Consider the following 50,393-nt stretch of genomic DNA (forward strand, 5'->3'; position numbering starts at 1 on the left):
GAGCGCATGCTGCTCGACGCGCTCGTGAAGCTGAAGGCCGTGGACGAGACGCTGTCGTTCCGCCGTTCGTGCCGCGAGGGCGTGTGCGGCTCGGACGCGATGAANATTAACGGCAAGAACGGTCTGGCGTGCCTGACGAACCTGAACGACCTGCCGCAGAAGATCGTGCTGCGTCCGNTGCCGGGGCTGCCGGTGGTGCGCGACCTGATCTGCGACTTCACGCAGTTCTTCAACCAGTATCACTCGATCAAGCCGTACCTGATCAACGACACGCCGCCGCCGGAGAAGGAGCGGTTGCAGTCGCCGGAGGAGCGCGACGAGCTCGACGGGCTGTACGAGTGCATTCTGTGCGCGAGCTGCTCGACGTCGTGCCCGAGCTTCTGGTGGAATCCGGACAAGTTCGTGGGTCCGGCGGGTTTGTTGCAGGCCTACCGGTTCATCGCGGACAGCCGCGATGAGGCGACCGGCGAGCGGCTCGATAACCTGGAAGACCCGTACCGCCTGTTCCGCTGCCACACGATCATGAACTGCGTCGACGTCTGTCCGAAGGGGCTGAACCCGACCAAGGCGATCGGCAAGATCAAGGAATTGATGGTGCGCCGCGCGGTTTAATAGCACGGTTTGATAGCGCTTTCCTGAGCGCTGTCCGATAGAAATCATCGGGACATCATCGCGTTTTGCCTGGGGTCTCGTTCTGAGAGACCAGCGCCGCCCACATCTCGCAACCGCAGTCTGATCGCCCGGAGACTCCCGGGCGGTCAGGCGCAGCACACGCTCAATCGCTCTTACAGATAGCTGCAAACGTAATCGAGCGTTTCGATCACGTCGATGTCGAAGCGGCTCTTGCCGGGCACCGAAAACGACTCGCCCGCGCGGTAGGTCTTCCACTCGTCGCTGCCTTCGAGGCGAATGCGGCATTGGCCGGCTTGCACTTCCATCAGTTCCGGCGCGTCCGTACCGAAGTTCAGTGTGCCAGGCAAGATCACGCCCAGCGTCTTGCGCGTGCCGTCGGCGAACAGAACGGTGTGCGACACGCACTTGCCGTCGAAGTACACGTTGGCGCGTTTGATAACGGAAACCTGATCGAATTGCGTTGCGGCCGTCATGGCGGTGTTCCTATGAATCGTCGTGAAGGGAAGCTTTGGCACCGCGCTGCGGCAGCGTGCCGTACGCGGTCTGCGCCGACCGTCTGCGCGAGCTTGCAGTCGGTCGCAAACCCGCCATCATACAGACGTCGTGCAACGATATCGGCACGGCGCCAAAGATCAATCGGCCCGGCGCCAGCGGCCGGAATCGGGGCACACGACTACCGGCTCGCCGTTCAACAATACTTGCTCCGCATCCGGATGCGAGACGGACAAAGGAGCAACGTCGAACTCGATATCAAGCGCACGTGCAACGTGCGCGTCTTCGATAGCGAGCTCCCACGTCAGGAATATCTGCACGCAATCCTGATCCAGCGTGAAGTCGTCCGCATTGAAACCGCTACGGCCGCGTCGAACCACGCCATGAGGCTGGCCGGTGTCGAATATCACCGCTGTTCCCCGCGTCAACGGAATGCGATGCCCGGTAGAGGCGAAATGCAGGTCGAGACCTTTGTCGTCGCTCAGGAACAGGTTGCAGAACGCCGCGCCTCCGTATTGCATCGCGTCATGGTGATACCTCGCGCCGCGGCAAGCCATTAAGGCTGTGTCGCTGGAGGCGAGCACGTCGGGCAATCCGAGTGAGCGCGTCCAGTCCGACATCGCCTGAACGCAGCGCGGGTAGTCTGGCCAACGCATACGCGTTCGCGCGAAAGGGATTACTTCGACGTCGCCGGACTCGAGAATCATGCGCGACGACGTCTCCTTCTGCCAATCTATAAGCACACGTTGAGGGAGTTCAGGTATATCGACGATGCTTGACAGCACGATGTCGCCCACGCTTCGACTGCGAATGGCATCGCCACTGGAGAAATAGGAGATCAGCATGTCTGGCGCTCGATGCCACTGGGAAGACGACTCATGCGCGCATTGTAACGACAGCATCCGCAGCATGTTCGCTTTCCTACCGCGCGTCGGCTATGCGCTTGTAATGGCACCGCCGTTGGCCTGTGCGTACCTGTCCTGCCCACAGTCGCTGAGTGCGACTTCGCTTGATCCGATGACTCACACGTGGCGATAACCGCGACGAGCCGCGCGAATGCAGCCGACAACGGCATCGCCGTTCGTACGACGCTCGCGCGCACGCTCGGCGCTTCTGGCGACGTGATCAATGCGCGGCCGCGATAGCGATGGCTGTCGCGGGCAAGGCGCCCGTCAACACGATCACGCGTCTGCCTCGGTCGGAAATCAAGGCCGGCTTTCGCGCCGCGCCGGCCGCAACCGCGCGACGCACGGTAGAGCGCTTGCTAGTCACTGCCTGCACCACCCGCCGCTGCATAGCGCCCGGGCGTGATTCCGGTCGCGCGCCTGAACATGTCGATAAAGGCGCTCACGTTCTCGTAGCCGAGTTCGAGCGCGATGGTCGTCACGCTGACCCCCTCGGCGACTAGCTCCAACGCGCGAAACAACCGCGCCTGCGCGCGCCACTGCGCAAAGCTGAGACCCGTCTCGGCGACGAACCGCCGGCTTAGCGTGCGCGGCGAAAGTCCTGCCCATTCGGCCCATTGCTCCAGACGGCGCGAGTCGGAAAGATTGCGCGTCAGCGCGTCGGTGATGCGCACAAGCCGCGCATCTTCAGGGCTTGGCAAACCCAGCAATTCCGCCTTCGACGCCGCCAGTTCGTCCACGATGACTTCGGCAATGCGAGTCTGTTGTGCACCGAGTAGTGCGCCGTTCCAACTCGCCGCACGGCGCACGGCCGCTCGCAGCAGCGGCGTCGTACGGATCGCGCGAGGCTCGGGCGGTAACGCGGCGCACCTGTGCTCCGCAATGAACACGCTCCACCCCGAAAACGGACCGTGCGACCGGATCGAATGCTCGCAATGCGGTGGAATCCAGATTGCATGAATCGCGGGCACGACCCATTGTTGCCGGTTCACGCCGACCGAAGCGAGCCCGCTCAACGCGCCCATCAATTGCCCGCGCGCGTGACTATGCGACGAAACCGAGCGGGACTCGCGTTGCGTGAGTTCTGCTGCGGCGAGAAAGGGCTCGTCGGGCGATGTCACGAGCTCTGGACGAATCAACGGAGTGGTCATGGCTGGAAATCGGTATCGATTGGCCTTTATACCTGAGACACACCGACGCTGCATCCCTAGACTGAACTCACTACTATTTCGAGGAGTTCAATGCGATGCGAGCCGAACAGTTTCTTCCAGACCATGTCGATTCCGTCGACGTTCATGGCGTGACGATACGTAAGGGCACTGTCGCGGCGTTTCTTGCCAATGCGCGTGTCTGGAGCGCCCCCCGCGCGAGCGAGACAGCGCGTACGCAAGCCGCCGCAGACATTGTCGAAGCGATGCCGTCGTTGCGCGCATCGGGGTTGTTCGATGTACTGATCATTCGCGATCCGCTATTGCGCGCCTGGATCGACGCACTGCCGCTCACCGCTTCTCCCGGCGAGGCCCAACGATGAAAGCAGCAGTCGTCACACAAGCCGGCCCCACGCCCGTCTATTCGGACTTCGATGAGCCGGCGCCGGCGGAGGGCCACGTACTGATCGACGTCGAGGCTTCCGCGCTCAGTCATGTCACGCGTGGCAGGGCATCCGGCACGCACTATTCGTCGTCGGCCAGTTTTCCGTTCGTTGCAGGTATCGACGGTGTCGGACGCCGGGAAGACGGCACGCGCGTCTATTTCTTCGGACCCAGGGAGCCGTCAGGCGGCCTCGCACAGCGAACTCTGGTCGCGCAGCAACAGTGCATCGCAATCCCCGAGGCACTCGATGCCGTCGCCGCCGCGGCTTTGGCGATTCCCGGCATGTCGTCATGGGCGGCACTCAACGAGCGCGCCAGGTTCGTTGCGGGTGAGACAGTGCTGGTCAACGGCGCGACCGGTGCATCGGGACGCCTTGCCGTGCAGATCGCGAAGCATCTTGGAGCCGCCAAAGTGATCGCGACCGGGCGGCATCCGCAGACGCTCAGCGGACTCGAAGCCGCGGGCGCGGACTGCGTGATTTCCCTCGACCAGGAAGAGCCGGCGCTGCATCGCGCACTGCAACCGCATTTTTCGTGACGGCGTCGACGTGGTGCTCGACTACTTGTGGGGCGCGAGCGCGCTAAGGTTGCTGACAGCCGCAGCGCAATCGCTCCCCGGCGCTTATCCGATGCGTTTCGTGCAAATCGGCTCGATTGGCGGCACGACACTTGCGCCACCAGGCGCGGCGCTGCGCGCCTCGGCGATCACGTTGCTTGGCAGCGGTATCGGCAGCGTTCCGTTCGAGCGGCTTTTCCAAGCTGCCCGCGAAGTGCTGTATGCGGCCGTTCCGGCGCGCCTCGAGATCGCGACGCAGGCGGTCCCTTTAGCCGAACTGGCGACGCATTGGCAAGACAACGGGAGTCGCTTGCGCACCGTGTTCACGATGCAAGACTAACCCGCAGGCGCGGAGCGCACAGAATCAGGAACGATTCGCGATCGCAATTTTCAATTTAATGGCGACGCGCGCACGCGGTACGCGGTTTGCTCCGTGCCCAATTAATTGGCGCCGAGCAGCGGCGTGCCGTGGTTTTGCGCAACGCCATACATCCATCGCGCGCTTCAGTTCTGGAGGAAAACATGAAACCGCCTTACGTGTCACCGTTTGAACAGTTCCTTAACCAGGTGAAAGAGCGCAATCCGAAAGTCGACGAAGCGCAGCAAAAGGGGCGAGCATTACTCTGGGACAAAATGCCAACGGGAGAACTTGATGGCGCACCGGATGGAAAAGGACTGAACGTGCGCCAGCCACCGTACGTTTATTACAACCACATCGATTAAACGCCAGGCGCTGCGCGGCCGTTGCAGGAATTATGGACGTCGATGTACTTGCTTCAACGTCGCCACGACGCAACGCCGGCATCAATCTCTTGAGGGAGGAAGCAATGACTGCTCATGCGGGAGAAAAGGCGGAAAAAACCGGCGACTTCCGGTGCGCCAAATGTCATCACTCGGTACATGTGCAAAAGGGCCATTCGATTCCGAAGTGCCCCAATTGCGGAAGCGAAAGCTATTCGACGCGCGTCCGCGAGCCGGGCAACAAGTCCAGCAGTTAGCGTCGCGTGCCAGCGTTGCCGCTTTACTGCTGCGCATGCCTGGCTGCGTCCTCGATCACCGCGGCCACTTCTTTCGGACGCGATTCGTAGACCGAGTGGCTTGCGCCCGCCAGCACCGTGGTATGGCTATGCGCGCGCTGGTAGTAGAAGCGCTCCAGGTCGGGATTGATGATCTTGTCGTCGGCGGCCACGATGCCCCAGCTCGGCTTCGTTGTCCATGCGGCGACTGTGATTGGCGCGGAGAAGACCTTGGCCGCCGTGAGAATCTGCGAGCGTGACTCGAATTCGGCTTGCTTGAGCGGCAGGTCGGCCGCGAAATCCTTCGCGAAATCCGCGGGATTCAGATACGTGTAACCGTCGTCCGTTTTCCTGATGGCGCCCGCCTGTTTCGACGTGTAGCTCGGCATCATCTTGCCCAGATCACTTTCGTCTTCGCCGACTGCCGGCGCATGAGCCGCGACGTAGACCAGCCCCGCTACCTTGGGATCGACTCCGGCTTCGGTTATCACCGAGCCGCCATAGCTGTGCGCGACCAGAATGGCGGGGCCATCCTGCATGTCGATCACCCGCCTGGCTGCGGCTACATCGTCGTCGAGCGAGGTCAGCGGCTCCTGCACCATCGTGACGTGATAGCCGTCTTTGGTCAGGATGTCATAGACCGGCCTCCATCCAGAGCCGTCGACCCATGCGCCGTGGACAAGCACAATGTTATGGATCGGCGCTTTGGCCGCTTGTGCATCCTGCGCCATTGCATTGGCGGACGCAAACATGCATGAGGATAACGAAAGAACCGTTGCGGCTAAAGGCAATATCTTCACGGCGAAACTCCATTGATAACGATTAGATAATGGGGCGCAGCGCATGAAGGCAAAGCTCGCGGCGTCCGGCTCGCATCACTCAACTACCCGCGTACAGGTTGCAGAAGCTAACGGGGCCAACGCAAACCGATTGCATCGCCATATGCGATGCAGCACCCGACGCGGAGCTGCCGCTCTGTGCGACGCCCCCGACGGCCTGCGTGGTCAGTTCGCGATCGCCTTGTGCAGCGACTTTTTCTTCCGCAGCCTGGATATCAGCCGGGTAGTTATCATCGTCACCGCTGGTGGGCCGGTACCCGGCGTGCTCGACACGCACGAGATCGGCACGAACTTGGGCACGTGTGAGCGGAGCGCTCGATTGAGCAAAGCTAAGAATCGGGGCGCCAAGGGTGCAAACGGCGAGAGCGATACTCACGAACATCTTTGACATGATTGATACTCCTTTAATAAGTAAATTGGCTGCGCGACAGAAGCCGCAGACAAGGTCGAACAAACCCGGCAGAGCGAATCCCCGCCGGATAGCATTCAATATCGGATTCCTAACTATATGGCGACCCGGTATTACGGACTGGGTTGGATCCTCGGAACTTCTCTCTAATTCGGTCCTGGGTCAACGCTGTTTAATCTTGCTACATAGGGGCAAACACGAGGCGGCGGCGTTTATTCCAGAGTTTTTCGCAACTCGACAGATTGCGGTGTCTCGCGCCCGGCAAAGTCTTACCGGGCGGGCCGCATGGAAGATAGCCAGGCGAGCGCCGTGCAACAACGCGCTTCAGCGCTTCAGCGCTTCAGCGCTGCACGCTAATCACATGCGCCTGAATTTTCCCGTCGACCGGTCCTGTGCCGAATCGTCTTGCAATCGCCGTCTCAGCCGCTAACGTGGCGTCGCTGGAACTCGCGCCGGAACGGGCATCGATTTCGTTGCGCAAGGGCGTTCCCTGGCAATAAGCGACGGCCGGCACGCGAGCCGATACAGCCCGGCTTCGTGCCGCAATCGTCTCAAGGCGCGGTGCCTCAGTGAAGCCCGCGCCCGCCACGTCGTGTGAAATCGCTTGCGGGTCGCAATAACCGTGCGGTGTACGCACGAGGAAAACTGGCGGATCTGTCGGGAAGAGATCAGCAAGCGCCGCGGTGACCGTGTCGGCGAATTCGTTTTCGTCGATACGATCCCAGACGTTGAACAACAGCACGCCTTCGCGTCGAAGTACACGCCGAGCCTCGGAAAACGCGCGCGTTTTGTCCGGAAAGAACATGGCCCCGAACTGGCAGACGACCACGTCGAAACTTGCATCGTCGAACGGCAGCCGGGTCGCGTCGGCCTGTTGCCACTTCACCGGCCTCGCCGTACCGATTGCAGCGGCTCGATCGAGCATCGGCTGATTTAGATCGGTCGCGACCAGGTCAACGTGCGCGGGCAATGCATGCGCCATCGCGCGAGTCAGTACGCCAGTGCCGGCCGCAGTCTCAAGTACGCGTGACGGATGGTGCATAGCCACCCTTTTCGCAAGATCGGCAGCGTAGGGCTCAAAGATGAGCGGAACGAGGTGACTGTCGTAAAGCTCAGGAATCGAACCGGAGAAACGGGTGTCGATACGGAAGTTGTCCACGGCGCCTCCTCATTCGCGGGCGCGCAGTCGCCAACGTCCGGCGATGCGGCCCGCTCTATCACGACTTCATCAACCGCCGTCCGCCGACACGCGCGCCGAATCGCTTATCAATACGCCGCTGTAAGCGCTCTCGGCCTGCGGGCTCGCGTGACGCGCCGCATGCGCGCGGCGCATTGGCTTGAGCACGAACAGCGCAAGCAGCGCCGCTGCGCCCGCCATGCCGGACGCGAGCATGAACACCGCATGCCAGTTGCCGGTAGCTGCCGTGATCACGCTGGTGAACGGCACCAGCAGCGCAGCGGTGCCTTTTGCAGTGTAGAGCAGGCCCGCGTTGGTTGCCGCAAATTTCGGCCCGTAGGTATCGCCGCAGGTGGCAGGAAACAAGCTGTAGATTTCGCCCCATGCGAAGAACACGATGCCGGTTAGGACGACGAACGCCACAGGGCTTTGCCCGTACTTCGACAGCGCGAGAATGCCGACCGCTTCAATCGCAAAGGCGATGAACATTGTGTTTTCCCGGCCAATACGATCCGATACCCAGCCGAAGAACGGCCGCGTCAAACCGTTCAATACACGGTCGATCGTCAATGCGAAAGTCAGCGCCGGCAATGTAAGGCCGAGCAACGAAACGGGCGACTCGTGCAGGCCGAAGTCCTTGGCGATCGGACCGAGTTGCGCGGTGGCCATCAGACCGCCCGCGGCCATCATGACGAACATGAGGTACATCACCCAGAACACTGGCGAGCTCACCACTTCGCGCGGCGTCGCGTTGTAGACCACTCGCTTGAGCGTGCTCTTTGCGGCGGCGAGCACGCTGGCCGGCGGCGCAAGCAGGGCGAGCCCGAGCACCACCACGATGATGCCCTGACCGAGCCCGAACGACAGGAAAGTCGCTTCGTACCCGCTGCTCCTGATCATGTTCGAGATCGGAATGACGGTAGCCGCGGATCCCGCGCCGAAGCCCGCCGCCGTGATCCCCGCTGCGAGACCGCGACGGTTGGGGAACCACTTGAGCGCATTACCCACGCAGGTGCCGTAGACCGCGCCCGCACCCACGCCGCCAATCGCCGCCGCAATGTAGAGCAAGGGCAGCGACGACGCCATCGAGTTCAGCACCCACGCAATCGCGCATAGCAAGCCACCACCGACTACAACCGGTCGCGGCCCGTATTTGTCGACCAGATAACCCTCAACCGGCACGAGCCATGTTTCGGTCACGACGAAGATGGTGAACGCCACCTGGATCGCCGCACGGCCCCACTGGTATTTTTCGTTGATTGGATTGACGAACAAGGTCCAGCCGTACTGCATGTTCGCAATCATCGCCATACAGATCACACCGAACACGAGTTGCACCCACGGTGACGCTACCCACGACGACGCTCCTTCCTGATGATCCGTTTTCATCACTGTCTCCTTTGGCATGCATTGCCTTGTGATCGCGGGGCAAAAAGGCTCCCGCCGCCGACCGTTCAGTGTCTTGAATACGGTGGTCGAGCTCATACAGTATGTGATATATCAAGTAAGTCAAGCGAAAGAAAATACGGACTCGGACGGATGCTTTCCTGATATGAAAGGAAAACGTAGGAATCCCGGCAACTCATTCATGCAAGTCAAAAAAAGCCCGCCGGCAAGGCCGGCGGGCCGAGGTCATGCAGCGAGACAAGGCTGTTCGCCGCATGTCCTGCCGTTATAGATGCAAGTTATATGTAATGTTAGTTTTTTGTTTGTAGGGATTCCGATAGTGCCCAAGAGCGGTAAAATCCCCGCTTTGTCGCCTCGCATCCGCCCGGCGAACCTTCTGTTCGAGATGGCCTAATCCCTGCGCCGCTTTCACTAGTTCCGCGATGCGTCGAAGCTCGTAGAGTTGCGCAGTGGCGAAATGGCGATGAGCAACGCGATGTGTCCTGGCAACTGCGGGCCCCGCAGGGAGCATTATTTCGGATGCCGTAACGACCAAAATATCATGCGTTCTTCACTCCCCCGGCGGCGCGCGGACGGATTGCCCTACTGCAAGCGGTGCTGCGCCTGCTCCGATTTCAACGGATATTCGTGCGTCCTCGCTCAAGCCCCGCGCTTCGAGAATACGTCCTTGAACACTGGCATCGCCGAGAACACGTTTGGCCAACCCGCGTAGAAAGCCAGTTGCGTTAGCACCTCTGACGCCTGATCCTTGGTGAGCCCGTTGTCCATAGCCCGGTTCAGGTGATAGGGAATCTGCGCGACCTGGCCATTCGCGACGAGGGCGCTCACCGTGACGAGGCTCCGGTCGCGCGGCGCAAGACCAGGACGCAGCCAAAGGTCACGAAATATCATATCGGTCGTGTATTGAACGACGCCCGGCGCGACCATGCCAAAGTTCTCATCGACTGTTTTGGCGCGCTGCTTTTCCGCCGCTTCGTCGAGCGGCAGCGGAGTCACATCAGCCGGAGGAATCTGGTCCGCACCGATGCCGCGCTCATCGAAGATGCGCTTCGCGACACCAAACGCAGATGTCGCATTCGCCCATCCGGAATAGAAGGCCAGGTGCGACACGATCTCCGAAACCTCGGCGGGTTTGACGCCGTTATCGAGTGCCAGCCTGAAGTGGAACGGCATCTCCACGGTCTGGCCGCGAGCGATCAACACCGCAATGGTCACGATGCTGCGGTCTCGCGGCGAAAGTTGCGGCCGCTTCCAGAGACCGTCGAGCACGGTGTCTGCCGTATAGCGCTCGAAGGCCGGGGATACCGATCTCAGGTCGGCGGGAAATAGCGATTCCTGCATGGTTTCAGTCCTTTTGATGTGCGCGCAGCCGGAGAAGAACATCGCTGCGCCCGCCGCTGCAGCCACCACGGGCATGCGGCGCATTCTCGAGTCACGCGCCGCGATATTGTTCATCGGTGACGTGTTCGAGCCAATTAACGTTGACACCGTCGAGCGCCTCCTGAATCGCGACGTGGGTCATCGCGGTGGTGGATGTAGCGCCGTGCCAATGCTTATGTCCGGGCGGGCACCAGATGACATCGCCCGCGCGGATCTCGACGCGCGGCTCTGTTTCGCATTGCGTCCAGCCGCAGCCGGCGGTTACGAGCAACGTCTGTCCGAGCGGATGGGTATGCCACGCGGTGCGCGCCCCAGGTTCGAAGGTCACGCTCGCACACGAGACGCGCGCGGGCGGCGGCGGAGCGTTCAGCGGATCGATCCGCACAATGCCGGTGAACCAGTCTTCCGGGCCTTTCATCGAGGGCTGCGAACCCGCGCGCTTCAGTTCCATCGTGTTTCTTCCTCAACAGGATTTTCAACGGCGTTACGCCACAAGACGTTAATCTAACGCCTCGTCATTCATGCGACTAGATCGCAGAATCGGCATGGTCCTATGCTGTGGAGCATTAATCGATGGAAGATCTCAACGATCTGGTGGCCTTCATGGCCGTCGCGCGCGAGCGGAATTTCACGCGGGCAGCTGCACAGCTGGGCGTTTCGCAATCGGCGTTGAGCCGCACCGTGCGAGCGCTCGAAGAGCGAATGGGCATGCCGTTGCTGATGCGCACCACGCGCAGTGTTGCGCCGACTGATGCCGGGGAAAGGCTGCTGTCGTCCATCGGACCGCGATTCGAGGAAATCGAGGCGGAACTGGAAACGCTGCGCGCAATGACGAACCGGCCTGCTGGAACCGTGCGGATCACCACTACGGATTACGCGGCGAATACCTACGTCTGGCCGCGGGTGCAGGCACTCCTGCGTCAGTATCCGGAACTGAAGATTGAACTGATCAACGATTATGGACTGTCGGACATCGTCGCTGATCGCTATGACATCGGCGTGCGGCTCGGCGACCAGGTGGCGAGGGACATGATCGCAGTGCGCATCGCACCGGACATGACGATGGCGGTCGTCGGCTCGCCCGGCTATCTTCGGTCACGGCCCATGGCCAAAAAACCGCAGGACCTGACACTGCACAACTGCATCAACCTGCGGCTGCCGACGAGGAACTCGCTGCTTGCATGGGAATTGAGCAGGGGACGGCGCGAATTGCAGGTTCATGTCGAGGGGCAACTGACTTTCAACAACGTCTACCAGATGGTCGCTGCGGCGCTGGGCGGCTTCGGTCTCGCGTACGTACCCAAAGACCTCGTCGAACAGCATGTCAAAGCCGGCCGCCTCAGTTTCGTCCTGGAAGACTGGTTTCCCACCTTCGTCGGGCATCACGTCTATTACCCGAATCGCCGTAAATCGTCGCGGGCGGTCGAGCTTGTCGTGGACGCCCTGAAGTCGGGCTATCGTCGTCGGACTCAGTGACGGGCCCGGAGAAACGACTCTCGCACCTGGCGAGAGAGTGCGCATCGAGGCGCAAAAGCCGCGGCGGCGTCACGGCAGTTGCAATGTCAGCTTCAACTGAGGGCCGTCACACGCGGCCTCTTCAGCATCGTGCGACCTGCGGGATCATCGCAGCCTGGCCGCGCAGCACGCCTGAGTCATCGAACAATTGCCACACCGTCGCGTGCTCGATCCAGAAGCGCTGTCCAGACTTCGTAATGCGTACGCCGCGATATCCGGTGACGAAACCGTTGCGTGTGACCTGATCGAGAAATGTCTGGCGTTCTCCGCGTTCCGGAGCTTCGGCCGACAGGCGCGAGCGCAAAGCGGTGATCTCGTCCCAGTCGTACCCGAAGATCGCCTGGGCTCGCGAGTTGCCGTAGATGAACACGGGGTCTTCCTGCGTATCGTGCGCGAGGACGCCAAACGGCGCTGCTGTGTAGAGCCATGCAGCGCCCTCGGCGTCGCTCATACCGGCAGGCATCAGCGATTCGCCGAGCAAACGGCGATAGCTATTCGCGAGGAGGTAGAAAAATTCGACATCCGTTTTTAACGACATCGTAGTGTGTGTAGCTCCAGCTGGGGTGTCCCAAGCCCTATAGGGTAGCGACATCGTCGCGGCGTATCAATCGCCGGAGTTCCGCAATGCGATTCCTGGCAACCGCTTCTATGACGGCTTTCGCATGCCTGACTACTTCAATCGATAAACGGCGTCGTAAAAGAGCGAACGTTTGACGCAAAGAAAAAGCCACCCATGAAGGGTGGCTTTTCAAATGTTTGGTGGGCCTCCCGTGAGTCGAACACGGCACCAACGGATTATGCTAACCAGCTACGGCTTTCACCGCCCCTTTCGGGTTTGTGGTCTGGACTGTCTCTTGTCTTTACGACCTGCCCGTTCAGTCTCTACACGTTCTCTCAAAGAGAGCTTCGCTCGGGATTGCCACGCTGCGAGGGCAGCAGAGGTTTCCCCGAATTTGAGCAGTTCTACCAGGGGGCAGAGCTAACTTACCCCAAGGCAACCCATTCACGACTCACCATGCCGTGCTGCGTGGTTTAGGTGAGTCTTTGCTAAGTCCGCTGCTCTAACCAAGCATGAGCTAGAGGCCCTGAGAACTCGAGATTTTACCGTATCTGAAGACTATCAACGTACAGGATGTTGCGCGGCCCGGTTCGTTGAATGGCCGCCATACTACACGAAAAAGGGGTCTCCGCAACCGCTTCGCTTTCGCGAAGCAACTGGGAGACCCCTTTGAATTGCTACTTCGTTTGCCAGCTACAACGCGTCAACTGCCCGCGTGGATCAGTTCCCCTCAAGGAAAGACTTGAGCTTGTCCGAACGGCTCGGATGACGCAGCTTGCGCAGCGCCTTCGCCTCGATCTGACGAATCCGTTCACGCGTCACGTCGAACTGCTTGCCGACTTCTTCAAGCGTGTGATCGGTGCTCATCTCTATACCGAAACGCATGCGCAGCACCTTCGCTTCGCGCGGCGTCAACGAGTCGAGCACGTCTTTCACCACGTCGCGCATGCTGGCGTGCAACGCGGCGTCTGCGGGCGCCACGGTGTTCGTGTCTTCGATAAAGTCGCCCAGATGCGAATCGTCGTCGTCGCCGATCGGCGTTTCCATCGAGATCGGCTCTTTCGCGATCTTCATGATCTTGCGGATCTTGTCTTCCGGCATTTCCATCTTCTCGGCCAGCGTTGCCGGATCCGGCTCCAAGCCGGTTTCCTGCAGAATCTGACGCGAGATGCGGTTCATCTTGTTGATCGTCTCGATCATGTGAACCGGAATCCGGATGGTACGCGCCTGGTCCGCAATCGAACGCGTGATGGCCTGACGGATCCACCAGGTTGCATATGTGGAGAACTTGTAGCCACGACGATATTCGAACTTGTCCACCGCCTTCATCAGGCCGATGTTGCCTTCCTGAATCAGGTCGAGGAATTGCAGACCGCGGTTGGTGTACTTCTTCGCAATCGAGATCACGAGACGCAGATTCGCCTCGGTCATTTCGCGCTTCGCCTGGCGCGCCTTCAACTCGCCGGCCGCCATCTGACGGTTGGTTTCCTTCAGGTCCTTCAGCGGCAGCACCACACGCGCCTGCAAGTCCAGCAGACGTTGTTGTTGCTCGCGAATGGCCGGAATGTTCCGCGTGAGGATCGCGCTATACGAATGACCTTCGCTGACGATCTTGTCGGCCCACTCCAGGTCCGTTTCGCTGCCCGGAAAACGCGCGATGAACTCGGCACGCGGCATGCCGCACTTGTCGACCACCGTATGCAGAATCTGACGCTCGACCTGACGCACTTCGTCGACCTGCGCACGCAACGTGTCGCACAGGCGCTCGACGGTACGCGCGGTGAAGCGAATCGTCATCAACTCGTTCTGGATCGTTTCCTGCGCCTTGAGGTACGACTTCGACTTGTAGCCTTCCTTCTCGAACGCGCGACGCATCTTGTCGAACCATTCGCTGATCAAGGCGAACTTTTCGAGCGACGCCCGCTTGAGGGCTTCCATTTGCGCTGCGTTGGCCGTGGCCTGCGCGGTGCCGTCGTCTTCTTCCTCGTCCGCTTCTTCCTCTTCCTCTGCTTCCTCTTCCTCGCTCTCGATCGCTTCGGCCTCTTGCACCGAGAAGCCGTCCGCGTCTTCTGCGTCGGCGTCGATCAGCCCGTCGACCAGTTCGTCGATACGGATTTCCTCGTTCGCGACGCGCTCGGCCATAGCCAGAATGTCGGCGATCGTGGTCGGGCATGCGGAAATGGCCATCACCATATGCTTCAGGCCGTCTTCGATCCGCTTGGCGATCTCGATTTCGCCTTCGCGCGTGAGCAGTTCGACCGTGCCCATTTCACGCATATACATGCGCACAGGGTCGGTCGTGCGGCCGAATTCCGAGTCGACAGTGGAAAGCGCGACTTCAGCTTCCTCTTCCACTTCGTCGTCGGACGATGCGGCGGGCGCGTTGTCGTTCAGCAGCAGGGTTTCAGCGTCCGGCGCCTGCTCGTACACAGCCACGCCCATGTCGTTGAACGTGCTGATGATGCCTTCGATCGCCTCGGTCTCGGTGAAGTTATCCGGCAGGTGATCGTTGATTTCAGCGTACGTGAGGAAGCCCCGCTCCTTGCCGAGCTTGATGAGCGCGCGCAGCTTCGAGCGGCGCTCTTCGAGTTCCTCGACCGTGCCGGGCGCCGACGACGAAAACGCGTCTTTCAGCAGCGCCTTTTCTTTGGCACGACGGTCGCGAGCCTTGGCCTTTTCCACTTTGCCGGAAGCGGCCACAGGGGTTTCTTCGCTCTGGGTTGCGTCGTCATCGACGGGTACTTCATTCAGCTTTTTCGTCATGGAGTTCGCCGTACCGGCTGTAGTCTCGACTCGCGGCTGGTGGACAACAGCCGGTTGAACCGTGGATACTGGAGTCTCGCGCACTGCCGCATCGTCCTGCGCGACAGCCGCTTCCCTTGCGCTTCTGACACCCGGCCGTCTCTCAGCCGGAGGTGGTACGGCTTTCGCCGCCTTCCCCACCGCCTTTGCCACCCCCGCCGGCTCCGCTCGCGCGGCCGAAGTGGTCGAGGATTTCTTCCCGGCAGCCGGTGTAACGCTGACGGCAGACGCTCTTCTGGCGGAAGAATTTAACGTGGCCGAAGTGACCTTGGGGGTCTGCTCCCTGGAGCGTGGGCCGGGTGTGTTCTTTCCGCCTGTAGTCTTTGCCATCGCATCGCCTTTTCGCCTTTGCTAGGAAAACCCTTTGAAAAACAAACCGCTGGAAACCTTTTATTATACCACTCGGGTTTCTGCGCTTCCGCCTACAAGCCGAGCTGGCGCTTCATGTCAGCCCGCTTCCGATTGAGCTCCGCGAGCTCCGCGAACTCCTCCGGCGTGTGCCGGGACTGCCGCGAAAGCTGCTCGAGACGATCACAATAAGCGTCGTATCGCATCTTCAGAATCGCTGCTTTCAGTTCCTCGCCCACGATTCTTTCCTGCTCGCGCCGCTCCTCGATGACGGTCGCATCTTCCGGGTCCTTGAGCAACAAATCCCGGACATTTTCATCATAGTCCAGAATTTTGCGAAAGATTTCCTCGAAAGTTGGGGCGTTTGCGCCATTTCGCAATAGGTCGGAGAGCAATTGAAACTCCGCCGAATCGCCGAGTGCGCGCGCATGCGTCGTCACTTCTTCGAACAGTTCGCCGTGCCGCGTGACGGTCAGAAGCGCCTGTTCGGCTTCTTCGTCGAGCACCGCGACCGTGCGCGGATACATCACAAGGTTGCGCAGCGTCTTCTCCTCGATGCCGGTCACGCTGCGCCGGTCCTTCCGAGCCGGCGCGGAGCGGGCCGCCGCCGCAATGCGCGAGTCGACTTCGCAGAGGCCGGCCACTTCGTCAAACGGCACATCCAGCCGGTCGGCGAACATATGCATGATCTGCGCGCGCAGCGCATTGGCCGGCAGCGCCTGCAAGAGCGGCTTCGCGTCGAATAGCGCGCGCGCCTTGCCCTCCGGCTGGTCAAGTTCCTTGCCGGCGAGCACCTCGTTCAGCATGAACTGCGAGAGCGGCATCGCGCGCTCGACCTGTTCGGCGAACGCGTCGGTGCCGAATTCGCGTACGTAGCTGTCCGGATCGTGCTCTGCGGGCAGAAACAGGAAGCGGATGGTCCGGTTGTCCGCCGCATGCGGCAAGCAGGCGTCCAGTGCACGGCGTGCGGCGCGCCGGCCTGCCGAATCGCCGTCGAAACTGAAGATGACCGTATCGGTCTGGCGCATCAGTTTCTGCACATGAATCGGCGTGCAGGCCGTGCCCAGCGTGGCGACCGCGTTCTGGAACCCCAATTGAGCCAGCGCGACCACATCCATATAACCTTCGACGACCAGCACGTAGTGCTGTTCCCGAATCGCGAGACGCGCCTCGAACAGCCCGTACAACTCGCTGCCTTTGTTAAATAGAGGCGTTTCCGGCGAATTCAAATACTTCGGCTCGCCGCCGTCCAGCACGCGCCCGCCGAAGCCGATCACCTGTCCCTTCACGTTGCGTATCGGGAACATGATCCGCTCGCGAAACCGGTCGTAGCGGCGATTCTGGCCTTGCCCGTCCGATTTTTCGCTGACGATCACGAGGCCCGATTCGACCAATGCGTCGTCGCGATAGTTCGGAAAGGCCGCCTCCAGATTCTGCCAGCCGTCCGGCGCGTAGCCGAGCCCGAAGCGGGCCGCGATCTCGCCCGTCAAGCCGCGTTTCTTCAGATACTGGATCGCCACCGGCGCGCCGCGCAGTTGCTTGCGGTAGTAGTCGCAAGCCGTCTGCATGACGTCGGAAAGCGCTGTGGTCACTGCTTTCGATGCAGCCGGCGCATAACCGCCGGAACCGCCCCCTCCTCCATAGCCAGGCGACGGCTCGTTCGGCACGGTCAAGCCAACCGATTGCGCCAGCTCGTTGACCGCCTCGGGGAACGAGGCGCCGACGTGCTCCATCAGGAAACCGATTGCTGTGCCGTGGGCGCCGCAGCCGAAGCAGTGATAAAACTGTTTGGTCGGGCTGACCGTAAACGAAGGACTCTTCTCGTTATGGAACGGACAAAGCCCCATGAAGTTCGCGCCGCCCTTCTTCAACTGCACGTACCGCCCCACCACGTCGACGATATCGACGCGGTTGAGCAGATCCTGCAGGAATGACGGAGGGATCACGGTAAATGACGTTACCTGAAGAGCTCGAGGCCGCGCGCGCCGCCGACGGCCGGCGCGCGGACCACAACGCGCGATTTATTTTGCGAGCGCGGCTTTGACTTGCGCCGAAACGGCGGTCATGTCCGCACGGCCGGCGAGCTTCGGCTTCAGCACGCCCATCACTTTGCCCATATCCTGCGGCCCGGCGGCGCCGGTTTGCGCTACGGCGGCCTGCACCTCCGCGACGATTTCCGCCTCGGACATCTGCTCGGGCATATACGCCGACAGAATCGCCAACTCGGCCTTTTCCTTGTCGGCGAGGTCGGTGCGGCCCGCGCCCTCGAACTGGCTGATCGAGTCTTTGCGCTGCTTGATCATTTTGTCGATGACAGCAGTGATAGCGGTGTCGTCGAGCGTCACGCGCTCGTCGACTTCCCGTTGCTTGATCGCGGCGAGCAGCAGGCGGATCGTGCCGAGACGCTCGGTCTCACGTGCCCGCATGGCGGCTTTCATGTCGTCGTTGATCCGGTCCTTGAGGCTCATCACTCACCTGAATGCGTTGAAAATTGAAAACCGGCCCGGGTCAAGTGCGTCGACATCCATCAACACGAATACCCGCTTGGGACTGCTTCCTCAAGCGGGTTGGCGCAATGTGCGTGGTGGATGCGACCCTGCCGGCTGGTCCGAAAAGACCGTGTTTTCCGTGGCGGCACCCGTTGTGCCGTCACCGGTTGGATGTCGCCGCTCCATTTGATCGGAACAGCGGCAACGCCAGAATCAGTAGAACTTCTTTGGCAGCATCTGGCTACGCAGACGCTTGAAATGACGCTTCACCGCAGCCGCCTTCTTGCGCTTGCGCTCAGCCGTAGGCTTTTCGTAAAACTCGCGCGCACGAAGATCTGTCAGCAAGCCGCTTTTCTCCATAGTGCGCTTGAAACGGCGCATGGCGACTTCAAACGGCTCGTTGTCTTTTACGCGGATGGTCGTCATTTTTCAATAACGGAACTTTGTAAAGGTTCAGGAGTATAGCAGAGCTTTCTCACAAAGCCACTGCGCCGTCAAGCCCTCCGGACATGGTCCGCGGCCGCCTGGCCGGCTGCCACGCCGGACGCCCAGGCCCACTGAAAATTGTAGCCGCCGAGCCAACCGGTGACATCTACCGCCTCGCCGATGAAGTACAAGCCCGGGGCGCGCGCGCTCATCATGGTTGTCGACGACAGCTCGCGCGTATCGATGCCGCCGCGCGTCACTTCTGCCTTGCGGTAACCTTCGGTGCCGTTGGGCGTGAGCGTCCAGCGCGACAACGCTTCGCCGACCCGGCGAAGAACCTTGTCCGGCAAATCGGCCACGCGCGCCTCGGCGGGAATCTGATGCGTTTCCAGCCACACGTGCGCAAGGCGCTGCGGCACCCATTCCGACAACAGATTCGCAATCTGACGCCGGGTTCCGGTCTTCGCTTCGAGCAGTGCCGCCGCGGCGTCCCGGTTCGGCAGCAGATCGATGTGGACCGGCTCGCCCGGCTGCCAATAGCTCGAAATCTGCAACACGCCGGGGCCGGAAAGGCCGCGGTGCGTGAGTAGCAGATCTTCGTCGAATTCGGCGCCGGACTGCTTGCTGCCGGTCGCGATCCGCACTTCCAGCGACACGCCCGATAGCGCAGAAAACGGCTCCCAATCGGCGGCGGCAAACGTCAGCGGCACCAGCGCCGGACGCGTGTCGATCAGCTTGTGGCCGAATTGCTTCGCGAGACGATAGGCGAAATCGGTAGCGCCGATCTTCGGGATCGACAAACCGCCGGTCGCCACGATAAGCGCCCGCGCCGCAATTGGGCCGGCATGCGTATCGAGCATGAAACGCCCTTCCGCGTCCTGCCTCACCTGTTCGACCGAAAGCGGCGTGCGCCAAACGACCCCTCCCGCGTCGCACTCGCTCTTCAGCACATTGATGACGGCGTCGCTCGACTCGTTGCAGAACAGCTGCCCTTTGTGCTTCTCATGCCACGTCACGTGATGCCGCTTGAGCAGCGCCATGAAGTCGCGCGGCGTGTAGCGCGCGAGCGCCGAGCGGCAAAAATGCGGATTCGCCGACAGATAATTGGCCGGTCCCGCATACAGGTTGGTGAAGTTGCAGCGGCCGCCGCCGGAGATGCGGATTTTTTCCGCGAGGCGCTGCGAGTGATCGATCAGCACCACGCGCCGGCCCAATTGCCCGGCCACGGCCGCGCACATCATGCCGGCCGCGCCCGCGCCGATCACTGCGATATCGAAGGATTCCATGCGGCCGCATTGTACCTGCGCGTCGGCGGCGCCTTGCTCCGCACTGCTATACTTTCACGTTCATCTTTTTGCGTTTCGGGCGCGCTCAAGCGCCCGTCTCAGCCCACCAGACATGCTCGTTCTCGGCATCGAAAGCTCCTGCGACGAAACCGGCCTCGCGCTCTACGACACCGAGCGCGGCCTGCTCGCGCACGCGCTGCATTCGCAGATTGCGATGCATCGGGAGTATGGCGGCGTGGTGCCCGAGCTGGCTTCGCGCGACCATATCCGGCGCGCGCTGCCGTTACTCGAAGAGGTGATGGAGCGCGCGGGCGCCGCTCGCGGCGATATCGACGCAATCGCTTATACGCAAGGGCCTGGGCTCGCGGGCGCGCTGCTGGTCGGCGCGAGCGTCGCAAATTCGCTGGCGATGGCGTGGGACAAGCCGACCATCGGCATTCACCATCTCGAAGGGCACTTGCTGTCGCCACTGCTCGTGGACGAGCCGCCGCCGTTCCCGTTTGTCGCGTTGCTGGTGTCAGGCGGCCATACACAGTTGATGCGCGTAACGGACGTGGGCGTCTACGAAACGCTGGGCGAAACGCTCGACGACGCGGCCGGCGAAGCCTTCGACAAGACCGCAAAGCTACTCGGCCTCGGCTATCCAGGGGGCCCGGAAGTCTCGCGCATGGCCGAATTCGGCACGCCCGGCGCGGTCGCGTTGCCGCGCCCCATGCTGCATTCCGGCGACCTCGACTTCAGCTTCAGCGGCCTGAAGACGGCCGTGCTCACGCACGCAAAAAAGCTCGGCGGCGCAAATATTTGCGAGCAGGCGAAAGCGGATCTGGCGCGCGGTTTCGTCGATGCTGCCGTCGAAGTGCTCGCAACCAAGTCGCTCGCCGCACTCAAGCGCACGAAGCTCAACCGGCTCGTCGTGGCCGGTGGCGTGGGCGCGAACCGGCAGTTGCGCGAGGCGCTTTCGGCGGCGGCGCAAAAGCGCAACTTCTATGTGCACTACCCCGATCTGTCGCTGTGCACGGACAACGGCGCGATGATCGCGCTCGCTGGCGCGTTGCGACTGCAACGCTGGCCGGATCAGTCGGGCAAAAACTACGCGTTCACGGTTAAGCCGCGCTGGGATCTGACGTCGCTCGCGCGCTGAACTTCCGTCTCTCGGTACGCCGAAAAAAAGCCGCTTCAGAAAGCGGCTTTTCATGCAATCGCAATCCAGCCCACGTTCTCAAACCACCCGCTTATCGCGCTCGATCACCGCGTAGGCACTGTGATTGTGAATCGACTCGAAGTTCTCGGCCTCGAGCACGTACGCGATGATCCGCTCATCCGCGTTCAGACGCTGTGCGACGTCACGCACCAGGTCCTCGACAAATTTCGGATTCTCGTACGCGCGTTCGGTCACGAACTTCTCGTCCGGACGCTTGAGCAAGCCCCACAGTTCGCACGACGCTTCTTCTTCAGCGATACGGATCAAGTCTTCCACTGCGACGTCGCCCGCGAGTTCCGCGTTGATCGTCACGTGCGAACGCTGGTTATGCGCGCCGTACTGCGAAATTTTCTTGGAACACGGACAGAGGCTTGTGACCGGCACGAGCACTTTCAGGAACAGACGCGTCGCGCCGTTGCGCGTCTCGCCAGTCAGCGTGACTTCGTAATCGAGCAGACTTTGCACGCCTGACACCGGCGCAGTCTTGTTCACGAAGTAAGGGAACGACACTTCGATGCGGCCCGCCTCGGCCTCGAGCTTTTCAAGCATCGCGCAGAGCATCGCGCGAAACGTCGCCGGTTCGAGCGGCGTCTTGTTCTCCTCGAGCAACGCCACGAAGCGCGACATGTGCGTGCCCTTCTGGTCTGCGGGCAAATGCACGTCGAGATTCCACGTGCCGACCGTCGGCTGCGCGTCGCCGCCTTGTGTGCGCACCGTCAGCGGATGGCGCACCGCCTTGACGCCGACCCGTTGAATCGGAATCTGACGCATATCGGGCGTGCTTTGCACGTCGGGCATCACAAAGGCGGGGTTCATCTGATTCATGTTCTTGTCCTTTCAAGGAGACGCTGACCGCCCGAGGCGTTCCGCTTCGCAGTGGGCCTTCCCCCAAGGAAGCCCTTTGGGATTGAGGATCGCCCCTTTCGGGGCTTTGCGAAGCGACGGGTTCGGGAGTCCTCAGCAGCCATGCGGGAGCAGCAACCGCAATGGCAAACGCCGGCCCCTGCCGGCGTTCGATGACAGGCCCGCGGGGCCTATCGACTCAAGTAAGAGATTTCTGTTGCCGCATGACAGCCAGCGGCGCGCTTTGCAGCGAGCCGGTCAGCGTAGTTACCGCTCGGCTCGCCGGCCTGTTAATTGCCCCGGTTAAGCGACACGCTTGACCGACGACTGGCCGCCGACAGCGCCGCTCGACAGGAAACGTTCGCGGATCGACTTGGCGATACCGGTGGCGTCGAGGCCGCATGCGGCGAGCAGTTTGGCCGGATCTCCGTGATCGATGAACCGGTCGGGGAGGCCCAATTGTAGTATCGGCCGCATAACCCCACTCTCGAACAGGGCTTCGACGCAGGCCGAGCCCGCACCGCCCATCACACAGCCTTCTTCGACGGTGACGATGGCGTCGTGCGTTTCGGCGAGTTGACGCACGAGGTCGGCGTCAAGCGGCTTCACGAAACGCATGTTCGCCACCGTCGCGTCGAGCTGTTCGGCCGCCGCGAGAGACGGCGCGACCATCGTGCCGAACGCCAGGATCGCGATGCGCTTGCCTGCCGGTTGCGAGGTTTCGCGGCGCACTTCGCCCTTGCCGACAGGCAGCGCAGCCATCTGCTTGACGGTCGCCACGCCGGTGCCTGCGCCGCGCGGATAACGCACGGCCGTCGGGCACGACTGCTGCAACGCCGTGTATAGCATCTGGCGGCATTCGTTTTCGTCAGACGCGACCATCACCATCATGTTCGGGATGCAGCGCATGAACGCGAGGTCGTAAGCGCCCGCGTGCGTCGCACCGTCTGCGCCGACCAGACCCGCGCGGTCGATCGCGAATACGACGGGCAGATTCTGTAACGCGACGTCGTGAATCAACTGATCGTAAGCGCGTTGCAGGAACGTCGAATAGATCGCGACGACAGGCTTCATGCCCTCGGCGGCCAAACCGCCGGCGAACGTCACCGCGTGCTGCTCGGCGATACCCACGTCGAAGTAGCGGTCCGGAAAGCGCTTCTCGAACTCCACCATGCCGGAGCCTTCACGCATGGCCGGCGTGATGCCGACCACACGCGCGTCCAGTTCGGCCGCGTCGCACAACCATTCGCCGAACACTTGCGTGTAGGTTTTCTTCGACGGCGCGACCGCCGGCTTGATGCCTTCGGCCGGGTTGAATTTGCCGGGGCCGTGATACAGCACCGGATCGGCTTCGGCGAGCTTGTAGCCTTGGCCCTTCTTGGTCACGACATGCAGGAATTGCGGACCGCGCAGTTCCTTGATGTTCTGTAGCGTGGGGATCAGCGAATCGAGGTCGTGACCGTCGATCGGGCCGATATAGTTGAAGCCGAATTCCTCGAACAGCGTGGCCGGCACGATCATGCCCTTGGCGTGCTCTTCGAGCTTGCGGGCCAGATCGAGCATGGGCGGAGCGACGCGCAGCACGCGCTCGACGCCCGCGCGCGCGGCAGCATAGAAGCGGCCGGACATCAAACGCGCCAGGTGCCGATTGAGCGCGCCGACCGGCGGCGAAATCGACATGTCGTTGTCGTTCAGGATGACGAGCAGAGGCACGTCGTCTTCAACGCCGGCGTTGTTCATTGCCTCGAAAGCCATGCCCGCCGTCATTGCGCCGTCGCCGATCACGGCGATGCCCATGCGGTTGTCGCCCTGAAGCTTGCTCGCGATGGCCATGCCGAGCGCCGCCGAAATCGACGTGCTCGAATGCGCGGTGCCGAAGGTGTCGTACTGGGACTCGTCGCGCTTCGGGAAGCCCGAGATGCCGCCCAACTGACGCAGCGTATGCATCCTGTCGCGGCGGCCCGTCAGGATCTTGTGCGGATACGTCTGATGGCCGACGTCCCACACGATGCGGTCGTGCGGCGTGTCGAACACATAATGCAGAGCAATGGTCAACTCGACCGTGCCGAGGTTGGACGAGAGATGGCCGCCCGTCTGCGACACGCTGTCGAGCACAAAGGCGCGCAACTCGTCGGCAAGCGGTTGCAATTGGCGGCGATCGAGGCGGCGCAGGGCTGCCGGGTCGTCGATGGTTTTCAGCAAGTCGTACATCGTCGTTCCATTGTAGGAAAACTTACGCGCCCGCACTTCATACATGCACCTGTGGGACGGTGCGCGGCGGCGGGCTTTCGCGTTCAGCTGACCCGGTTCACCACCAGATCGGCCAATTCGGCTAGACGCTGCGCGCGCGCGCCAAACGGCGCTAGCGCGGCGTGCGCGTCGCTGCGCAACTGCGCTGCGAGCGAACGCGATGCGTCGAGCCCAATAATCGACACGTAGGTCGGCTTGCCGTCCTTCGCGTCTTTACCTGCTGTCTTGCCGAGCGTCGCCGAGTCGGTCGTCACGTCGAGAATATCGTCGACGACCTGAAACGCGAGGCCGACTGCGGCCGAATACGCGTCGAGCGAACGCATTGCGTTCGCGTCCGGCGTTTCGCCCGCCAGCGCGCCCATGCGCACTGCGGCGCGCAACAACGCGCCGGTCTTCATGCGGTGCATGGTTTCGAGCTGCGCGCGCGTGAGCGTGTGACCAACACTCGCAAGGTCGATTGCCTGACCGCCGCACATGCCGATCGAACCGCTAGCAAGCGCCAGTTCACGCACCAGCGCCGCCTGCTGCGCGGGCGCCAGGACTTCGGAGGTCAACGCGACGAACGCCTGCGACTGCAATGCGTCGCCAACCAGCAGCGCCGTCGCTTCGTCATACTTGACGTGTACCGTGGGCTTGCCGCGACGCAGCGCGTCGTCGTCCATGCAGGGCATGTCGTCGTGCACCAGCGAGTACACGTGAATCATTTCAAGCGCCGCCGCTGCCGCATCGAGGCACTCGGCGCGCGCGCCGGTCAACTCGCCGGCCGCATGGCACAGCAGCGGGCGAACTCGCTTGCCGCCGCCCAGCACCGCATAGCGCATCGCCTCATGCAGCTTTGCGGGCTCCGTTGCTTCAGCCGGCAAGTAATGTTCGAGTGCCGTTTCGACGCGCTCGAGCACCGTGCGCGTCCATTGTTCGAATGTCATAGGTCGTCCCCGCTTTCAATAGCGGCTGTTCCTGCGGTATTCACGGGCAGCGGCTTGAGCGTCTCGCCGTCGAGCACGCGCACTTGCTGCTCGACCTTTTCGAGCTGCTGCTGGCAAAACGCCACCAGAGCCGCGCCGCGCCGATAGGCGGAGAGCGACTCTTCGAGGCTGAGATTGCCGCTTTCCATGCGTGCAACCAGCCCTTCGAGCTCTGCCTGCGCCGCCTCGTAGTTTTCGGGCAGCGGCGTGCTATCGACACCTTCAGCCGGCGCCGCAGCGTTATCGTTCGACGCGGTCTTTGCCATGAATAGTCACAAAATTAAAACAAGTCGAACATTCTACGGCAAAAGAGACAAATCCGATTCGCCAGCCCACCTTCAGGCCGGCTGTCTGCCTTTCGCCGCTCTGTCAGTCTCGCAGAAAAAAATCTATTGGTCTGCGTCGAAAACACCGAACTTTCCCAACATTTTTGACCCAAATCAGTGACTTAACTGTCCCAAGGAGGGGGAAACAGGTATAATCTCGGGCTCCCTAAATCGAATCTTCGATGGTTGGGTTGTTCACTGCTTTCACGTCTTCATCGGGAGTGGGAATGTCCAATCTGAGCAATGCATTGCAGTTGCGGTCTGTTCACAGCCAACTGCCAGTCACGGCTTACTTTGACGAAGCGCTTTTAACGCGCGAAATCGAAACCCTTTTCAGGAAAGGTCCCCGTTACGTCGGACACGAACTCATGGTGCCCGAGGTGGGGAATTATTTTGCCTTGCCCAGCGAAAGCGAGGGGCGTGTGCTCGTTCGCAACCAGCAGTCGCAAGTCGAACTTCTGTCGAACGTGTGCCGTCACCGGCAGGCCATCATGCTCAACGGCCGTGGCCACGCGGAGAATATCGTCTGTCCTCTGCATCGCTGGACTTACGATCTGAACGGCCAGCTTCTCGGCGCTCCGCATTTTGCGGATAACCCCTGCCTGAATCTCGGCGCCACGCCGCTTCAGAACTGGCAAGGGCTGCTGTTCGAAGCGCAGGGCCGCAACGTCGCACGCGATCTGGCCAGTCTCGGCACAAAGCAACACTTCGACTTCTCGGGCTTTATGTTCGATCACGTGGAAGTGCACGAGTGCAACTACAACTGGAAGACCTTCATCGAGGTCTATCTCGAGGACTACCACGTTGCGCCGTTCCATCCGGGCCTCGGCAGTTTCGTCAATTGCGACGACCTCACGTGGGAGTTCGGCGAGTGGTACAGCGTGCAAACGGTCGGCGTGCATAAGGATCTGGAGCAGCCGGGCAGCCCCACCTACCGCAAATGGCACGACGAAGTGCTGCGTTTTCGCGGCGGTAATCCGCCGGAATTCGGCGCCATCTGGATGGTGTATTACCCCGGCATCATGATCGAGTGGTATCCGCACGTGCTGGTCGTGTCATGGCTCATTCCGCGTGGTCCGCAAAAAACCACCAACGTGGTCGAGTTCTATTACCCTGAGGAAATCGCGCTGTTCGAGCGAGATTTCGTCGAAGCGGAGCGCGCCGCCTATATGGAAACGGCCCGCGAAGACGACGAAATCGCCGAACGCATGGACGCCGGCCGCCGCGCGCTGATGGAACGTGGCGAGTCGCAGGTCGGTCCGTATCAGAGCCCGATGGAAGACGGCATGCAGCACTTCCACGAGTTCCTGCGGCGCGAGTTGGGCACGATCTGACTTGCGTCTCGTCTTCGTAATTCGGGCTTGCATCAACGCATGGAAAGACGGGCTTCGGCCCGTCTTTTTTGTTTAGACTAACGAGGTAGCCCGGCCATCCGGTCGCGTCACGAGGCCGCCGGCAACGGAGCCATCATCGCCCGCATCGAGGAGACGTCATGCCCCACACTCACTACACCACTTTGATCTCCGCGTCGAATCTCGCGGAACGGCTCGCCGACGCGCCGGGCAGCGTATTCCTCGTCGACTGCCGCTTTGATCTGGGAGACCCGGAAGCCGGCGAGAAGGCGTATCTCGCAGGACATCTGCCGGGCGCGCATTTTCTGCATCTGGAGCGCGATCTGTCGGGGCCGAAGAACGGCGCGAACGGGCGTCATCCGTTGCCGGATCGCGCGCGGCTCGTCGAAACATTGGAATCGCGCGGGTTGAAGCAAGGCCAGCAAGTCGTCGCCTATGACGCGCAAGGCGGCATGTACGCGGCGCGCGCGTGGTGGCTGCTGCGTTGGCTCGGCCACGACGCGGTCGCGTTGCTCGATGGCGGACTGCAAGCGTGGGAAGCGGCCGGCGAGCCGCTGACGCAAGACGTCCCACCGCAAAACACCGGCGACTTCAAAGCCGGCGCGCCGCTTTCTGTTACCGTCGACGCGCATATGCTCGAGCGCAACGTCAACTCGAAGGAGCGCGTAGTGGTCGACGCACGCTCGCCCGACCGCTATCGCGGCGAGAACGAGACGCTAGATGCCGTCGGCGGCCATATTCCCGGCGCGCTCAATCGCTTCTTCAAGGACAATCTCACCGCCGACGGCCGCTTCAAGCCGGCCCACACGCTGCGCGACGAGTTTCATGCGCTGTTGGGCGATACGCCGCCGGAACATGTCGTGCTGCAATGCGGCTCGGGCGTGACGGCATGCGTCAACGCGCTGGCGATGGAAGTCGCCGGTCTGCACGGCGCGGCGCTCTACGCGGGATCATGGAGCGAGTGGAGTTCCGACCCGAAGCGGCCCGTCGCAACCGGGCCGAATCCGTAGACGAAGTCAGGCGCCGATAGGAAAAGTAAAAGGCCGTTGCCGCTCATAAGCGGCAACGGCCTTTTTATCTTTAAGTACGGCGAACACCGGAGCCGGAACGATTCGCAATGGCAAGCTCACGGGCAAAGCTAAGACTGAAAGTGTAGGAGTCGAAGCTCTAAATCAATCAGCAAAGCTGAAGTCGGAAGCGCCATCGGATCGCCTTCGCGGACGAACAGATCCGGCGCGATGGCCAGATAGCCGAGCTTCGCCAAACGCCGGCACACGTCAGCGATATGTTCGTGCACGCCGAACGCCTCGTGAATCACGATGATCACCGGCAAATGCGTCTTGCCCTTAGGCTGAGCACGATAGGCCGGCACGAGCGTGCCGCCCGAGCGCACGGCTATCTCGCCGGCTTCGAGGCCTTCGCTATCGGTATGGATGGTTTACGCCGACACCGGCAACACAGCAGCCGCAAATCCGGTGCCGAGAGCGGCCTTGATAAACGTGCGTCGATTGAAGGGAACGTGCGGGACCAGGCTGTCGACATCAGGATTCAGCATGCGGGCGCTCCTCGTTGAACGGTGGAGGCAACAGGGTACGCCTCGCGCGTGTCCTGTTGCAGATCCACCCTGTAACGCCGAGCGCGCCGTCAGTGCAGCTTGACGCGCGGCAACGTGGTACGCCGCAGCCAGTGTGCGAAGGTGTCCAGTACCATCCGTGCATAGCCGTGCAGCGCGGCAATATGCAAGCGGTACAGCGACATGTACATGAAGCGCGCGAACAGGCCTTCAATCAGCATATTGCCGCCGATCACACCGCCCATCAGATTGCCGACCGCGCTGAAGTGTCCGAGCGACACCAGCGAGCCGAAGTCGCGATAAGTGAACTCCGGCAGCGGCCTGTTTTCGAGCCGCGCGGCGAGCGCCTTCAGTAGAAAACTCGCCTGCTGATGCGCGGCCTGCGCGCGCGGCGGCACGTTCTTCTCGTTGCCCGGCCACGGACAGGCCGCGCAATCGCCGAGTGCGAACACGTTGTCGTCGATCTCGGTTTGCAGCGTGCGACGCACGTTGAGTTGACCGAGCCGGTTGACCGGCAAGCCGTCGAGCTGGCTAAGAATTGCTGGCGCCTTGATGCCCGCCGCCCACACCGTCAAATCAGCGCGCACCGTTTTTCCGCTCGCGGTTCGGATGATGCCGGGTGCGACCTCGGCCACGGTCTCGCTCGTCATCAGCTTCACGCCGAGCTTGGTGAGCAACTCGGCGGTGGCCGTCGACACACGTTCCTGCAAAGCCGGCAAAATGCGCGGCCCCGCCTCGATCAATACAATGCCCACGTCATGCCGCGGATCGAGCTTGTGCAGACCATACGCGGACAATACCTGCGCCGTATTGCGCAACTCGGCCGAGAGTTCGACGCCCGTCGCGCCGCCGCCGACAATCGCCACCTGAATGCGCGGCTCGGAAGAAGCGGACGTGCCCAATCCCGATTCAACCGGCTCATGCGCCTGATGCTCGGCTCGCATGCAAGCTGCGATAAGCCGCTTGCGAAAGCGCTCGGCCTGGCTGACGGTGTCGAGTGCGAGAGAGAACTCCGGCGCGCCTTTCACGCCGAAGAATGCGGTCGTGCTGCCGATCGCGATGATCAGCGTGTCGTATTCGAGCCGGCGTTCCGGCAGCAGTTCGGCGCCGTCGTCATCGACTACGGTGCCAAGCGTAAGACGCCTGTTCGCCCGGTCGAGGCCCGTCAGCTCGCCTTGCTGAAACTCGAAGCCATGCCAGCGCGCTTGCGCTGCATATTCGAGTTCCTGCGTAAAAGGGTCCATGCTGCCGGCCGCCACTTCATGCAGCAGCGGCTTCCAGATATGAGTCGGATTGCGATCGACGAGCGTTACCTGCGCGCGCGCCCCCGCCTTGTTCTTGTGACCATAGCGATCGCCCAAGCGCGTTGCCAGCTCCAGTCCCCCTGCGCCTCCGCCAACGACGATAAACCGATGCATTGAACTCTCCGTATTTGCCGATGGGTTGTGCGTCGTGATCGCGCGCGAGAGGCACGCGTCTTTACCGATTGTCCGCGAGCAGCACGGCTTGTCACAAGCTGCCAATACACATGTGTGACATGCACACGACGATATCGCGTGCCGTCATATATGCGTCAATGCGCTTCTTCCCAGTTGAGCCCCGTGCCGACTTCCGCGACCAGCGGAACTTTCAGCGCGGCGACACCGCACATCAGTTCGGGCAGACGCTTGCGCACGTCGGACAGTTCTTCATCCGGCACTTCGAGAATCAGTTCGTCGTGGACCTGCATGATCATGCGCGTGCCGATCTTCGATTCTTCGATCCACTTCTGCACCGCGATCATCGACAGCTTGATCAGATCCGCAGCCGTGCCTTGCATCGGCGCATTGATTGCCGCGCGTTCCGCGGCCTGGCGGCGCGGACCGTTGCCGCCGTTGATCTCGGGCAGCCACAGACGGCGGCCAAACACCGTTTCGACATAACCCTTGGCTTTAGCGCTCAAGCGCGTCTCGTCCATATAGCGAGCAACGCCCGGATAACGTGCGAAATAGCGGTCGATATAAAGCTTCGCGGCATCGCGCGTGATGCCCAGATTCGACGCAAGGCCGAACGAGCTCATGCCATAGATCAAGCCGAAGTTGATGACCTTGGCCACGCGCCGCTGATCGTTCGACACTTCGAGCGGCGTCACGCTGAAAATTTCCGCGGCGGTTGCGCGGTGAATGTCCTCGCCTTGCGAGAAGGCGCGCAGCAACGATTCGTCGCCGGAAATGTGCGCCATGATGCGCAATTCGATTTGCGAGTAGTCCGCGGAGACGAGCTTGTGCCCCGGCGGCGCAATGAACGCCTCGCGAATGCGGCGGCCTTCGCCGGTTCGCACGGGAATGTTCTGCAAGTTCGGATCGTTCGATGCAAGACGCCCCGTTACCGCGACAGCCTGCGCGTAGTTCGTGTGCACGCGGCCGGTCGTTGCATTGACCATGCGCGGCAGCTTGTCGGTGTAGGTTGACTTCAGCTTCGACAAGCCGCGGTGTTCCAGCAGGATTTTCGGCAGCGGGTAATCTTCGGCGAGTTTTTGCAGTACTTCTTCGTCCGTGGATGGGGCGCCGCTCGGCGTCTTCTTCACGACCGGCAATTCGAGCCTCTCGAAGAAGATCTGACCGATCTGCTTCGGCGAGCCGAGATTGAATTCGCCGCCGGCGAGCACGTACGCCTCGCTCTCCAACTGGATCAGGCGCGCGGCGATTTCGCTGCTTTGCTGGCGCAGTTTGTCGGCGTCGATCAATACGCCCGAGCGCTCCATCTTGCGCAATACGCGCGACGTGGGCACTTCAATGTCGCTGTAGACATGCTCGAGCGTCTTTTCCGCGGCAAGCTGCGGATACAGCGCCTCATGCAAACGCAGCGTGATATCCGCGTCTTCTGCCGCATATTCGGCGGCTTTGTCGAGTGCCACTTCGTCGAAACCAATTTGTTGCGCGCCCTTGCCCGCGACGTCTTCGTACTTGATCGTCTTGATGCCGAGGTGGCGCAACGCGAGGTTGTCCATGTCATGCGGACGATGCGATTCGAGCACGTACGATTGCAGCAGCGTGTCGTGTTCGACGCCGCGCATTTCGATGCCGTAATTGGCCAGCACCTGTTCGTCGTACTTCAGATGCTGACCGACCTTCTTGTGCTCCGCGCTTTCGAGCCACGGCTTGAGCTTCGCGAGCACTTCGTCGCGCGGCAGTTGCGCGGGCGCGTCCGGGCCGCGATGCGCGACCGGCACGTAAGCGGCGTGACCCGCTTCCACCGACAACGACAGACCCACGATCTGCGCGGTCATCGGATCGAGCGAAGTGGTTTCGGTGTCGAACGAAGTCAGCTCCGCCGCGTTGATTCTTCGCAGCCACGCGTCGAATTGCTCCCACGTCTGCACGGTTTCGTAATGACGTTCGTGATCGACGGTAAGCGCCGGCGGCACATCCGTTTCCGGACCTTCCACCGCGTCGGCAATTTCGACCTCACGCAGCCAGGTCTTGAAACCGTGGCGCGTGAACACGTCGCGCAGTTCCTCGCGCGATTCCGGCCGGCTCTGCAAGTTTTCCTCGATCGACGCTATGTGCCCGGTCAGATCGCAATGACGTTCGACAGTGACGAGCTTGCGCGCCATCGGCAGGAAATCCAGCGCGCGTCGCAGATTGTCTCCTACCGCACCTTTAATCTCGTCTGCATGTGCGACGATGCCATCCAGCGACTCAAATTGCGTCAGCCATTTGAGCGCGGTTTTCGGCCCGCATTTCTCGACGCCCGGTACGTTGTCGACGGTATCGCCGATCAACGACAGGTAGTCGACAATGCGCTCCGGGGGGACGCCGAACTTCGCAAGAACGCCGGCGCGGTCGAGTTTTTCGTTGGTCATCGTATTGATGAGGGTGACATGATCCGACACGAGCTGCGCCAGATCCTTGTCCCCCGTCGACACGATCACGTTCATGCCGCGCTTTTCTGCTTCGGTGCTGAGCGTGCCGATGACGTCGTCGGCTTCCACGCCGTCGATCATCAGCAAAGGCCAGCCGAGCGCACGCACGGCCACATGAATCGGCTCGATCTGCCGCGACAGATCATCCGGCATGGACGGACGATTCGCCTTATAGTCGGGATACCAGTCGTCGCGAAACGTTTTGCCCTTGGCGTCGAACACGCACGCGCTATACTCTGCTGTGACTTCCTTGCGCATGCGCCGCAGCATGTTGATCATCCCGTAGAGCGCACCCGTGGGACCACCATCGGGCCCGCGCAGATCAGGCATCGCATGGTAGGCCCGGTACAGATAACTCGAACCGTCGACCAATAGCAGGGTCTTACCTTCAAGGCTTCGTTCTTCAGGCATTATGACTAAGAGAAAAGTGATTCCGAGTCTGCGATCACTCGCAGATCAAGAGCGCGCAACGGCAAAAAAGGCCCGCGCATCGTGGCAGATGTTCACGATTATGGCAGAGTTTATCGAGGCGACCGAGTACCTCTCGGAGATCCGCCCGGCTGTCAGCATCTATGGTTCAGCGCGCCTGAAACCGAGCTCGCCGTATTACAAACTCGCCACGCAAATTGCGCGCAAGCTCTCGGACGCAGGCTTCGCGGTGATCTCCGGCGGCGGCCCAGGCATCATGGAAGCCGCGAACAAAGGCGCTCACGCAGGTAAGGCGCCTTCGGTCGGGCTGAACATCGAGTTGCCGCACGAGCAATCCGGCAATCAGTGGCAAGACATCTCGCTGCGCTTCCGTCACTTCTTCACGCGCAAGGTCACCTTCGTCAAGAATTCGGATGCCGTGATCGTGATGCCGGGCGGCTTCGGCACGCTCGACGAACTCGCGGAAGTACTCACGCTCATTCAAACCAAGAAGTCGCGCCATGTGCCGATCATTCTGGTGGGCGCGGAGTTCTGGGAAGGCCTGCTTGCGTGGTTCAAGAGCTCGCTCACGCCAATGGGTCTCATCAATCCGACGGACATCGACCTGATGCAGGTAATCGACGACCCGGACCAGGTGCTCGAAGCGGTGCTGAAATTCTACGAGGACCGCGAAGGCGCCGAGCCGCAGCCGACCAAGTCGGAAGAAGACCGGATGTTCTATCTGTAACGTGTGAGCGTCGCGCTCGCGCGCTAAAGCTTTAAACCTGGCGGGCGGCTTCTGAGCTGCCCGTTTGCGTTTGCGTTCATGTCTGTGTTTGCGCCTGATCGGTTTGATCGCCTTGCGCCTGCAACCATTCGCAGAACTGCGCGACGAGCGGCGCATGCGCGACCTCCCGCCTTGCGACCCACCAATAGCCGCGCGCGTCGATACGCGGTCCCGCCAGCGGCATCACGAGCCGCCCCGAAGCGAGTTCGTCGGCAAGTAACGGCAACGGGCCGAGCGCTACGCCGAGTCCATCCACCGCGGCCTGCAAGGCCAGATAGAAGTGATCGAACGATTGCTTCTTCCGGCATTTCGCCGTCACGCCAGCCGCCGACAACCAGTTGCTCCACGCGTCCGGCCGCGTGTCCGAATGGAGCAGCACGTGTCGTGCGAGGTCGTCGGCGGTCTTGATCGGCGAGCGCTGCAGCAGTGCGGGACTGCACACGGGAACCTCGCTCTCGCCCAGAAACTGGCCGCTCACGCAGTTCGGCCAATGCGCTGGACCGCGCCGCACCGCGACGTCGAAGCCATCCAATGTTTCGACCGGCGCGTTCGACGTAGCGAGCCGCAACTCGACGTTCGGCACCTTGCGCTGGAATTGATGTAGCCGAGGCAGTAGCCACTTCATCGCGAAGGTGGGCAGTGCATTCACGCGCAGAACATGCACGACGCCGGTATCGCGCAGCTGATCGGTGGCGTGGGCAATGCTGTCGAACGCGGCTTGGACAGTGGACAGATAACGGCGACCGTCACCCGTCAGACGCACGCGCTTGCCATGACGCTGGAACACCTGCACGCCGAGCCACGACTCGAACGCGGCAACTTGCCGGCTGATTGCACCGTGCGTCACATGCAACTCGTTTGCTGCAGCCGTGAAGCTTTCGTGTCGTGCCGCTGCTTCAAAGGCGCGCAGCGCTGGAAAAGGAGGAAGATTGCGAGCCATGCTTGTGATTGTAGGTCACAAAGCCCGGCGCAAAAATCGTTTTGCCGCACGGCGGTTCGGCGCTAACCTCCTGAGCTTGAACTGGACGCGAACACGACATGGACCACGATCTCACCTCATTCGATTCCGCAGCAGGACCGAAGCCCACGTTGCGAGAAATCTTCGGCGGTTTTCTGGGCCTCGGACTGATTTCATTCGGTGGGGCCTTACCGTTAGCGCGCCGCGCGCTCGTCGAGCAACGCCGCTGGCTGAGCGCAGAAGACTTCACCGATTTGCTAGGCCTGTGCCAATTTCTGCCGGGCGGCAACGTGATCAATTTGTCAGTAGCCGTCGGCATGCGTTTTCGCGGACTTCCTGGCGCGCTCGCAGGATTGCTGGGACTGATTGCCGGCCCGTCGCTCGTGGTGATCGGCCTTGGCGTGCTGTACGAGCGCACGCAAGACGACCCGCACGTGCGTCATCTGTTTGCCGGTCTTGCTGCCGCCGCGGCGGGTCTTCTGATTTCGATGGCCGTGAGAATTTTGCTGCCGTTGCGCAACAAGCCGATGGCCGCGCTCATCGCCGCGCTTGGCTTCATTGCAATCGCAATCATGCGGCTGCCGCTGTTGCCCACCATGCTCGTGCTGACGCCGCTCAGCATCTTCGCTGCATCGAGGAACGCACAATGAACGACACGCTCGTTTCGCTCGCCATCATTTTCAGTCAGCTTTCGCTGCTTGCATTCGGCGGCGGAAACACCATTCTTCCGGAGATGCAGCGTCAGGTAGTCGAGGTGCATCACTGGATGCCGGCCAGCGAATTCAGTGCGCTCTTCGCGCTCGCCCAAGCCGCGCCGGGACCGAATCTGATGATCGTGACGCTAATCGGATGGCATGTAGCCGGTTGGCCTGGCATGCTGGTGACGTCGATCGCGAAGTTCGGGCCGTCGTCGGTCGTGACAATACTTGCGCTGCACGCGTGGGACCGTTTCAAGGACCGGCCGTGGCGGCGCTACGCGCAACTGGGACTCGTGCCGGTCACGGCAGGCATCGTGGCGGCAAGCGCGGCGCTGATTGCGCAAGCGTCGGATTCGACGGCGATTGCGTGGGCGATCACGGCGTTCACAGCGGCAGTTGCATTGAAGACACGCATTCATCCGCTGTGGCTGCTGGCGGCCGGCAGCCTGATTGGACTGACGGGCTTTGGGCAGTAGGCCGTCCTGCTACCGGCGCGCATCACTCACATGTCCGGTTGACACACCTGGCTCACCCTCCGAGCTCACGCGCGAACCGCAAAAAATCGCAAAAACCGCAAGCCGCCACAACCGCCCGCCGCCATGCATGCTTACTGAAACGCCACTTCCGCGAAACTGCGCAGCTTGCGGCTATGCAAACGATGCAGCCCGTTCTCGCGCAAAAGCTCCATCGCTTTCACACCGATCTGCAGATGCTGGTCGACCTGCGCGCGATAGAACTGGTCGGCCATGCCGGGCAACTTCAGCTCGCCGTGCAGCGGCTTGTCGGACACGCATAGCAAGGTGCCGTAAGGCACGCGGAACCGGAACCCGTTTGCGGCGATGGTCGCGCTTTCCATGTCGAGCGCGATCGCGCGGCTTTGCGACAGCCGTTGCACCGGCTCGCGATGGTCGCGCAACTCCCAGTTGCGGTTGTCTACACTCGCGACAGTGCCCGTGCGCATCACGCGTTTGAGTTCGACACCGTCAAGCTGCGTGACTTGCGCGACCGCGCGCTCCAGCGCGACCTGCACTTCGGCGAGCGCCGGAATCGGCACCCATAGCGGCAAATCAGCGTCGAGCACGTGATCCTCGCGCACATAGCCGTGCGCGAGCACGTAGTCGCCGAGGCGCTGCGTATTGCGCAGGCCCGCGCAGTGGCCAAGCATGATCCACGCATGCGGGCGCAGCACGGCGATGTGATCGGTAATGGTCTTCGCGTTCGAAGGCCCCACGCCGATGTTGATCATCGTGATACCGCTGCCGTCCGCGCGCTTCAGGTGATACGCGGGCATCTGCGGCAGACGCGGCGGCGCGGTGCCTTCCTGCGCCTGCTCGCCGAGGTTCTCGTTGTACATGACCACATCGCCCGGTTCGACAAACGACGTGTATTCGCTGCGATAGGCGCGCAGTTCTTCATCGTCGGTGTGGGCCATCATCGTGCGGCCAAGCTTGACGAACTCGTCGATATAAAACTGGTAGTTGGTGTACAGCACGTAATTCTGGCAATGCGTGGGGGAAGTCGCCGTGTAGTGCTTCAGCCGATGCAGCGAGAAATCCACGCGCGCCGCCGTGAATAGCGCAAGCGGATGCGGCTCGCCCGCGAGCGGCTCATACGTGCCGTTGACAATGCGGTCGTCGAGAAGCGCAAGGTCGGGCGTATCGAACACGTCGCGCATCAGAAACAGGCGCTCGCGATCCAGATCGCCTTCGAGGTGGATACCCTCGGCAAACGCGAAATGAATTGGAATCGGCTGATTCGACACACCGACTTCGATCTTCACATGATGATTCTTCGCCAGCAGGCGCAGTTGCTCGCGATAGTAGTTGCCGAACAGATCGGGCCGCGTCACAGTCGTCTCGAACACGCCCGGACCGGCGACGAAACCGTAAGAGCGGCGCGAGTCGATATGCGTGTTGACTTCCGTGCAGACGCGCACGAACGGATAGCAGGCGCGCACGCGGCGCTCGAACAGTTCGTTGCGGCGATAGCGCGCGAAGGCGTCGCGCAGAAACGAGGTGTTGGCTTCGTAAATCGCTGAGAGACGCGTGACGGCCTCGGCAGCATCGTCGAAGGATTCGGTCGGGAAGCTGTTGGCGGGAGTTTGCACCGCGCGTTGATTGGTATCGTTGTTCATCTTCGTTCGCCTCGATTGATGAGACGACATTACCACGGAACCCATGATCACCAAATGACGTTGCCGCGGGCGCGACACGCGCCGCCGCAGTGCGCGCAAGATTGCGGGCGCGCCGCGCGAAAGCGGCGCAAAATAAGGTGATCGCGCCCGTGGCAGAGGCTGGATTTGCTAGAATCGGGGCACCATTCCGGAGAATCACCATGAAGCCGCTCCTTCCCGTCGCCGTTGCACTGGCCCTTGCCTTTGGCAACGCCGCGATGGCCGCCCAGCCTGTCGACGACACGCCGCCTGCCGGCGCGCCGCAGTCCGCCAATGAACGCGCCGGCCTGCCCGACCTGGACAAGATCAATCGGCCGGCTGCCGAGGTCAGCTCGAAGGTGGAAATCAACGTCCCGCGCACGCCGAGCTTTTACGAGCGCAGCGCGAACGGCACAGAAATCACCGAATATCGCGACAAAGGCAAGCCCGTCGAAATCAACGTGCATTCGAACCTGGGCACGCGTTATCACATGAGCGCGCCGCTCGACACGTCGCCTACCGTGCGTGACAACGGTCGGGCGAGCACGCGCTTGCCCTCGGTGAATCTGACTTATTGATGCGTGATGGGCGCTGGCGCCGCCCGTTTTCAAGGTTCTCGATCCCCCGCGCCGGCGTGCGTTGCCGTTGCTGTGAGCTTGAATCCCGCATCGCGCCGGTGTTGCGCCGCACCCCCGCGGATCTTTCGCGGGACCTGTCTGAACGCGCGTTTCACATCGCTTTCGCCACCGCATGCATCCCGCTGGCCGCATCGCGCCAGCCCGACCAACCTGATCTGACGTTTCCCGCATGGCTGTCTTCACCGCTGTCACCGAACCCCAACTAGCAGACTGGATGCGCCACTATGATCTCGGCGAAGTCGTCGAATTTCGCGGCATTACATCCGGCATCGAAAACAGCAACTTTTTTCTGACGACGACGCGCGGCGAATACGTCCTCACCATCTTCGAAAAGCTGACGGCCGGGCAGTTGCCGTTCTATCTGAACCTGATGCGCCATCTGGCGGCGCACCGCGTACCCGTACCTGACCCGATGCCGCGCGAGGACGGGTCGCTCTTCGGCATCCTGCACGGCAAGCCCGCGGCTATCGTGACGAAACTCGAAGGCGCGCCGGAACTGGCGCCAGGCGTCGAACATTGCATCGAAGTCGGACAGATGCTGGCTCGCATGCACCTCGCGGGGCGCGATTACACCGGCTATCAGCCGAACCTGCGAAGCCTGCCGTGGTGGAAGGAAACGGTGCCGACCATCCTGCCGTTTCTCGAAGGCGGGCAACGCGATTTGCTGTCGTCGGAGCTCGCGTACCAAGAGGCGTTCTTCGCGTCGGCGGACTATGCCGCGCTGCCCGAAGGTCCATGTCATGCCGACCTGTTCCGCGACAACGCAATGTTCGCGCATGCCGCACCGGAGACCGGCCATGAAGTGCGCCTTGGCGGCTTCTTCGATTTTTACTTCGCCGGCTGTGACAAGTGGCTGTTCGACGTCGCGGTCACCGTCAACGACTGGTGCGTCGACCTCGCCACAGGCAAGCTCGATCAGGCGCGCACCGAGGCGATGCTGCGCGCGTATCAGACCGTGCGTCCTTTTACCGCTGAAGAAAATCGTCATTGGGGCGACATGCTACGGGCGGGCGCGTACCGTTTCTGGGTCTCGCGGCTGTATGATTTTCATTTGCCGCGCGCGGCCGAACTGCTCAAACCGCACGATCCCGGCCATTTCGAGCGCATTCTGCGCGAGCGCCTGTCGGGCGTCGCACTTCCAGGCATTCACACCTCATGCAACTGATCGAAGTCCCCGCGAAAACCGGCTATGTATGGTTCCGGCAAGGTATCTGGCTGTTCCGCAAGAATCCGCTCGCGTTCCTGACGCTGTTCTTCACCTATCTGCTGGTGATGACGCTGGTCGCGCAAATTCCGCTGATCGGCAGCGTTTTGCCGCTGGCGTTCATTCCGGGCGTCGCCGTCGGCTTCATGGCCGCATGCCGCAACACGATCGCGGGCAGGCCCGTATTTCCGACGATCCTGGTTGACGGCTTTCGTTCGTATGGACCGGTGGTCGCAAGGCGGCTGATCGTGCTCGGCGTGTTCTACGTCATCGCGATGGCGGTGGTGCTTGCGGGTTCGGCGCTCGCTGACGGCGGCATGTTGCTGAAGGTGATGCTGGGCGCGGGCGCGGCAATGGATCCTCAGGCAGTCGCCAACAGCAATATGCCGCTCGCCGTGGTCACGGCCTTCGCGTTCTATATTCCGGTCGCGATGCTTTTCTGGTTCTCGCCGATTCTCGCCGCTTGGCACGATGTGCCGCCCATCAAGGCGATGTTCTTCAGCCTGGTGAGTTGCTGGCGCAATCGCGGCGCGTTCGTCGTGTTCGGTGCGTTGTGGTTCGCAGTAGCCATGACGGTGTCGCTCGGCTTGTCCGCGTTGATGCAGGCGCTCGGCGCCGGCGACTTCGCGTTCGCCGTGTTGATGCCCGCCACGATGATCGTCACGACCATGCTGTATTGCTCGTTCTACGCGACCTATCGCGGCTGCTACGGCGTGCAGACGCCGCAGGCGCCGGACCTGCCCACTACACCGGCCGCTTGAAAGTCTGGCGTCGATCGCTGTCGAAGCGCGGGCGCTTTGTGTTGCCCGCGTGTCTCGGGCGTCGAAGCGCGGGCGCTTTGGTTGCCCGCGCGCCCGAGGCGTCCGTCGCGACTCGCACCTTCCCGTCTCATAGTCGTCAACGCGCGCCGATTGCGGCACAATGGTTTGCGCGCGATCCATTTGCGTGCGCTCTTTCGACACGAGATGCATCATGACCCAGCGCCCGGCCTTGCCCTTCACGCTCGACGAGCAATTGTGCTTCGCCCTCTACTCCACGTCACTGGCGATGACGAAGGCGTACAAGCCGCTTCTCGACAAGCTCGGTCTCACGTATCCGCAATATCTGGCCATGCTGGTGCTGTGGGAAAGCGACGACGTTACGGTTAAGGACATGGCCGCACGCCTCAATCTCGATTCGGCCACGGTCACTCCGTTGCTCAAGCGCCTCGAGACGCAAGGTCTGGTCGAGCGGGTGCGCGGAGTCGAGGACGAGCGTCTCGTCTTCATCCGGCTCACCAAGGCCGGTGCAGCGCTCAAGCGTCAGGCACGCGAGGTGCCCGCCGAAATCTTCTGCGCGACTCAACAGACGCCTGAATTCCTGCTGCGTTTGCGCGACGATCTGACTCGCCTGCGCACCACGCTTAACGACTACATGGATAGCTAGAAGCGCTGACGGCAAAACGCCCGCTATCGGCGTCATGCGAAATTTCATTTGTACACAAATGATTTGTGTACTATTCTTCGCACGTGCCGGTTCACTGGCGCCGCGCCCACGATGGCGCGGCAAGCAAAGCGGCAACATGCAGACCTTCACAACCCGGATCAAGGAGCAGCACGATGAACATCCTCTACAAAGCAAGTGCAACCAGCACCGGTGGCCGCGACGGCCGTGCAGTATCGTCGGACAATGCGCTGGACGTTAAGCTCGCCGCGCCGCGCGAATTAGGCGGCAACGGCGCAGCAGGCACGAACCCGGAGCAATTGTTTGCGGCTGGCTATTCGGCATGTTTTCTCAGCGCAATGAAGTTCGTCGCAGGTCAGCGCAAACAGACGCTACCTGCCGATACGCAGGTCACCGCTGAAGTCGGCATCGGCCCGAACGACAAGGGCGGCTTCGCATTGGACATCGATCTGCGTATCTCGCTGCCGGGTCTGGATGCCGACGCAGCGAGAGAACTGGTCGACGCCGCTCACCAGGTTTGCCCATACTCGAACGCAACGCGCAACAACGTCGCGGTTCGTCTGCAAGTCGCGTAAGCTGCGACGTCGGCGAGTCGCTAAGGGCTCGCCGGAAACGCGCGGGCGCTTGCCTGCCGGCCTCCTTCGCGCCCGCCCTCGACGCCGAGGGAAAACGCGCAGCCATCTATAGTTCGACTTGCCGATGACACGCGTCCGACGACTGAACGATACCTTCGACACCGGCCTGGTCTGGCTCCGCCGCGACCTGCGCTGCACGGATAACGCCGCGCTGTACTACGCGCTCAAGCGTTGCGAGCGCGTGTGGTGCGTGTTCGTGTTCGACACGACGATCCTGCAACCGCTCGTCGATAGATGGCAGACGCGTCATCCGGGCACGCAAGCGCAAGATCGCCGCGTCGAGTTCATTCTTGCGTCGCTGCGCGAACTGGACGAAGCGCTGCGCGCTCAAGGCGGCGGCCTCATCGTGCTGTCCGGCGATCCGGCCGATCTCGTACCGAAGCTCGCGGACGAACTTCAGGTCGATGCGGTATTTGCGAACCACGACTACGAACCCGCCGCGATCGCGCGCGACGACGCCGTACGCGAGCGCCTCGCCGAAACGGGACGCCAGTGGTTGACGTTCAAGGATCAGGTGATTTTCGAGCGCACAGAACTGTTGACGGGTCAGAACAAGCCATTCACCGTTTTCACGCCCTACAAGAACGCCTGGCTCAAGCAACTGACGAGCTTCGATCTAAAGCCGTACCCGGTCGAAACCTACATAAACCACCTGGCGAGGCTCCCGGCGAAACTCGACCGCCAGCTACCGACGCTCGATCAACTCGGCTTCGCGCCGAGCAATCTCGCGGAGCTCGACTTACCCACCGGCATGAGCGGCGCCCGGCTTCTGCTCGACGATTTCCTGACACGGATCGACAGCTACGCCGAACGGCGCGATTTTCCTGCTGCCAGGGGTCCAAGCTATTTGTCGGTGCACTTGCGCTTCGGCACGGTGTCGATTCGCACGCTGGCGCGGCTCGCTCATGAGATGTCGCTACAGCCCGACGGCCGAGGCTCGGCCACATGGCTGTCGGAACTCATCTGGCGGGATTTTTACTTCATGATCCTGTCGCATCACCCGAGACTAGCGGACGGAGCATCGTTCAAGGAGGACTATGACCGGCTGCGCTGGGAGCAGGGTCCAGAAGCAGACGAGGCGTTCGCCGCATGGTGCGAGGGCCGCACCGGCTATCCGCTGATCGACGCGGCCATGTTGCAGCTGAACCGCACCGGCTACATGCACAACCGTCTGCGCATGGTGACGGCGAGTTTTCTGGTGAAAGATCTGGGCGTCGACTGGCGGCTCGGCGAACGCTATTTTGCGGACCAACTGAACGACTTCGACTTCGCGGCGAATAACGGCGGCTGGCAATGGGCTGCATCGACGGGGTGCGATGCGCAGCCCTATTTCCGGATCTTCAATCCGGTCACGCAATCCGAAAAGTTCGATGCCGACGGGCGGTTCATCAAACGCTACTTGCCTCAACTCGGCAAACTGCCGGCCAAATGGATCCACGCGCCGTGGTTGGCGGGCGCGGAACGGCTGGCCGAATTCGAGATTGTGCTGGGCAAGGATTACCCGGCGCCGATCGTGGACCACGCGCAAGCGAGAGCGCGGACGCTGGCCCGCTTCGGGAAGTGAGCACACGCTCACATTTATTTACGACGTAGCCGGAAGACGGCTGTTTGACTCGACTACTGGCTTGGAGCCGAAGTTCAGGCCCTTCGCCTTGCACCGGCGTCATTCACTACCGCCGATGCTTCAACTGACACGCAGCTTAGTGCTGGCTCATCCACGACGGCTGACGAAAGCCTGCATCGCGATCCAGCTTGCGCATGCGGAACTCGAGGTCGTAGAGATCGGTCGCTTCGGCGAGGAATGCGTCAGCACGTTCTTTAGCGAGTTGTTCGGGCGACTTGGTCAAAAACAGGAACAGGCGGGTAAGCAGGTACATGGTCAACCTCGGCAATGAGTTTAGGCGTTGTCGCCTAAGGGATAACCCGTATTATAGGGAAAACCCTAGCATTGCGCCACCGCTCATTTCGACCTGTTGTTCAAACGTCACCGTGCGTGCGCAGAGGCTTCCGCCGCGCTGCTTTCGTCGCTGCCGGCGCCCGCCCGCCGCTGATGCTTGAAGAACTCCCACACCATTGCACTTGCGTCGGGGCCCTTCGCGGAGTGGAACGGCACGGCCTCGTCGCCGCCGCTCCACGCGTGCGCGAGTCCTTGTACATGACACACACGCACCACGCGCCGGCCGCTGCGAAAATAGTCGCGCATCGTCACTCCGCCTTTGCGTTCTTCGCGCAATTCGCCGGCTTTGCGCGCGCCTTTCGGGTCGATCATCCGATTCAGACGCAGAAACTGCGTCGCAAGCTGATCTGCATTGACCGGCGCGACGACATGATCTGCGTCGCCGTGGATAATCAGCGCCGGCATGCCCGGATAATGCGCGACGTCGACGACTTCGCCGACAAGCTCGACAGGGTCGCGCCGCGCGCCGCGTCGCATGACGTCCATCGCCGTGATGCCGGAGCGGGCTTCGCCCAAAGCGGGCCCCGAGTGCAACGCGACCGCAGCAAAGCGATCGGGAAAATGCAGCGCCAGCAGCGCCGTCAGCCCGGCCCCAGCGGAAATTCCAGCGACATACACGCGTTCGCTGTCGAAACCATGCTGCGCCACGAGCGCATCGACGAGCGACACCACCGCCCGCGCCTCGGCGCCGCCCGCGCTTTCGCCCGAGTCATACCAATGCCAGCAGCGGTGCGAATGCGCATGCTTCGACTGTTCCGGATAGACGACGGCAAAGCCGTAGCGGTCCGCCAGCACGTTCATCCGCGTGCCTTGCGCGAATTCGTCGATGGATTGCGTGCAGCCGTGCAGCATCACGAGCAAGGGCATCGTTTCGACAGCGTGGCCCGACGGAACGTAGAGGCCGTACTGGAGATGGTTGACGAGCCGGCCGGGCGCTGCGGGCGCCGAATGGAACGAACGCGCCCACGAACCGCTCGCCCACGCTGCCGCGCGCGGACGCACACGCGATTCGCGGACGGCCGCCTGCGGCGCCTCCCGTTTGACCGGCGCACGCAGCGCGGCGGACTTTAGCGGCCGAACTTTCGTCGCCGGCTTACTGGATGCTGGCCGGACCGGGCGCGTGGGCGCGCGCCTGGCGGTTTTGTGGGCGTGCTCGCTCTGAATCGCAAGCAGACGCTTGAGGCCGCGGAGCCAGATCTTCGATAGACTTTTTGCCATCGGCGCAAAACCTCGCAAAAAGGGCAGGATGATTGGATTCCAATGCGTTTCTTGTGCAATGCACAATAACACCAATCCTCAGGCGATGCAGGGCCGCCACGTCAATCCCGCGCAGCTTCTGACGATGAAACTCGCCGTCGGGGCCGGCATCAAAGCCCTGCTGCCCGTGTTTGCCGCCTAACGTGCCGAAGCAAAAAGCTTTCCGCCCAGCGCGAGCCGCTGGCGGCCGCCGTCTATACTGGCGGTTACCCGAACGCGTCGGCGATTCGCTCTGCTCGCGCGTTCAAAGAAATATCAACGATTCTGTGCGGCGCTGATCGCCTTTCCCGATGCCCGACTTACCAGCCCAATTGTGGTACTCGATCACGAGCCTCGGCGGCGCCGGCATGACGCTGCCGCTGGCGTTCGCCATCGCGCTGTGGCTCGCTGTCGGCTACACATGGCGTATGGCGGCGGGCTGGCTGCTGCTGCTTGGTGCGGCAATCGGCGTGGTGACGGTAACGAAGCTGGCGTTCCTCGGTTGGGGCGTCGGCGTACGCGAGTTCGATTTCACAGGCGTAAGCGGCCACGCAATGCTCTCGACGGCGGTCTATCCGGTCGCGCTGTTCCTGATGCTCCTGCGCGCGCGGCCGTCCGTTCGCCTGCTGGGCGTTCTGCTCGGGCTGGCTGCCGGAATGGCGGTGGGCTTGTCGCGCGTCGTGCTGAGCGCGCACTCGCCTTCGGAAGCGATTACTGGGTGCCTCGTCGGCGCGCTCGCCGCGCTGCTGTTCGTGCGGATGGCGTGGAACGCCGTACCCGAGCGCCTTTCCGCGCTTCCAGTCGCGGTCAGTCTGATGGTGCTAGCCGTGCTGATGCACGGTGTTCACTTACCGACTCAGCGCTGGGTGACGCACATCGCGCTGAAAGTGTCCGGCCACGACCGGCCGTTCATCCGCGCCAAATGGAAGGCCGTGCGCAGCGTCCGGCCGGCCGTCGCGCCTCTCTCGCAGACGCAAAACACACTCAAGCCACCGCGCTCGCTCAACGCCTAAACCCCTCTCCCAGCACGCCAGCAGCCCTGTTTGCGCCGCGAAATAGCCGTCATGCCCGCGCTATAACCTCGTGTATATTACGATATGCGTTTTAACCACCGCTCCGGTCAGCGCCGGACCTTCACACGTTCATGACACTGTCCCGCCGCCTGCTGAAACGAGCGCTGCTTTTTTCCAGCGCCATTTCCATTGCCTTTAGCGTCAACGCGCGCGCCGATGAACTGGTAGTGTCTGCCGCCGCCAGTCTGACCAACGCGTTCACGGCGGTGAGCGAAGCCTTCGAAAAGCAGCACGCCGGTACCAAGGTTCTGCTCAATTTCGGCGCTTCCGACGTCCTGATGCAGCAAATCGTCAAAGGCGCGCCCGCCGATGTTTTCGCGTCCGCGGACCAGAAGGCGATGGACAAGGCCGCGGCCGAAAAAGTCATCGTGCCGGCCACGCGCCAGGACTTCGCCGCCAACTCGCTCGTGCTGATTGTGCCGGCGGACAGTCGTTTCGCGCCGTCCAGTCTCAACGAATTGTCATCGTCGAAAGTGAAACGGATTGCGTATGGCGATCCGGCCTCAGTACCGGTCGGCCGCTACACGCAAGGCGCGCTGCAAGCCGCCGGCGTGTGGAACGGCGTCAGCGCCAAGGCCGTGCTCGCGGCGAACGTGCGTCAAAGCCTCGACTATGTATCGCGTGGCGAAGTGGACGCCGGCTTCGTGTTCGGCACCGACGCCGCGATTCTGCCGGGCAAGGTCAAGGTCGCGCTGACAGTGCCGACGCAAACGCAGATCACCTACCCGATCGCGCAAGTGGAAGGCAGCCGTCATGCGGCGGACGCACAGGCCTTCGTCAACTTCGTGTTGTCGCCGGCCGGCCAGGCGGTGCTCGCGAAGTATGGCTTCAAACCGGCCCGCTGATTCCGCTAATCCGGCTTTCATCAACCTCGACAACGAACCGCGCGCCATCATGCAACAGGCCTGGATTCCGCTGATGCTGTCACTCAAGGTGGCGGGCTGGGCAACCGCGCTCAATCTCGTGTTCGGCGTCGCCGCCGGCTTCGGCTTGTCGCGCTGGCGCTCGGGCGCGCGTGACGTCGTCGATTCGTTGCTGACGCTGCCGCTCGTCATGCCGCCTACCGTGCTCGGTTACTACCTGCTGGTGCTGCTCGGGCGACGCGGTGTAATCGGCGCCTGGCTCGATCGCTTCGACATTCAACTCGTGTTCACCTGGGAAGGCGCGGTAATCGCGTCGACGGTAGTCGCTTTTCCGCTCGTGCTGAAGTCGGCGCGCGCCGCCTTCGAAGCCGTCGATCCCCAACTGGAGCGCGCCGCGCGCACGCTCGGCGTCAGCGAAACGGCGGTCTTCTTTCGCGTGAGCCTGCCGCTCGCCGCACGCGGCATTCTGGCGGGCGGTCTGCTGGCGTTCGCGCGGGCGCTCGGCGAATTCGGCGCCACGCTGATGATCGCGGGCAACTTGCCGGGCCGCACGCAGACGCTTTCGGTTGCGGTCTATTCCGCCGTGCAAGCGGGCGACGACGCCACCGCGAATTTCCTCGTGATCGTGACCTCGGTAACGTGCGTCGTGATCCTGCTGCTCGCGGGCCGCCTCGTGCCGCAACGCACGCTTCTGGTTTCCCGCTGATATGCCGCTCGACGTCGACATTCACAAGATATTCGAGAGCGCCGAGCGCCGCTTCACGCTCGACGTCGCCTTTACCGCCAGCACGCAGCGCGTGGTGCTGTTCGGGCCGTCCGGCGCGGGAAAGAGTCTGACGCTGCAGGCGATCGCCGGCCTCTTGCGTCCCGACGAAGGCAAGATCACGCTGCACGGCAATGCGCTATTCGACAGCAAGCTCGATGTCGATCTGAAGCCGCAGGCGCGCAAGGTCGCGTACCTTTTTCAGGACTACGCGCTGTTTCCGCATCTGAACGTGCGTCAAAACATCGGCTTCGGCCTGCAACGCGGCTGGTTCAATCCGCGCGCGCGCAGCAGCCATGCGCAGACCGATTACTGGCTCGACGCGCTGGAATTGCGCGGCGTCGCCGGCAATTACCCGGCGCAGCTTTCCGGCGGACAGAAACAGCGCGTCGCGCTTGCGCGGGCGCTCGTCGCGCAACCTCAACTGCTGTTGCTGGACGAGCCGTTTTCGGCGTTGGACAGCACATTGCGTCAGCGCATGCGGCTGGAGTTGTCCGAGCTGCAAACACGGCTGGATATTCCAATGGTATTGATCACGCACGATCCCGACGACGTCGCCGCCTTCGGCGATCAGGTCGTGCAGATCAGCGACGGCCGCGTTCGCGAAAACCAGGCGTTCAGCGGCTACGCACGCAGCGAGACGTGATCGAGGGCAGCGCCTTCGCCCTCCCTCGCACCTTCAATCCTTCACGCCAAGTATCACGCTGGATGCCTTGAACGCCGCGACCGCGCTCGCGCCTTCCGCGAGACCGAGCGCTTCGGCGCTCTGGTTGGTGACGACCGCGGTGATAACCGCGCCGCCTTCGAGCACGAGCGACACCTCAGCGTTGACCGCGCCTGGTTTCACGCTCTGCACGGTGCCGCGCAACTGATTGCGGGCGGAGAGTTTCAGCGGCGCACCGCTTTCGCCTTCGACTAACAACACAACCCATGACGCCTTGATCAGCGCGAACGCCGCCAAGCCGACCGCGAGACCCAGCGCCTCGGTGCTTTCATGCGTGAGGACGGCGACGATCGTGTGGCCGCCGGGCAGCGTCAGAGAGACTTCGTCGTTGATCGTGCCGCGCGTGATATGCGACACGGTGCCGTAAAGCTGATTGCGCGCGCTCGTCTTGACGCCGATACGGCCGATCAGATCCCAGTCTGTCGCGAAACCTTCGATCGCCGCGCCCGCGCGCTCAAGAAAGCGCCGATGCTCGCGCTCGACCGCGCGAAACGTCTCGATAAGCTTGAGCGCGCGCGGCGTCAGCGTGGTGCCGCCGCCGCCCTTGCCGCCAGTCAGACGCACGACGAGCGGCTCGCCGGCGAGGTTGTTCATGGCGTCGACGGCATCCCACGCGCCCTTGTAGCTCATGCCGACGGCTTTCGCCGCGCTGGTAATGGAGCCGGTCTCGCCGATCGCCGCCAGCAGCGCGATTCGCGACGCGCCGCCGAGCGTATTCGCGCCTGCCTGGAACCAGACGGAACCGCCGACTTCCAGCGGTTCGCGAGGCAGATCGTTGAACTCGGATGTCATGGCGAGAAGCGGTCGGTAAATGATCGAGGACGGCGGATCATTATAACGACCGGCGCTTCGGCGCCCAGCTGCTAACGGACCGTGCAGCGGCTGCAAGGCGAGAGGCTGTCGCGATACCCCGACTGCACCGGTTAAACCGGCGCAGTTCAAACCGCGTATTGGGCGATGCCGTTGCCGAATGACCAGTTCTCCTTCAGCACTTCGACGAGATTGATCAGCACATCCTCTCGCCGCAGCCCCGGCGACTCATGCAGCTCGTCGACCATACGCCCGTACAGCGCCTTCTTCTGCTCCAGCGTGCGCGTGTTGTTCAGCGTTATCTGGATCATCACAAGGTCGTCGGTTCGCTGGACGTTGAGATATTGATTGTCGTACACGAAATTGCCGGCCTCGTGCTCGGTGATCAACATGAAAATGTCGTCCTTCGGCACGTTGAAAGTGGCGACCAGCGCGCGCTGGACGCCGTCCGTGAGCGCCTTCCGATATTCGACTGGCTTGCCGGCGCGCAAAGCGATTCGGGTAAGAGGCATGACAATCTCCTTCATTGGTGAGTACGTGCACACAGCTTAGGCCGGCTGGTCCATAATAAACAGACATTGTCCGCTATTTCATCTATATTCAACCGAAATGAAAGTCCTCGATCTGGATACCGTCCGGGCGTTCGTGCTGGTCGCCGATCTGTGCAGTTTCACGCGCGCCGCCGATGCGCTCGACACCACGCAATCCGCCGTTAGCCTCAAGCTAAAGCGGCTGGAGGTGCACCTGGGCAAGCAATTGCTGGAGCGTACGCCGCGCGTGGTGCGCCTTTCCGTCGACGGCAAAGCGTTTCTCAGCGCCGCTCGCGACCTGCTGAACGCGCATGAACGCGCGTTGGGGTCGCTATCGGTGGAGCGAAGGCGGCTTTCGCTCGGTCTCAGCGAGCATGTTGCGGGGCCGGACCTGCCGCAATTGCTGGCGCGGCTGAGCGCGCACGATCCGGCGCTGGTGGTCGAGTTGCACCTTGGCACGTCTGCCGCGCTGCTCGCCCAATTCGACGAGCGCCGTCTTGACGCGGTGATCGTCCGTTATGGGGCGGACGAGCCGCCGCGCGAAGAGGCCCAGGTGTTGTTCAGCGAGCCGCTCGGCTGGCTCGCGGCACCGACGTGGCTGCCGCGAGTCGGCGAACCATTGGCGCTCGCGCTCTTAAGTCCGCCGTGCAATGTGCGCGATGTTGCGCTGCGAACGCTGACGGACGCGTCCGTGGCGTGGCAGGAGGTATTCGTCGGTGGCGGCGTCGCGGCTGTCGGCGCGGCGTGTGCGGCGGGACTCGCGGTGTCGCCGCTCGCGCGCAGAGTAGCGCCGCGCGGTTTGATCGATGTGGGCGCCCGGCTCGGATTGCCGGCACTGCCGGAATCCCGTGTGACGCTGCACTCGCGGGTCAGAGACGAGCGTTCGAAGGAAACGCTGCGGCTGGTGACGAACGGGTTGGTGAGCGGGTGAGCGGGTGAGCGCGCGGATGAGCAGGTGAGCGGGCGGGTGGACGCTGGCGGTGCGTTGGGGGTGACGGCGGTAGCGCTTCAGAGCAATCCCGGCAACGTTGGTGACCTAGTGGGTTTCTCGCCCTCGGGCCTTTTCGGCTTTTCGGAGGTGTCAGAAATTTCGTGTGCTGAGGCCGGTTAAAAATCTCAGCTGATGGCGGCGGTGAATCGCTCACCGAACAGGATGGCGAACTGATTGACAGCTTGCCGCCAGGTGATAGGCGGCATCTTCCAATCCTTTTCAATGTTGCGCAAGGCCAGATACAGCAGTTTGCTGGCGGCTTCGTCGCTCGGGAAGTG

The 50,393-nt window shown here is 62.0% G+C and carries 50 protein-coding genes and 3 pseudogenes; 24 read left to right on the top strand and 29 right to left on the bottom strand.

Annotated features, from left to right (window positions below):
- On the top strand, positions 1-612 hold a 612-nt coding region (locus F759_RS0129085; RefSeq protein WP_027802955.1), incomplete at its 5' end, for a succinate dehydrogenase iron-sulfur subunit.
- Positions 613-785: 173 nt separating this feature from the next.
- Here the strand turns inward: F759_RS0129085 and ppnP are convergent.
- From ppnP to F759_RS0129105, 3 genes are all read right to left on the bottom strand, one after another.
- Positions 786-1,106 carry a pyrimidine/purine nucleoside phosphorylase gene (gene ppnP / locus F759_RS0129090; protein ID WP_027802956.1) on the bottom strand — a complete coding sequence of 107 codons (321 nt, stop codon included), beginning with the start codon at positions 1,104-1,106 and terminating at the stop codon, positions 786-788.
- Positions 1,107-1,265: 159 nt separating this feature from the next.
- On the bottom strand, positions 1,266-1,970 hold the full coding sequence (locus tag F759_RS0129095) for a hypothetical protein (protein WP_027802957.1): 705 nt from the start codon (positions 1,968-1,970) through the stop codon (positions 1,266-1,268).
- A gap of 419 nt (positions 1,971-2,389) precedes the next feature.
- On the bottom strand, positions 2,390-3,181 hold the full coding sequence (locus tag F759_RS0129105) for an AraC family transcriptional regulator (RefSeq protein ID WP_027802958.1): 792 nt from the start codon (positions 3,179-3,181) through the stop codon (positions 2,390-2,392).
- Positions 3,182-3,276: 95 nt separating this feature from the next.
- On the opposite strand from F759_RS0129105, the gene F759_RS0129110 reads away from it, so the two are divergent.
- The 4 genes and pseudogenes from F759_RS0129110 (at position 3,277) to F759_RS0129125 (ending at position 5,176) form a co-directional block, all read left to right on the top strand.
- Complete coding sequence (locus F759_RS0129110; RefSeq protein ID WP_027802959.1) at positions 3,277-3,561, top strand: hypothetical protein; 285 nt, start codon at positions 3,277-3,279, stop codon at positions 3,559-3,561.
- Positions 3,558-4,518: pseudogene (locus tag F759_RS38900) on the top strand (quinone oxidoreductase family protein). The gene F759_RS0129110 and the pseudogene F759_RS38900 overlap by 4 nt, the downstream one beginning before the upstream one ends.
- A gap of 182 nt (positions 4,519-4,700) precedes the next feature.
- A complete protein-coding gene (locus F759_RS0129120; RefSeq protein WP_027802960.1) occupies positions 4,701-4,901 on the top strand; it encodes a DUF3460 family protein in 201 nt (66 codons plus the stop codon).
- 104 nt (positions 4,902-5,005) lie between these two features.
- Positions 5,006-5,176, top strand: a complete 171-nt coding sequence (locus F759_RS0129125; protein ID WP_027802961.1) for a zinc ribbon-containing protein — start codon at positions 5,006-5,008, stop codon at positions 5,174-5,176.
- Positions 5,177-5,199: 23 nt separating this feature from the next.
- Here the strand turns inward: F759_RS0129125 and F759_RS0129130 are convergent, their stop codons facing one another.
- The 6 genes from F759_RS0129130 to F759_RS0129155 form a co-directional block, all read right to left on the bottom strand.
- Positions 5,200-5,946 carry an alpha/beta hydrolase gene (locus F759_RS0129130; RefSeq protein ID WP_051377494.1) on the bottom strand — a complete coding sequence of 249 codons (747 nt, stop codon included), beginning with the start codon at positions 5,944-5,946 and terminating at the stop codon, positions 5,200-5,202.
- 127 nt (positions 5,947-6,073) lie between these two features.
- Positions 6,074-6,424, bottom strand: coding sequence for a DUF4148 domain-containing protein (locus F759_RS0129135; RefSeq protein ID WP_027802963.1), 351 nt, complete (start codon positions 6,422-6,424; stop codon positions 6,074-6,076).
- A 358-nt stretch (positions 6,425-6,782) separates the two neighbouring features.
- The gene (locus tag F759_RS0129140) at positions 6,783-7,601 is read right to left on the bottom strand and encodes a class I SAM-dependent methyltransferase (RefSeq protein WP_027802964.1); all 819 of its coding nucleotides are present in this window, start codon (positions 7,599-7,601) and stop codon (positions 6,783-6,785) included.
- 69 nt (positions 7,602-7,670) lie between these two features.
- Positions 7,671-9,008 carry an oxalate/formate MFS antiporter gene (gene oxlT / locus F759_RS0129145; RefSeq protein WP_027802965.1) on the bottom strand — a complete coding sequence of 446 codons (1,338 nt, stop codon included), beginning with the start codon at positions 9,006-9,008 and terminating at the stop codon, positions 7,671-7,673.
- Between the two features lie 657 nt (positions 9,009-9,665).
- Positions 9,666-10,367, bottom strand: a complete 702-nt coding sequence (locus F759_RS0129150) for a carboxymuconolactone decarboxylase family protein (protein ID WP_152530735.1) — start codon at positions 10,365-10,367, stop codon at positions 9,666-9,668.
- 91 nt (positions 10,368-10,458) lie between these two features.
- A complete protein-coding gene (locus F759_RS0129155; RefSeq protein ID WP_027802967.1) occupies positions 10,459-10,857 on the bottom strand; it encodes a (R)-mandelonitrile lyase in 399 nt (132 codons plus the stop codon).
- Positions 10,858-10,979: 122 nt separating this feature from the next.
- On the opposite strand from F759_RS0129155, the gene F759_RS0129160 reads away from it, so the two are divergent.
- On the top strand, positions 10,980-11,882 hold the full coding sequence (locus F759_RS0129160; RefSeq protein ID WP_027802968.1) for a LysR family transcriptional regulator: 903 nt from the start codon (positions 10,980-10,982) through the stop codon (positions 11,880-11,882).
- 121 nt (positions 11,883-12,003) lie between these two features.
- Here the strand turns inward: F759_RS0129160 and F759_RS0129165 are convergent, their stop codons facing one another.
- The 6 genes from F759_RS0129165 to F759_RS0129190 all read right to left on the bottom strand — a co-directional run bounded on the left by F759_RS0129165 (position 12,004) and on the right by F759_RS0129190 (position 19,831).
- Entirely contained in the window at positions 12,004-12,459 is a 456-nt protein-coding gene (locus F759_RS0129165; RefSeq protein ID WP_027802969.1) for an MEKHLA domain-containing protein, read from the bottom strand.
- A 741-nt stretch (positions 12,460-13,200) separates the two neighbouring features.
- A complete protein-coding gene (gene rpoD, locus F759_RS0129170) occupies positions 13,201-15,612 on the bottom strand; it encodes an RNA polymerase sigma factor RpoD (protein ID WP_084534379.1) in 2,412 nt (803 codons plus the stop codon).
- Between the two features lie 92 nt (positions 15,613-15,704).
- Positions 15,705-17,576: a DNA primase gene (gene dnaG / locus F759_RS0129175; RefSeq protein ID WP_027802971.1), complete on the bottom strand. Its 1,872-nt coding sequence runs from the start codon at positions 17,574-17,576 to the stop codon at positions 15,705-15,707.
- A 75-nt stretch (positions 17,577-17,651) separates the two neighbouring features.
- Positions 17,652-18,098: a GatB/YqeY domain-containing protein gene (locus F759_RS0129180; protein ID WP_027802972.1), complete on the bottom strand. Its 447-nt coding sequence runs from the start codon at positions 18,096-18,098 to the stop codon at positions 17,652-17,654.
- A 234-nt stretch (positions 18,099-18,332) separates the two neighbouring features.
- Positions 18,333-18,545, bottom strand: a complete 213-nt coding sequence (gene rpsU, locus F759_RS0129185; protein ID WP_027802973.1) for a 30S ribosomal protein S21 — start codon at positions 18,543-18,545, stop codon at positions 18,333-18,335.
- A 68-nt stretch (positions 18,546-18,613) separates the two neighbouring features.
- The gene (locus F759_RS0129190; protein ID WP_027802974.1) at positions 18,614-19,831 is read right to left on the bottom strand and encodes a BaiN/RdsA family NAD(P)/FAD-dependent oxidoreductase; all 1,218 of its coding nucleotides are present in this window, start codon (positions 19,829-19,831) and stop codon (positions 18,614-18,616) included.
- 112 nt (positions 19,832-19,943) lie between these two features.
- Here F759_RS0129190 and tsaD point away from each other — a divergent pair, with 112 nt between their 5' ends.
- Positions 19,944-20,972, top strand: a complete 1,029-nt coding sequence (gene tsaD, locus F759_RS0129195) for a tRNA (adenosine(37)-N6)-threonylcarbamoyltransferase complex transferase subunit TsaD (protein ID WP_027802975.1) — start codon at positions 19,944-19,946, stop codon at positions 20,970-20,972.
- Positions 20,973-21,050: 78 nt separating this feature from the next.
- On the opposite strand, the gene folE2 is transcribed toward tsaD, so the two are convergent.
- The 4 genes from folE2 to F759_RS0129215 form a co-directional block, all read right to left on the bottom strand.
- The gene (folE2, locus tag F759_RS0129200; protein ID WP_027802976.1) at positions 21,051-21,857 is read right to left on the bottom strand and encodes a GTP cyclohydrolase FolE2; all 807 of its coding nucleotides are present in this window, start codon (positions 21,855-21,857) and stop codon (positions 21,051-21,053) included.
- A 321-nt stretch (positions 21,858-22,178) separates the two neighbouring features.
- Positions 22,179-24,086, bottom strand: a complete 1,908-nt coding sequence (gene dxs / locus F759_RS0129205) for a 1-deoxy-D-xylulose-5-phosphate synthase (protein ID WP_027802977.1) — start codon at positions 24,084-24,086, stop codon at positions 22,179-22,181.
- An 83-nt stretch (positions 24,087-24,169) separates the two neighbouring features.
- Positions 24,170-25,051 (bottom strand): polyprenyl synthetase family protein, encoded by an 882-nt coding sequence (locus F759_RS0129210; RefSeq protein ID WP_027802978.1) that lies wholly within the window; start codon positions 25,049-25,051, stop codon positions 24,170-24,172.
- On the bottom strand, positions 25,048-25,356 hold the full coding sequence (locus tag F759_RS0129215; protein WP_027802979.1) for an exodeoxyribonuclease VII small subunit: 309 nt from the start codon (positions 25,354-25,356) through the stop codon (positions 25,048-25,050). The genes F759_RS0129210 and F759_RS0129215 overlap by 4 nt, the downstream gene beginning before the upstream one ends.
- A 287-nt stretch (positions 25,357-25,643) precedes the next feature.
- Between F759_RS0129215 and F759_RS0129220 the strand changes: the two genes are divergently transcribed.
- The gene (locus tag F759_RS0129220; RefSeq protein WP_027802980.1) at positions 25,644-26,750 is read left to right on the top strand and encodes an aromatic ring-hydroxylating oxygenase subunit alpha; all 1,107 of its coding nucleotides are present in this window, start codon (positions 25,644-25,646) and stop codon (positions 26,748-26,750) included.
- A 158-nt stretch (positions 26,751-26,908) separates the two neighbouring features.
- Complete coding sequence (locus F759_RS0129225; protein WP_027802981.1) at positions 26,909-27,778, top strand: sulfurtransferase; 870 nt, start codon at positions 26,909-26,911, stop codon at positions 27,776-27,778.
- Positions 27,779-27,957: 179 nt separating this feature from the next.
- Here the strand turns inward: F759_RS0129225 and F759_RS38905 are convergent.
- The 3 genes and pseudogenes from F759_RS38905 to polA form a co-directional block, all read right to left on the bottom strand.
- A pseudogene (locus F759_RS38905) lies at positions 27,958-28,323 on the bottom strand (dienelactone hydrolase family protein); the annotation flags it as partial.
- 89 nt (positions 28,324-28,412) lie between these two features.
- The gene (locus tag F759_RS0129240) at positions 28,413-29,759 is read right to left on the bottom strand and encodes an NAD(P)/FAD-dependent oxidoreductase (RefSeq protein ID WP_027802983.1); all 1,347 of its coding nucleotides are present in this window, start codon (positions 29,757-29,759) and stop codon (positions 28,413-28,415) included.
- A gap of 155 nt (positions 29,760-29,914) precedes the next feature.
- A complete protein-coding gene (gene polA, locus F759_RS0129245) occupies positions 29,915-32,656 on the bottom strand; it encodes a DNA polymerase I (RefSeq protein WP_027802984.1) in 2,742 nt (913 codons plus the stop codon).
- A 1-nt stretch (position 32,657) separates the two neighbouring features.
- On the opposite strand from polA, the gene F759_RS0129250 reads away from it, so the two are divergent.
- The gene (locus tag F759_RS0129250; RefSeq protein ID WP_027802985.1) at positions 32,658-33,401 is read left to right on the top strand and encodes an LOG family protein; all 744 of its coding nucleotides are present in this window, start codon (positions 32,658-32,660) and stop codon (positions 33,399-33,401) included.
- Between the two features lie 76 nt (positions 33,402-33,477).
- Here F759_RS0129250 and F759_RS0129255 read toward each other — a convergent pair whose 3' ends face one another.
- Positions 33,478-34,380, bottom strand: a complete 903-nt coding sequence (locus F759_RS0129255) for a transcriptional regulator GcvA (protein ID WP_027802986.1) — start codon at positions 34,378-34,380, stop codon at positions 33,478-33,480.
- Positions 34,381-34,478: 98 nt separating this feature from the next.
- Here F759_RS0129255 and F759_RS0129260 point away from each other — a divergent pair, with 98 nt between their 5' ends.
- Together F759_RS0129260 and F759_RS0129265 are read left to right on the top strand one after the other, a co-directional pair.
- A complete protein-coding gene (locus F759_RS0129260) occupies positions 34,479-35,048 on the top strand; it encodes a chromate transporter (protein WP_027802987.1) in 570 nt (189 codons plus the stop codon).
- Positions 35,045-35,572: a chromate transporter gene (locus F759_RS0129265; RefSeq protein ID WP_027802988.1), complete on the top strand. Its 528-nt coding sequence runs from the start codon at positions 35,045-35,047 to the stop codon at positions 35,570-35,572. The genes F759_RS0129260 and F759_RS0129265 overlap by 4 nt, the downstream gene beginning before the upstream one ends.
- Before the next feature lie 131 nt (positions 35,573-35,703).
- Here the strand turns inward: F759_RS0129265 and F759_RS0129270 are convergent, their stop codons facing one another.
- Entirely contained in the window at positions 35,704-37,230 is a 1,527-nt protein-coding gene (locus F759_RS0129270; RefSeq protein WP_027779537.1) for an AMP nucleosidase, read from the bottom strand.
- Positions 37,231-37,430: 200 nt separating this feature from the next.
- Here F759_RS0129270 and F759_RS0129275 point away from each other — a divergent pair, with 200 nt between their 5' ends.
- The 6 genes from F759_RS0129275 to F759_RS0129300 all read left to right on the top strand — a co-directional run bounded on the left by F759_RS0129275 (position 37,431) and on the right by F759_RS0129300 (position 42,732).
- Entirely contained in the window at positions 37,431-37,826 is a 396-nt protein-coding gene (locus tag F759_RS0129275) for a hypothetical protein (protein WP_027802989.1), read from the top strand.
- Positions 37,827-38,055: 229 nt separating this feature from the next.
- Entirely contained in the window at positions 38,056-39,051 is a 996-nt protein-coding gene (locus F759_RS0129280; RefSeq protein WP_027802990.1) for a homoserine kinase, read from the top strand.
- Complete coding sequence (locus F759_RS0129285) at positions 39,042-39,851, top strand: BPSS1780 family membrane protein (RefSeq protein WP_027802991.1); 810 nt, start codon at positions 39,042-39,044, stop codon at positions 39,849-39,851. The genes F759_RS0129280 and F759_RS0129285 overlap by 10 nt, the downstream gene beginning before the upstream one ends.
- A 211-nt stretch (positions 39,852-40,062) precedes the next feature.
- Positions 40,063-40,515 carry a MarR family winged helix-turn-helix transcriptional regulator gene (locus F759_RS0129290; RefSeq protein WP_027802992.1) on the top strand — a complete coding sequence of 151 codons (453 nt, stop codon included), beginning with the start codon at positions 40,063-40,065 and terminating at the stop codon, positions 40,513-40,515.
- A gap of 173 nt (positions 40,516-40,688) precedes the next feature.
- Complete coding sequence (locus F759_RS0129295) at positions 40,689-41,108, top strand: organic hydroperoxide resistance protein (protein ID WP_027802993.1); 420 nt, start codon at positions 40,689-40,691, stop codon at positions 41,106-41,108.
- A 124-nt stretch (positions 41,109-41,232) separates the two neighbouring features.
- Positions 41,233-42,732: a cryptochrome/photolyase family protein gene (locus tag F759_RS0129300; protein WP_027802994.1), complete on the top strand. Its 1,500-nt coding sequence runs from the start codon at positions 41,233-41,235 to the stop codon at positions 42,730-42,732.
- Positions 42,733-42,868: 136 nt separating this feature from the next.
- Here the strand turns inward: F759_RS0129300 and F759_RS41450 are convergent, their stop codons facing one another.
- Positions 42,869-43,045 (bottom strand): DUF3563 family protein, encoded by a 177-nt coding sequence (locus F759_RS41450; RefSeq protein WP_084534380.1) that lies wholly within the window; start codon positions 43,043-43,045, stop codon positions 42,869-42,871.
- Positions 43,046-43,152: 107 nt separating this feature from the next.
- A complete protein-coding gene (locus F759_RS0129310; protein ID WP_027802995.1) occupies positions 43,153-44,343 on the bottom strand; it encodes an extracellular catalytic domain type 1 short-chain-length polyhydroxyalkanoate depolymerase in 1,191 nt (396 codons plus the stop codon).
- A 58-nt stretch (positions 44,344-44,401) separates the two neighbouring features.
- Between F759_RS0129310 and F759_RS44915 the strand changes: the two genes are divergently transcribed.
- The 5 genes from F759_RS44915 to F759_RS0129335 all read left to right on the top strand — a co-directional run bounded on the left by F759_RS44915 (position 44,402) and on the right by F759_RS0129335 (position 47,706).
- Entirely contained in the window at positions 44,402-44,524 is a 123-nt protein-coding gene (locus F759_RS44915; RefSeq protein ID WP_274533499.1) for a hypothetical protein, read from the top strand.
- 148 nt (positions 44,525-44,672) lie between these two features.
- Positions 44,673-45,374, top strand: a complete 702-nt coding sequence (locus F759_RS0129320) for a phosphatase PAP2 family protein (protein WP_027802996.1) — start codon at positions 44,673-44,675, stop codon at positions 45,372-45,374.
- Between the two features lie 131 nt (positions 45,375-45,505).
- Positions 45,506-46,279 carry a molybdate ABC transporter substrate-binding protein gene (modA, locus tag F759_RS0129325; RefSeq protein ID WP_027802997.1) on the top strand — a complete coding sequence of 258 codons (774 nt, stop codon included), beginning with the start codon at positions 45,506-45,508 and terminating at the stop codon, positions 46,277-46,279.
- Between the two features lie 49 nt (positions 46,280-46,328).
- A complete protein-coding gene (modB, locus tag F759_RS0129330; RefSeq protein ID WP_027802998.1) occupies positions 46,329-47,003 on the top strand; it encodes a molybdate ABC transporter permease subunit in 675 nt (224 codons plus the stop codon).
- Between the two features lies 1 nt (position 47,004).
- Entirely contained in the window at positions 47,005-47,706 is a 702-nt protein-coding gene (locus F759_RS0129335; RefSeq protein WP_027802999.1) for a sulfate/molybdate ABC transporter ATP-binding protein, read from the top strand.
- 33 nt (positions 47,707-47,739) lie between these two features.
- Here the strand turns inward: F759_RS0129335 and F759_RS0129340 are convergent, their stop codons facing one another.
- A complete protein-coding gene (locus F759_RS0129340; RefSeq protein WP_027803000.1) occupies positions 47,740-48,576 on the bottom strand; it encodes a TOBE domain-containing protein in 837 nt (278 codons plus the stop codon).
- Positions 48,577-48,722: 146 nt separating this feature from the next.
- Complete coding sequence (locus F759_RS0129345) at positions 48,723-49,106, bottom strand: tautomerase family protein (protein WP_027803001.1); 384 nt, start codon at positions 49,104-49,106, stop codon at positions 48,723-48,725.
- A 97-nt stretch (positions 49,107-49,203) separates the two neighbouring features.
- Here F759_RS0129345 and F759_RS0129350 point away from each other — a divergent pair, with 97 nt between their 5' ends.
- On the top strand, positions 49,204-50,055 hold the full coding sequence (locus F759_RS0129350) for a LysR family transcriptional regulator (RefSeq protein WP_027803002.1): 852 nt from the start codon (positions 49,204-49,206) through the stop codon (positions 50,053-50,055).
- A gap of 185 nt (positions 50,056-50,240) precedes the next feature.
- On the opposite strand, the pseudogene F759_RS43085 reads toward F759_RS0129350, so the two are convergent.
- A pseudogene (locus tag F759_RS43085) lies at positions 50,241-50,393 on the bottom strand (IS256 family transposase); the annotation flags it as partial.

The organism is Paraburkholderia dilworthii, assembly GCF_000472525.1.
GTDB lineage: Bacteria > Pseudomonadota > Gammaproteobacteria > Burkholderiales > Burkholderiaceae > Paraburkholderia > Paraburkholderia dilworthii.

Bases quoted from the DNA above. Each gene is read 5' to 3' on its own strand.
- ppnP (WP_027802956.1), bottom strand. From the start codon at position 1,106: ATGACGGCCGCAACGCAATTCGATCAGGTTTCCGTTATCAAACGCGCC.
- F759_RS0129095 (WP_027802957.1), bottom strand. From the start codon at position 1,970: ATGCTGATCTCCTATTTCTCCAGTGGCGATGCCATTCGCAGTCGAAGC.
- F759_RS0129105 (WP_027802958.1), bottom strand. From the start codon at position 3,181: ATGACCACTCCGTTGATTCGTCCAGAGCTCGTGACATCGCCCGACGAG.
- F759_RS0129110 (WP_027802959.1), top strand. From the start codon at position 3,277: ATGCGAGCCGAACAGTTTCTTCCAGACCATGTCGATTCCGTCGACGTT.
- F759_RS0129120 (WP_027802960.1), top strand. From the start codon at position 4,701: ATGAAACCGCCTTACGTGTCACCGTTTGAACAGTTCCTTAACCAGGTG.
- F759_RS0129125 (WP_027802961.1), top strand. From the start codon at position 5,006: ATGACTGCTCATGCGGGAGAAAAGGCGGAAAAAACCGGCGACTTCCGG.
- F759_RS0129130 (WP_051377494.1), bottom strand. From the start codon at position 5,946: ATGTTTGCGTCCGCCAATGCAATGGCGCAGGATGCACAAGCGGCCAAA.
- F759_RS0129135 (WP_027802963.1), bottom strand. From the start codon at position 6,424: ATGTCAAAGATGTTCGTGAGTATCGCTCTCGCCGTTTGCACCCTTGGC.
- oxlT (WP_027802965.1), bottom strand. From the start codon at position 9,008: ATGAAAACGGATCATCAGGAAGGAGCGTCGTCGTGGGTAGCGTCACCG.
- F759_RS0129150 (WP_152530735.1), bottom strand. From the start codon at position 10,367: ATGCAGGAATCGCTATTTCCCGCCGACCTGAGATCGGTATCCCCGGCC.
- F759_RS0129155 (WP_027802967.1), bottom strand. From the start codon at position 10,857: ATGGAACTGAAGCGCGCGGGTTCGCAGCCCTCGATGAAAGGCCCGGAA.
- F759_RS0129160 (WP_027802968.1), top strand. From the start codon at position 10,980: ATGGAAGATCTCAACGATCTGGTGGCCTTCATGGCCGTCGCGCGCGAG.
- F759_RS0129165 (WP_027802969.1), bottom strand. From the start codon at position 12,459: ATGTCGTTAAAAACGGATGTCGAATTTTTCTACCTCCTCGCGAATAGC.
- rpoD (WP_084534379.1), bottom strand. From the start codon at position 15,612: ATGGCAAAGACTACAGGCGGAAAGAACACACCCGGCCCACGCTCCAGG.
- F759_RS0129180 (WP_027802972.1), bottom strand. From the start codon at position 18,098: ATGAGCCTCAAGGACCGGATCAACGACGACATGAAAGCCGCCATGCGG.
- rpsU (WP_027802973.1), bottom strand. From the start codon at position 18,545: ATGACGACCATCCGCGTAAAAGACAACGAGCCGTTTGAAGTCGCCATG.
- F759_RS0129190 (WP_027802974.1), bottom strand. From the start codon at position 19,831: ATGGAATCCTTCGATATCGCAGTGATCGGCGCGGGCGCGGCCGGCATG.
- tsaD (WP_027802975.1), top strand. From the start codon at position 19,944: ATGCTCGTTCTCGGCATCGAAAGCTCCTGCGACGAAACCGGCCTCGCG.
- folE2 (WP_027802976.1), bottom strand. From the start codon at position 21,857: ATGAATCAGATGAACCCCGCCTTTGTGATGCCCGACGTGCAAAGCACG.
- dxs (WP_027802977.1), bottom strand. From the start codon at position 24,086: ATGTACGACTTGCTGAAAACCATCGACGACCCGGCAGCCCTGCGCCGC.
- F759_RS0129210 (WP_027802978.1), bottom strand. From the start codon at position 25,051: ATGACATTCGAACAATGGACGCGCACGGTGCTCGAGCGCGTCGAAACG.
- F759_RS0129215 (WP_027802979.1), bottom strand. From the start codon at position 25,356: ATGGCAAAGACCGCGTCGAACGATAACGCTGCGGCGCCGGCTGAAGGT.
- F759_RS0129220 (WP_027802980.1), top strand. From the start codon at position 25,644: ATGTCCAATCTGAGCAATGCATTGCAGTTGCGGTCTGTTCACAGCCAA.
- F759_RS0129225 (WP_027802981.1), top strand. From the start codon at position 26,909: ATGCCCCACACTCACTACACCACTTTGATCTCCGCGTCGAATCTCGCG.
- F759_RS0129240 (WP_027802983.1), bottom strand. From the start codon at position 29,759: ATGCATCGGTTTATCGTCGTTGGCGGAGGCGCAGGGGGACTGGAGCTG.
- polA (WP_027802984.1), bottom strand. From the start codon at position 32,656: ATGCCTGAAGAACGAAGCCTTGAAGGTAAGACCCTGCTATTGGTCGAC.
- F759_RS0129250 (WP_027802985.1), top strand. From the start codon at position 32,658: ATGACTAAGAGAAAAGTGATTCCGAGTCTGCGATCACTCGCAGATCAA.
- F759_RS0129255 (WP_027802986.1), bottom strand. From the start codon at position 34,380: ATGGCTCGCAATCTTCCTCCTTTTCCAGCGCTGCGCGCCTTTGAAGCA.
- F759_RS0129260 (WP_027802987.1), top strand. From the start codon at position 34,479: ATGGACCACGATCTCACCTCATTCGATTCCGCAGCAGGACCGAAGCCC.
- F759_RS0129265 (WP_027802988.1), top strand. From the start codon at position 35,045: ATGAACGACACGCTCGTTTCGCTCGCCATCATTTTCAGTCAGCTTTCG.
- F759_RS0129270 (WP_027779537.1), bottom strand. From the start codon at position 37,230: ATGAACAACGATACCAATCAACGCGCGGTGCAAACTCCCGCCAACAGC.
- F759_RS0129275 (WP_027802989.1), top strand. From the start codon at position 37,431: ATGAAGCCGCTCCTTCCCGTCGCCGTTGCACTGGCCCTTGCCTTTGGC.
- F759_RS0129280 (WP_027802990.1), top strand. From the start codon at position 38,056: ATGGCTGTCTTCACCGCTGTCACCGAACCCCAACTAGCAGACTGGATG.
- F759_RS0129285 (WP_027802991.1), top strand. From the start codon at position 39,042: ATGCAACTGATCGAAGTCCCCGCGAAAACCGGCTATGTATGGTTCCGG.
- F759_RS0129290 (WP_027802992.1), top strand. From the start codon at position 40,063: ATGACCCAGCGCCCGGCCTTGCCCTTCACGCTCGACGAGCAATTGTGC.
- F759_RS0129295 (WP_027802993.1), top strand. From the start codon at position 40,689: ATGAACATCCTCTACAAAGCAAGTGCAACCAGCACCGGTGGCCGCGAC.
- F759_RS0129300 (WP_027802994.1), top strand. From the start codon at position 41,233: ATGACACGCGTCCGACGACTGAACGATACCTTCGACACCGGCCTGGTC.
- F759_RS41450 (WP_084534380.1), bottom strand. From the start codon at position 43,045: ATGTACCTGCTTACCCGCCTGTTCCTGTTTTTGACCAAGTCGCCCGAA.
- F759_RS0129310 (WP_027802995.1), bottom strand. From the start codon at position 44,343: ATGGCAAAAAGTCTATCGAAGATCTGGCTCCGCGGCCTCAAGCGTCTG.
- F759_RS44915 (WP_274533499.1), top strand. From the start codon at position 44,402: ATGCACAATAACACCAATCCTCAGGCGATGCAGGGCCGCCACGTCAAT.
- F759_RS0129320 (WP_027802996.1), top strand. From the start codon at position 44,673: ATGCCCGACTTACCAGCCCAATTGTGGTACTCGATCACGAGCCTCGGC.
- modA (WP_027802997.1), top strand. From the start codon at position 45,506: ATGACACTGTCCCGCCGCCTGCTGAAACGAGCGCTGCTTTTTTCCAGC.
- modB (WP_027802998.1), top strand. From the start codon at position 46,329: ATGCAACAGGCCTGGATTCCGCTGATGCTGTCACTCAAGGTGGCGGGC.
- F759_RS0129335 (WP_027802999.1), top strand. From the start codon at position 47,005: ATGCCGCTCGACGTCGACATTCACAAGATATTCGAGAGCGCCGAGCGC.
- F759_RS0129340 (WP_027803000.1), bottom strand. From the start codon at position 48,576: ATGACATCCGAGTTCAACGATCTGCCTCGCGAACCGCTGGAAGTCGGC.
- F759_RS0129345 (WP_027803001.1), bottom strand. From the start codon at position 49,106: ATGCCTCTTACCCGAATCGCTTTGCGCGCCGGCAAGCCAGTCGAATAT.
- F759_RS0129350 (WP_027803002.1), top strand. From the start codon at position 49,204: ATGAAAGTCCTCGATCTGGATACCGTCCGGGCGTTCGTGCTGGTCGCC.